Raw genomic sequence first — 57,671 nt, 5'->3', positions numbered from 1 at the left:
TTTCCTTCTTCGTCCGCCATCCCCATAGAGCAGGCATGACCGACAGCTCCCACCCGACCGCCGCTATCGAGATCCGCAACCTCACCAAGGTGTACAAGGGCGGCAAGCGCGCGCTTGACGGCATCGACCTCACCATCCCGCGCGGGCAGATCTACGGCCTGCTCGGTCCTAATGGCGCGGGCAAGTCGACGACGATCAACATCCTGGCCGGCATGGTGAACAAGACGGCAGGCGAGGTGCGCATCTGGGGCTTTGACATCGACGTCAATCCGCGCAACGCCAAGAATTCGATCGGCATCGTGCCGCAGGAAATCGTCTTCGACCCCTTCTTCACGCCGCTGGAGACGCTGGACAATCAGGCCGGCTTCTATGGCGTCCCCAAGGAGAAGCGCCGGTCGATGGAGTTGCTGCGCGCGGTGCATCTGGATGACAAGGCGAACGCCTATGCCCGCACCCTGTCGGGCGGCATGAAGCGCCGCCTGCTGGTCGCCAAGGCGATGGTGCATTCGCCCCCGATCCTGGTGCTGGACGAGCCCACCGCGGGCGTCGACGTGCAACTGCGCCAGCAACTGTGGGAATATGTGCGCGAACTGAACGCGATGGGCGTCACTATCGTGCTCACTACCCATTATCTGGAGGAAGCCGAGGAGTTGTGCGACCGCATCGGCATCATCAACCATGGCAAGGTGATCACCGACAAGCCGACCCGCGAGCTGATCGCCATGGCGCAGGAAAAGGTGGTGCAGGTGACGGTGGACCGCGACCTTGTCACCACGCCGGACGCGCCCTGTTTCGAGAAGGTCGAACTGACCGGCGAGCGCACCCTCACCATCACCTACAGCAAGGACCGGGCCAATGCGGGCCAGGTGCTGAGCGCGGTGCAGGCGAGCGGCCTGTCGATCGTGGACGTGGTGACTCGCGACCCGGACCTGGAGGATGTGTTCCTGCACCTGACGGCGGCGGCATAGTGACGGACGCAGCGCCCTCTTCTGTTCCCCCTCCCGCAAGCGGGAGGGGGCCAGGGGGTAGGCCAGTGCCACATTTCGCGCCGCCTGCCACCGCTCGCGCAAAATCGCTTCGCCATAACCAAATTATCGAACTGGACAGCGCCAGTCACGGCAACAATGCAGGCCATGACGCACGGCTGGACGAATATCGCCGTACATGTGGCTTTGAAATCTTGCGCTTTTCCAATGCAGATGTGATGGGAAATCTTGAAGGCGTAGTGTCACATATCAGCGCAGTCCTTGCGCGACTGCCCACCCCCTGCCCCTCCCGCAAGCGGGAGGGGGGAAAGTAGTATATGCCCACCATCACTCATGACGTCATCATCATCGGTTCCGGCGCGGCGGGGCTGACGGCTGCGATCAACCTGGCGCAGGATCGCAAGGTGCTGGTGCTGGCCAAGGGGGCGCTGGATGGCGGGTCGACCAACTGGGCGCAGGGCGGCATCGCCGCAGTGCTGGATGCCGGCGACAGTTTCGAGGCGCATGTCCATGACACGATGGTCGCGGGCGCAGGGCTCAACAATCTCGATACGGTGCAGTTCGTCGTGTCCGAAGCCCCGGCCGCAATCGAGCGGCTGGCGGAGCTGGGCGTGCCCTTCAATGGCGGGGAAGCGTTCGGCAAGCGCTGGGACCTGACGCGCGAGGGCGGGCATAGCCACAGGCGCATCGTCCATGTCGACGACGCCACCGGCCAAGCGGTGCAGGTCGCCCTGCTCAAGGCCGCGCGCGCCAATCCCAACATCATGCTGATGGAGGATATGGTCGCGATCGACCTCATCACATCCCGCCACGGCGAACGCTATTCGGGCGACGGGCATGTGTGGGGCGTCTATGCCTTCAACAAGCGGACCGGCCATGTCGACGCGCTGCTGGGCAAGGCGACGATTTTGTGCACCGGCGGTGCGGGGCGCACCTATCTTTTCTCCACCGCGCCGCGCGGCGCGACGGGCGACGGCATCGCCATGGCCTGGCGCGCGGGTTGCCGCGTGTCCAACATGGAAATGAACCAGTTCCACCCGACCTGCCTCTATAATCTGGAGGTCAAGAATTTCCTGATCACCGAAGCGGTGCGCGGGGAAGGCGGGCATCTGAAGCTGCCGCCCGGCGTGCCGGGCGGGGGCGAGCGCTTCATGCCGCGCTTCGACGATCGCGCCGAACTCGCCCCGCGCGACATCGTGGCTCGCGCGATCGACCATGAAATCAAGCGGCTAGGCCTGGATTATGTGCATCTGGACATCAGCCACAAGCCGCCGGAGTTCGTGAAGCACCATTTCCCGACCATCTATGCGCGGCTGCTCGACCTCGACATCGACATCACCAGGGAGCCGATCCCGGTCGTCCCGGCGCAGCATTATACCTGCGGCGGCGTCATCATCGACCTGGATGGCCGCACCGACCTGCCCGGCCTCTATGCCGCGGGCGAAGTGACCGAAAGCGGGCTGCACGGCGCCAATCGCCTGGCGTCCAATTCGCTGCTGGAATGCTTCGTCTTTGGCGAGGCGGCGGCGCGGCACATCCGCGCCCATTGGGACGAACTGCCAGCGCCCCCGCCGATCCGCCCCTGGGACGAAAGCCGCGTCAGCAACAGCGACGAGGAAGTCATCGTCCAGCATAACTGGAAGGAAATCCGCCGCTTCATGTGGGACTATGTGGGGATCGTGCGCACCACCAAGCGGCTGGAGCGGGCGCAGCACCGCATCGACCTGCTGTCGCGGGAAGTGGACGATTATTACGGCAATTTCCGCGTGACGCCCGATCTGATCGAATTGCGCAACTTGCTGGAGGTGGCGCGGCTGGTCGTGCGGTCGGCGCTCCACCGCAAGGAAAGCCGGGGGCTGCACTATACGTTGGATTATCCCGAGACATTGCCGCAGGCGATTGACACGGTGCTCGCCCCCTGACCGCCGGTCAGCCGCGCAGGAAATCCTTGAGCAGCGCATGGAATCGGGCGGGCTGGTCGGCCATCACCATATGGCCGCTGGGACCGACCGATTTCAGCACCGCGCCCTTTGCCCCGGCATAGGCGGCGCGAAAGCGGCGGGTGATGGCGGCGGCCTGTTGCGGGTCCGATCCGACGGCATAGACGACTTCGAGTGGGGCGGAGAGGCGCGGCAGTTGCGGCCCGAGGTCTATATTGGCGAGGTCGCGCAGCGCGTTGGCGATCACGTCGGGATCGCTGCCCTTCGCGCCGGGCGCCTGCGCCACCATCTGCGCCAGATAGCGCCGCCCCGCCACCGTCCCGGTCAGATAGCCGCTGAGTTGATCAGCCAGGAAACCCAGGCCGCTTGCGGTGCCGCCCACCATCGCGGCCCCCGCGGGAAGCATGTCCACCACCATCACGCGGCCCGCACGCCCCTTGAGCGCCAGCATCAACGCAAGCGTGCCGCCCATGGAATGACCGACGACCGCCGGGCGCTTCAGGCCCGCCGATGTGACATAGCGCGCGATTTCGTCCGCCAGCGGCTGGATCAGCGGGCCGCCGCCATTGGCGTCGCTGGCCAGACCCGCAAAGCCGCGGACATGAACGAGGTGGAAGCGATAGCCGGGCAGCGCCGCCAGCACGCGGTTCCAGATGCCAGGGCCACTGGCAAGGCCAGGTATCAGCAGCACGTCTCGCCCCGCGCCCCGCACCGTCACCGCGATCCTGCGCGACGCGAAGGGGGCCGCTAGCGCGTCGCCCGTCCACAAGGTCAGCCCGGCGGCCGCTGCGCCGAGCAGCAGCGCTCGCCTGTCCATTCCGATGCTCATCGCGCCGCTATTGCCTGATCGGCCCTGAACCGCAACTGAGCATCCTGCTCTGGATCAAGGGGTTGCGCTGTTCAGCCTCCCTCCATCGCATTTGTGGAATCATTCGTCGCATCGATATTGCCGCACGGGCGCTGGGCGGCCCGTATGGCATCAAGAGTGCGGGGAATGTCATGACATCGAATGAAAGCCGGGGCGCAACCACGCGCCTTGTCCTGTTGATCGCAGCGCTGTCCGCCTGTGTCAGCGCGCCCGAACGCCCGCGCGCGCAGGCGGCCGCGGCAACACCGCAAAAGCCCCAGCCCACCACCAACAGCTGGCCGATCCGGCAGGTCGCCAATCCGCCGCAACCCTATCAGAATGTCGACCAGACCGAAGCGCCGCCCCCCGCGCTGGTCAGCGTCATCCGCAATCTGGGCCAGAGCTTTCGCGGCAAGGTTGGCATCGCGGTGCGCCGGGTGGGCGCGGACTGGACCGTCGCATGGAACGGCAATGCGCTGTTCCCGCAGCAGAGCGTGTCGAAACTGTGGGTCAGCATGACCTTCCTCGATGCGGTCGACCGGGGCAAGCTGCGCCTGACCGACACCACCACCATCACGCGCAACGACCTGACCCTGTTCCATCAGCCCAGCGCCGCGCTGGTGGCGCGGGACGGCGGCTGGACCACCAGCTATTCCGACCTGATGCGCCGCGCGATGACGCAGAGCGACAATACCTGCAACGACGCGCTGCTGCGCGCAGCGGGCGGACCCGATGCGGTGCGCGGCTTCCTGGCGCGGCGGATGATCAAGGATATTCGCTTTGGTCCGGGCGAGCGGCTGCTGCAATCGGCAACGGCGGGGCTCGACTGGCGGCAGGATTATGCGCTGGGCCGCAACTTCTACGCCGCGCGCGCCAAGCTGCCCATGTCGGTGCGGGTGAAGGCGCTCGACAATTATCTTGCCAATCCGCCGGACGGCGCTGCGCCCAGTTCGATCGTCGCGGCGCTCGCCAAGCTGAAGCAGGGCGACATGCTGTCGCCTGCATCGACCCGGCTGCTGCTGAACGTGATGAGCGAGGCGAAGACTGGGCCGCAGCGGGTGAAGGGCGGCGTGCCGGCGGGATGGCATTATCTGCACAAGACCGGCACGGGGCAGGACCTGCCCCCGCGATCGACGGGCTATAATGATGTCGGCATCATGACCGCGCCCGACGGCACCAGCTATGCGGTCGCCGTCATGATCGGATCGACCACCGTGCCGATCCCCGAACGCTGGGCGCTGATGCAGGCGGTAGCGAAGGCGGTCGCGGCCAACCACGAGACGCGGTAGCGGGCTGGAGGGGCGCGCGGATACAGGCTATCCCGCTCCCCATGACCCAGAATCATCTCTATCTCGTCGACGGCTCGGGCTATATTTTCCGCGCCTATCACCAGCTTCCCCCGCTCACCAACCGGCATGGCCAGCCCGTGGGCGCGGTCTATGGCTATACGACGATGCTGTGGAAACTGGCCGAAGAACTGGGTCAGGCCGAGGGGCCGACGCATCTGGCGGTGATCCTGGACAAGGGGTCGCACACCTTCCGCAACGACATGTACGACCAGTATAAGGCGAACCGCCCGCCCGCGCCCGAGGATCTGGTCCCGCAATTCCCGATGATCCGCGATGCGACGCGCGCCTTCTCCCTGCCCTGCATCGAGGAGGATGGCTATGAAGCCGACGACATCATCGCCAGCTACACCAAGGCGGCGGTCGCGGCGGGATGGCATGTCACCATCGTCAGTTCCGATAAGGATCTTATGCAGCTGATCCAGCCTGGCGTCGACATGTATGACACGATGAAGAATGAGCGGCGCGGGTCGGACTATGTAATGGGCAAGTTCGGCGTGCGGCCCGATCAACTGGGCGACGTGCTTGCGCTGATGGGCGACAGCGTCGACAATGTGCCGGGCGTGCCGGGAATCGGCCCCAAGACGGCAGCGAAGCTCATCACCGAATATGGCGGGCTGGAGGCCGCGCTGGAGGCGGCGCCGTCCATGAAGAAGTCGAAGATGCAGGAAAATCTGATCGCCCATGCCGACATGGCGCGACTGTCGCGCAAGCTGGTGGCGCTGCACGACGCGATGGACCTGCCCGAGCCGCTTGACGATCTGACGCTGAAGGGCATTCCCAAGGAGCCGCTGCAGACATTCCTGGAGCATCATGGCTTCAAGACGCTGCTCAACCGCCTGGGCGCGCCGGCCGCCGCGGTTGCGGTGGCGGCAGCGGCGGCCGCCGCGACCGACAGCGCGTCGCCCCCGCCGCCGATGCCGGAGGAGGAGCCGGCGATCGACCGCAGCCTGTATGAGACGGTCGTGACGCAGGAGGCGCTGGACCGCTGGATCGACGCCGCGCGCGCCGAGGGGCTGGTGGCGATCGACACCGAAACCGACATGCTGGATTGCGTGTCCTGCGCCCTGGTGGGGATCAGCCTGGCGGTCGGGCCGAACGCGGCCTGCTACATTCCCGTCGGCCATGGCGGCACGGACATGTTCGCCGAGCGGCCCGAGCAGCTTAACAAGGCCCTGGTGCTGGCGAAGCTGAAGCCGTTGCTGGAGGACGATGCGGTCCTCAAGATCGGCCAGAACCTCAAATATGACCTGACGGTGCTGCGCCGCCACGACATCGAGGTCGCGCCCTATGACGACACGATCGTCATGAGCTTCGACCTGGAGGCGGGCAAATCGCTGTCGGGCCATGGCATGGACGAGGCGGCGCGCCAGCATCTGGGCCATGAATGCATCAGCTTCAAGGAGGTGGTCGGCACCGGCAAGAACCAGATCAGCTTTTCCGAAGTGCCGCTCGACCGCGCCACCGAATATGCCGCCGAGGATGCGGACGTGACGCTGCGCCTGTGGAAACGATTCAAGACCCGCATCGCCAATGAGGGCGCCAACCGCGTCTACGAACTGGTCGACCGGCCGCTGGTCGGGGTGATCGCGGGCATGGAGCATCACGGCATCAAGGTGGATCGCGAGGCGCTATCGCGCCTGTCGGCCGAATTCACCGCCGGCATCGCGGCGCTGGAGGCGGAAATCCACGAGATTGCCGGGCAGCCCTTCGCGATCGGATCGACCCAGCAGCTAGGCGCGATCCTGTTCGACAAGATGGGCTACAAGGGCGGCAAGAAGGGCAAGTCAGGCGCCTATTCGACCGACGTCACGATCCTTGAGCAGCTGAAGGCCCAGGGCGCGCCGATCGCGGCCAAGGTGCTGGAATGGCGGCAGCTCTCGAAGCTCAAATCCACCTATACTGACGCGCTGCAGGCGCAGATCAACAAGGATAGCGGCCGGGTCCATACCAGCTATTCGCTGACCGGGGCGCAGACCGGCCGCCTGTCGTCGACCGACCCCAATTTGCAGAATATCCCGATCCGCACCGAAGTCGGGCGGCAGATCCGCCACGCCTTCGTCGCCGAGCCCGGCAATGTCATCCTGGCGGCCGACTATAGCCAGATCGAGCTGCGGCTGGCGGCGCATATGGCCGATGTGCCGGCGCTGCGCGACGCCTTCGCCAATGACGAGGACATTCACGCTGCCACGGCCGAGCAATTGTTTGGCGAGGTCAATCGCGACACGCGCGGACGCGCCAAGACGATCAACTTCGCCATCCTCTACGGCATTTCACGCTGGGGCCTGGCGGGGCGGCTGGAGATCAGCGCGGACGAGGCGCAGGACATGATCAGCCGCTATTATGAGCGCTTTCCCGGCATCAGCATCTATATCAACGAGACGATCGAGAAGGCCCGGTCCCTCGGCTACACCGAGACGCTGTTCGGCCGAAAGACCTGGTTCCCGCGCATCAAGGCGCCGATCCAGCATGAGCGGCAGGGCGCCGAGCGCGCCGCGATCAACGCGCCGATCCAGGGCACCAGCGCCGACATCATCAAGCGCGCCATGGCGCGCATGGGCCCGGCCTTGGAAGCAGCGGGCCTGCCGCAAGTGAAGATGCTGCTGCAGGTCCATGACGAACTGGTGTTCGAATTGCCGGAGGGCGATGTCGAAGCGGCGAGCGCGGTCATTCGGCGGGTCATGGAAACGGCAGCCGAGCCGATCGTGAAGCTGAGCGTTCCGCTGGGCGTGGAGATCGGCACCGGCCCAAGCTGGGGCGCGGCGCATTGAGGGAAAGCAAGTGAGATGCCAGCCTTCGCTGGCATGACGATCTAGAAGAACCCCGTCATGCCAGCGAACCCTGAGCCACCTTTGTCGTAACAACGGGTTCAGATCGGGCATCTTCCTTTGCAAAATCGAGGATGCCCATCAAGGCACCATGAAGCGTGGCATGGATTTCGCCGCGTTTCTCGCCGGGATGCAGTACGATCCGGTGGATGAGCGAACGAATGGCGTCAGAGGCGTCGAGCCGGGTTTCCGGGTCTTCCAGCGCTTGGGAGAAGCGTTCCATCTCCCGCTTGTAGATTTCAGCGACGCCGGGATGAACGTCAGGAACAGCCTGGGGGGCGAGCGCCATGCGGGCGGCGATTTCACTCTTCTGCCGTTCAAGCTCCGCCATGCGGGCCTTCATCGTGGGCTGATAGAGCCCATCCTCGATAGCGGTCATGATTCCGGCAATGGCGCGCTCGATCTTGTCCAGTGAGCGGCGATCGACTTCAATCTGCATCCGCTGCTCGCGATTATGGCGGTTGATATATTCGGCATAGGCGGCAACGGCCGCCTGGACCTTTTCCGGTGACACCAGCCGTTCACGCAGACCCGCAAGCGCCCGCTCTTCCAGCGCATCGCGGCGAATGGTGCGGCTGTTGGCGCAGGTATGGCGGCGATGATAGTTCATACAGCCAAAGCGGCCATTGACCGCCAGACCGACCTTGCCCCCGCACAGGCCGCATTCTACAAGGCCGGATAGGAGCGTGACCGGGCGCCGCGCCTGATGCATCCGGCTGGCCTGCGCCGCATGAACGCCGTCGATCATCGGCTTATATTGCTCGCCAAGCACGTCCTGCCGATGCTTTACCGCCTGCCAAATATCATCGCTTATGATGCGGAGCTGAGGCGCTTCGGCTCGAACCCATTCGGACTCCGGATTGGGACGACGCACGTTCCGGCCGGTGTGCGGGTCCTTGACGGACTGCTTATGGTTCCAGACCCGGACGCCGACATACATTTCGTTGTTGAGGATGCCGATGCCGAGGCTCCGCTTGCCGCGTATGGTGGTGTCGCTCCAAGGACGGCCCGATGGACCGGGAATGCCGTCGGTATTCAGATCGCGCGCGATAGCGCGGGGACTCTTGCCCGCCGCGAACTCGCGGAAGACTCGCTCGACAATGGGAACCTCTGACGGTTCGATCCGGCATTCGCCGCGTACCAAGTCGCCTTCGGAGGAAAGTCGCCGCACCGTGCGATAACCATAGCCTACCGGTCCTGCCGAAAAGCCCTTCTCGACACGTCCGCGCTGTCCGCGATGGGTCTTCTTCGCGAGGTCCTTGAGGAACAGCGCGTTCATCGTGCCTTTGAGGCCGACATGCAGTTCGGAAATCTCGCCTTCGGCGAGCGTGACGAGCGGCACGCGGGCGAACTGGAGATGCTTGAAGAGCGTCGCCACATCCGCCTGATCGCGCGACACCCGGTCCAGCGCTTCGGCAAGGACAATATCGAACTTGCCCGCCTGCGCATCCTGCACCAGCGCTTGGATACCGGGGCGCAGGATCATGCTGGCGCCGGAGATCGCGGCATCATCATAGAGGCCTACGACATGCCAGCCCTCGCGCGCTGCGCGCTCGCGGCAGATGCGAAGCTGATCCTCGATCGATGCCGCGCTTTGCTGATCCGAGGAATAGCGAGCGTACAGGGCAACGCGATTCATCAGGCTTTCCCTTCGGTCCAAGGGTTGAACAGGCGGATACCAGTCGCCTCGAAGTCGGAAATATTGCGAGTGACGAGTGTAAGTTCGTGCTGCTGCGCATGGGCGGCGATGAAAGCATCCATCGCGCCCATGGGGCGGCCCGCGCCTTGTGCTCGATTGACAATACGGCCCCACATATCCGCCGTTACGCTGTCGATGGAGAGCAGTCTTTCCTCAAATCGCGGCGCCAGTTGTTCGGTCAGCCAGATGTCGAGGCCCGACTGTCGTGCCCCCTTGTCCATGCGCTCGATGCCGTGGCGCAGTTCGGCTAGCGATACCACGCTCAGGAACAGATCCTCCTCATCCACCGACGCCAGCCAATCCATCACGCCGGGATCAGGACGCGGCTTCGCTCCCTCTGAGATGATGTTGGTGTCGAGCAGGAAACTCATAGATCAATCTCGCGAACACCATCCTTGAGGCGATCGACCTCAAGACCCGATCCGCGCAACGGCGAGGTCAGCAGGAAGTCGGCGAAGCTGCCACGATGCTGGCGACGTTGAACCCGTTCCCATAGTTCGGCATCGACCACGACGACGGCGCTTTTGCCGTGACGCGTAATCGCCTGGGGCTCGCGCCGCGCCTTCTCGATGACTTCGCTCAGGCGCGCCTTGGCCTGCGCTACCGTCCAGCTATCAGGATGCGTTTCGACTACCATAACCACATCTCCATTTATCATGGTCATAATAGCCAAAACCTTCGAAAAGTCAAGGTTCCGGCGGCCGTAGTGGTGGTCCAGAATCATTGTCATTGGCCGCTTTGCGTGCCCCGATATGCTGGCGCGCGATATGCCGACCGATGGCTTGCGCGATGTGCGATAGCGCGGCTTCGACACTCATCCCGGACAGGTCGGATTCCGGTTCGTTGTCGTTGGCGGGGCGCAAGCGATTGGGAGCCGCAGTATCGTCACCCTTTTCCATGGCCCGCCTTTCCCTGAGAGGACGGGTTGTCGTTGTCGGCCCTGTAGCCAGCGGGATTAGCGATCCAGCGCTCGACGGCGGACTCATGCCAGCCCGCGCCATGGACGCTGATCTTGAGTTGGGCAGGAAAAGTGCCGTCGGCTATCTTGCGATAGATGGTCGAGCGGGAAAGCCCGGTGCGGGCACGGACGGTATCGAGACGGATAATACGTTCTGCATTCGACATTGGGGAGGCTTTCAAATCATGCGTTGGCGATGCCCCCTAAAGCCCAGAATGGCGCAGTTTCCGCGCAAGACAAGATGCGCGCGCTCGACCTTTATAAAGGCCGGATGCCAATCATAGGGCTATGGAGGGACGGAGAGGGACATCGGCGGTCATAGCGGGACTTGGCGGGAATTTGCCCGCTTCGGTTCCGCATGCGTTTTTCTCAGGCATTGTTGCCTGATTGCCACGCTTTTTACGCTCGCCGATCCGCCTCAGACCATTTGAGCTATGATGTATTCGGCATATCCATCGGTCCTTTCCCCGATGGCCTGCCCGCCAAGACAGAAGATTGTGCGAATCGCGCGCCGTGCGCAAGAGGCTATCACGCCGAATGCGGTGGCACGGCTGTCTCGCCGGTTCGCCGGCGTCAAACTCATGAATGCGAAGCTGAAGGAGGCTGAGAGATACGGCGTATGTCCGGACGATTCCACATCATCACGGGCGGACCAGGTTCCGGCAAAACCACTCTGATCCAATTTCTGTCCACCCAAGGCTTTCACTGCATGCCGGAGACGGGGCGGGCGATCATCATAGATGAGGTCGCCAAGGACGGGAGCGCTTCGCCGTGGGCCGATCGCGCTGCGTTTGCTGCCAAGATGTTTACCCGGGAATTACATGCCTACAAGGAGGCTGGCTCCCTTCAGGGACAGGTGATTTTCGACCGGGGCCTTCCCGATATCGTGGGCTATCTTCAGCTTTGCGGCCTCGACGTTCCGGTCGCTCTGATGCATGCCGCAGAAGTTCTGCGCTACGCCGAGCGCGTCTTCATCGCCCCTCACTGGCCTGCAATTTACGAACAGGATACCGAACGGCAGCAGAGCGAAGATGAAGCGAAGGCAACATTCGAGGCCATGGTGCATGCCTACACGTCGCTAGGCTATCAGCTTGTCCATTTGCCGCTTGTATCCGTCGAGAAGCGCGCAGCCTTCATCCGGTCTCGGATCGACGCATGACCGACTGCCTGAAGCAACCTCTATCGATCCATTGTTCCCATTCGTGGGGATTGGACTCCTTGGCTCGCATGATTTATGGGCGACTCAGCACCGGGGCGCTGGCCGCGCTCTATTCCGCTGCGCTCCACCGAGCCAGCGCTATGCGCCGTCTCGGCACCTTCCGGCGTAACGATCGCTGACGCGGGAAGTGGCTGCGCCACTCCCATGCAGACATCGCGCCTGGGCGCGATGGCGTAAACCGGCTCCGGCAAGCGGTGTGATCGTCACTTCCCTCTAGGCGCGTCGCGGCGGCCCGCAACCCGGCTGCGCCGGGTCTTCCTCTTCGTTCCAGCCCTTACGGGTGCAGTCCGCCTCTGTCGCCGCGCCTGCCGGTGCGCTCTTGCCGCCCACCCCGCATTCCGGGGCCGGGATGATGCGAAGAGGAGTGAAGGAACATGGAACTCAAGCATATCGATATCGCCCGCCTCTCGGTGTCTTCCGCCAACATGCGCGGGGGAAAGAAGGCTCCAGACCTCACTAACATTCTGCCTTCGGTGCGCGCGCGGGGTGTGCTCGTGCCGCTGATCGTGCGGGAAAATGGTTCGCCCGACGCCTACGAGATCGTGGCAGGCAAACGGCGCTATCATGCCGCACTGGCAGTTGCCGAGGAAAGCGGGAGCATCGATCCGCTGCCCTGTGCAGTTATGGAAGCAGGTGACGACGCGGCGGCGCTGGAAGCCTCGCTGATCGAGAATATCGCGAGGTTGGACCCCGATGAAATGACGCGCCACGAAAGTTTCACCCGACTTGTTCGGGAGGGGCGCAGCGTGGATGACATCGCTCTGACCTTCGGGTTGACTGCGCTACAGGTGAAGCGGACCCTCGCGCTGGGCAATCTGATGCCGCGCATCCGCAATCTCTATCGGGCTGATCGTATCGATGCCATCACCGTGCGGCACCTGACCCTTGCCACCAAGGCGCAACAGCGTGAATGGCTGGCATTGCTTGACAGCGAGAGCGACCAAGCCCCCTTGGGCCAGAACCTCAAGGCGTGGCTCATGGGCGGTGCGGCCATTTCCACCAAGGTCGCGCTGTTCGATGTTGAGCGCCATTCCGGCGAAATCGTCTCCGACCTGTTCGGCGAGGACAGCTATTTTGCCTGTGGGGCCGATTTCTGGACGGCGCAGATGGTCGCGATCGAGGAACGTGCGGCTGCCTACCGGGAGGCAGGTTGGCCGGAGGTCGTCGTAATGGAGCGCGGCGAATATTTCCACACATGGGAGCATGAGCGCTGCCAGAAGAAAAAAGGCGGACGGGTCTATATTGCGATCAGCCATCGCGGCGAAGTGACATTCCATGAGGGCTACATCACCGGGAAGGAAGCCGGTAAGCGCGAGGCAGGAGAAAGCCTATCAAAGCCCCTGCGCCCGGAGGTCAGCGCTCCTACTCAGAACTATATCGATCTTCACCGGCATGCCGCCGTGCGCGCGTCCCTGCTTTCGCAGCCCGCGATGGCGCTTCGCCTGATGCTGGCCCATGCCATTGTCGGTTCGCCCCTGTGGCGGGTGGATGTGGAGAAGCAGCGGGCCAATACGGATGCCATCGCGGAGAGCGTGGAAGCCAGCGCATCGGAAGCCATCTTCGACGCCGAGCGCCGCGCGGTTCTGGACCTGCTCGGCTTCGATCCCGAGACGCCCACCGTCACGGGCGGCTATGCAGGCGATCATGGCTTGCCGGGGCTGTTCAACCATCTGATGGGCCTTCCCGACGAAATGGTCATGTCCGTCCTTGCTGTCGTCATGGGCGAGACACTGACGGCGGGAAGCACGACGGTCGAATTGTTGGGCGCGCTGCTCAAGGTGGATATGGCGGCAGTCTGGCAGGCCGACGACGCCTTGCTCGACAGCATCCGCGACAGGGAGGTCATCGGCAGGATCATCGCAGACGTGGCAGGCGACACGGTTGCCAGCGCCAATGCGGCAAAAAGCGCCAAGGTACAGCGTCAGATTGTTCGCGATTGCCTCGCCGGAACGAATGGCCGCGAAAAGCAAGAGGGCTGGGTGCCGCGCTGGATGACCTTCCCGCCGTCCGCCTACACCGAACGCGGCGGCGTCGGTAGCGCTGAACGATGGAGCAAGATTTCGGCGCTGCGCGATACGCCGGAGACTGTTCCTGCGAAGATGCAGCCGCCCATGGCGCAGGCGGCCTGACAGTGCAGCGACCCGGAGGCGAGCGCGCCTCCGGGTGTCCTTTCGGGACAAGGCCAACCCGGAAACAAATCACGGCCAAGCGGCTGAAAAATCGCGCGTCCGGCAAAGCCGGACGCTTTCGCATGACTGTCGCGCCGCTATCAACCGTGACGGAATCTTATTATTCCGAAGCTGAAATAGATTTCGGCTAACAAAAAAGGCCGACGCGGATGCCGGCCTTAGTTAGTTAGGAGAGGTGCCGAGCCAGTCGGCGTGCGCGATATTGCACCTGCGAAAGCAATTCCGCAACTGCGAAATGGGCCGTGGTGCAAATGGGCAGCCACTATCGCATGATTTTCGGGGATTTCGATCAGGAGCAGCGGGGAAGCCGGGATATTCGGCGGCCTTCCAGGTTGCCAGAGGCCTGATAAAAATACATCCTGGAAAAATGATCGGACTATTTTTCCTTGCTTCGGCTTCTGTGGCTGATCCGACGATCGCGATCCCAGTTTGCGTCCCCGTAGCCACGGATCAACTAAAGCCGACAACATCTGATATCGAAGAACATCGCGCGTTGCGGCAGGCGATGGATGAACCAATGCCTAACGTTCCACCGATGGTCATGTTGCACGGCAAAGGCGGCCATTTGGCTACACAAGAGTACAGCATCATCGTCGCCCGGAATGCAGATGGTCTTTGGCGTGGAACGGCAGTTGGTCGCAGCCAGGTATCGGTGAAGGATGCACCTTATACCTCAATGAAACGGGCTGCGTGGGTACTCGACAAAGATACTGCTCAGCGCCTCGAGGATGCGATTTCCCGGATCTGCCCTATTGATAGAACCGATTCCAGTTCGGGAGCGAACGAGCCGCCACCCAGATATTATATCCCGAAAAAATCGATGTCGTGACAGTGGGGCACCACCCATACTCCTTCTATGTACGGGAAGCGGAAGGCATTGCGGCTTTGATCCGGCCGCCCAAGTAATTTTGATGCTGAGACGAGGGCAGAGGCTGCGAGGCTGCAATCAGTCGGAGTTGACATGGCAGGCGGGGGTTATCGCCTATTTTCGAGGAGGGCGATGGTAGCTCAAGCCAGCAATATAAGCTCAAAGGGATCGGGTATGAAGTTGTTGTCTATCGGGTTTCTTGCGCTTGTCGCAGCAGCCCCTGAACCCGCCAAAGCTAGCGAAATCGAAGGGCCTGCAAGGTTCTGTGGCTATTCGCCAATAATTGATCTTCTGCACGGGGAGAAAGTGACAACCCTGGACGGAGGTATACACGGAGGCAGCTTCCGCTGGGAAGGTTCATTTGGTGAAATGCACGTTTACGGTATCGGTTGGGCCCGTCGTCCGGACGGTCGAATAATTAAGGCCGCCGCCGCAGACAATCCCGCACGGTTCGGGCAGCGTAAGACAAACCGCCGCTACCGAATTGCGATCTGGAATGGTTCACACGCCGCAGCTTATTTCGAATCGTCACGGCCGTTCACAGTATCCCAGTTGAAAGCGATTGATCGGGTGCGACTCTACGAGGAAGAACAAGCTCCCGCTGATTGTAGCCTCCGTACCGTTTTCGTCGTCGAGTAGCTTGGTCCTGCCTGACGAAAACCCCGTGGATCGCGCCGGGTTTCACCTGATCGTCAATTGCGATCTCGTCTGCACAGAATAATCCGCAAAGAGAGGGCCAGCGTGGAAGGGCAAGTGAGTGGGCGTTGAGTTCCGGCGAGGCTGGGGATGGCTGGTCCTGGCGGCGCTGACTATTTCGACCGTCGGCGACGAAATCACGCTGCTGACGCTGATGTTCCGTACCGCCGAGAACGCTCCCGCCTACGCGGTGCCAGTGCTGCTGATCGCAGAGTTGCTTCCCGGCCTTATCGCCGCGCCCTATGTAGGCCAGTTGATCGACCGCCGGGACGCGGCTCGTATTTTGGCCATCGCATCGGCGCTGCAAGCGGGCGTGATTGCGCTCATAGCCCACTACCCCATGTTCACGCTCGGAGGTGCCGTGCTGCTGAGCGTCCTGTTCACGGCCAGTAGCGCGGCGACATTCGCGCTGATACCAGTGTTGGCGAGCGGATTGGGAACGACGCTCGCGCGCGCCAATTCCCTTCTCGAATTGGCGCGCAGTCTTGGAATGCTCGCTGGCCCTGTCGCGGGTGGCGTGCTTGTGGGCTGGATCGGATCGCGCAACGCGCTTTTCGCCGATGCCCTCAGTTTTGCCCTTCTTGCGCTCGTCGTGCTGGCGAGCGGCTTGCGGCGCAAACCGCACCGGGGCGACCAGGAGGAGCAAACCCTGTTTGCGGACTATCTGCCGCTGCTCCGCAATCGGCGCTTGATGGTGGTGACAGGCGCACTCAGCTTTGAAGTGTTCGCGACCGCCATTGCTGACGTTGCATTCGTGTTCCTCGTCATGGTTGTCAATCGGCGTGCAAACGGGACCCCCGATCGGCGCGCAAAAGGGACCCCCTTTCAAGGATGCCACGACGGTCGAGGAACGCGCCTTGCGCTGCGCGCGGCGTAGGGAGGGCGGAGCCCGACCGGAGGCGCGCGCAGCGCAAAGCATCTTAATCCCGGCGTGCGGCGGGGGATCAGTTTCGGTTCTTGAAGCGCCAGCTGTCATTGCCGGTCTCGATGATGTCGCAATGGTGGGTGACGCGATCGAGGAGAGCGGTGGTCATCTTGGGGTCGCCGAACACCGTCGGCCATTCCCCGAACGCCAGGTTGGTCGTGATGATGACGCTGGTTTGCTCGTAAAGTTTGCTGACCAGATGGAACAGCAACTGCCCGCCTGAACGGGCGAAGGGAAGATAGCCAAGCTCATCGAGCACGACGAGGTCGAGGCGAGAGAGCTGGGCGGCAAGCGCGCCGCTTTTTCCGATCCGGGCTTCCTCTTCGAGGCGGGTCACCAGATCCACGGTGTTGAAGTAACGCCCCCGCGCTCCAGCGCGGACGACATTGGCGGTGATGGCGATGGCCAGATGGGTTTTGCCGGTGCCGGTGCCACCGACCAGGACGACATTGCGCCGTGCGGGCAGGAACGCCCCGCCGTGCAGCGAACGGACCAGCCCCTCGTTGATCGGCGTCCCCTCGAAGTGGAAGGCATCAATGTCCTTCACCACCGGTAGCTTGGCGGCCGCCATCCGGTATCGGATCGAGGCGGCGTGGCGGTGCGTTGCCTCCGCACGCAGCAGATCGGTCAGTATCTCCATCGTCGTGCGCTGGCGCTGAAGCCCTGTGGTGACGGCCTCATCGAACGCGCCGGCCATCCCCTTGAGTCCGAGCCCGCGCATCGCGTCGATCATGTCATGCCGCTGCATGGAAGTTCCTCAGTTGGTCGTAACGGGAACAGTCGGCGATCGGCGGATGCCGCAGGGCATTGTCCTCCGACGTGACGATCGTCAGCGGTCGCGGCGGTTCGCGGCGCCGTGCCAGGATATTGAGGATCAAGTCGTCGCTCGCCGTGCCGGTTGCCAGTGCCTCCCGCACGGCGGCTTCGACGAGTTCCAGGCCATCGGTCAGCACGGCCGCCAGCACGCGCACGAACCGCCGATCGGCATCATCGCCGTTGCCCAGCTTGCGTCGCAACCGGGCGAGCGCCGGCGGCAGTTCCCAGTCCTGGAAGGGTGCGCCGTTGCGTAAAGCGCCGGGCTTGCGGGCCAGCACCGGCAGATAGTGCCAGGGATCATAGATGGTGCGGTTCCGCCCGAAGAAGCGGGGATGCTCAGCGACGACCTCATCGCCGCATCGCACGACAATGCGGTCGGCATAGGCCCGAACCTGCACCGTGCGCCGCGCCACCGTCGAGAGGACCGAGTAACGGTTGCGATCGTAGCTGATCAGGCAGGTGCCCGACACGCCGTGCTCGCTCTCGTTGAAGCCGTCGAACGGCCCCAGCATCGACTGTAATGCAGGACGTTCCATCTCCAGCATCTGCGCCACGGTCTGGTCGCCCTGCTCAGGATGGGCCTGCCGTTCGGCCCAGCGTCGGCACTCAGCTTCCAGCCAGCCATTGAGCTCCTCGAGGCTGGCGAACCGCAGACGGGGCTGGAAGAAGCGTCCCCGGATCGTCTGCACCTGGTTCTCGACCTGACCCTTCTCCCATCCCGCCGCCGGCGAGCAGGCCGTGGGCTCGACCATATAATGGTCGGCCATGATCAGGAACCGCCGGTTGAACACCCGGTCCTTGCCGGTGAACACGCTCGTCACCGCCGTCTTCATATTATCGTAGATGCCGCGCCGGGGCACGCCGCCGAAGAAGGCAAAGCCGCGCGCATGCGCGTCGAACAGCATCTCCTGGGTCTCGCGTGGATAGGCCCGGACATACACAGCCCGCGATGCGCACAGCCTCATGTGCGCGACCTTTACCCGCATCGGCTTGCCGGCGATCTCGACATCCTCGTGGCTCCAATCGAACTGGTAGGCCTCGCCGGGCTGGAACAGCATCGGAATGAAGGCCGTCGTCCCGTCGCCGACATCCCTGCGCCGCTCGATCTTCCACCGCGCCGCATAGCGGCGCACGGCATCGTAAGAGCCCTCGAAACCCTCACGCACCAGAAGGTCGTGGATACGGGTCATCCGAAGCCGGTCACGTCGGCCCCGTACCTCGTTCTCTTCCAGCAGCACATCCAGCCGATCCTGAAACGGACCGATCCGCGGCAGCGGCTGAACCTTGCGTCGATAATCAAATGCGCCTTCCGGCGCCCGGATCGCCTTGCGGATTACCTTCCGCGACACATGCAGATCACGCGCGATCGCCTTGATCGCCTTCCCGCCGGCATACTCACGCCGGATACGAACCACTGTCTCCAAAACCAACATCCCGATCTCGCCGCATGAACTTCCACGCGGCTGTGTAAGCTATCGAAATGAGGGGTCCCTTTTAGACGCCGATCACCCCGCTAACGGGGTCCTTTTTGCACGCCGATCCACACCCGACTGGGAAACATCAGCGAGGTCGACAGCCCCGAAGCCTATCTCAAGGTCATCGCAAGGAACCTCGTGCGCGACCATGCGGACAGCGCCCCGCAGCGATCCGTCCGGTTACAGGTTCCGCTCGATCAAGGAAGCAATGCGCGCAAGGAAGCCGACCAGCACAGAGTCCTCGAAGATCGCGAGTTACTAGCGTTGTGCATAGCGTCGTTGGACGAACTTCCATCGGACACCCGCCGCATCTTTCTGCTCTCGCGGCTGGATGGCTTCACCTACACTGAAATCGCGGCCCAAATGAATGCGCCGCTATGGATTGTCCAACGGCACATGATAAGAGCCAGGCGCCATATCGAAAGGTTCCGGCAAGAGCATTCAGTCTGAACTTCCCGGACGGGTGCTGCGCTTTACGACAGCCCTACCGGGCGACGCGTCGTCATCAAAAATTGCTGCCCAATCAGCATCGGCGCGATAACGTTCGAGTTGCGCTTCTGACAGCCACACACGGGGATACTCCATCGGGCCATCGCCTTCCCTTGCCGCCCCGTGGTCTTTGCCCCCGCTTTGCGGCGGCACTACCCAGCCGAACCGCCGTCGCCGAAGCGCCCGCAATTTCGGCCTGAAATCATTTAAAACCGATGGTGGGAGCAGCGGGGCGCCGAAGTTATCGTCTATCCATTCCAGCACCAGAAGTGCGCCGTCGCACGTGCGCAGATCGGCGACACCGACAAGGAGCAAGGCTTCGGCGAGATCGTCCAGCAGCAATCCCAGCCGAAGAGCAGGCTGACGTGCAATCAGCTTCTGCAACAGATCATACCGGGCCTTGCCCTGTCCGAGCGTCGAGAACTTCGCCCAGAGATTTTCCTCGCCTTTGGTCAGGCCTGCCAGAGCGTAAAGATCATAGGTGTCCTTGCTGACCGCGAAATCCCGCCGCACAGCGTTGCGATGGACGCGCACGGCATCGTTACGCAGCACCATCGGAAAGGCGGGATCGATCAGCACGGACATTACAAAAACGGGGTCAAAGCGAAGCGAACGGATCGCGTCTGATCGCCGCTCGCGACGGATAGCTCCACGCTTTTACCCGGAGGCCCCGTTATACTCGCGATCGCCGACCGGAAATCGAGACCGGCAATCCGATCCCCGACCTGAATACCGGCCGCCGAGGCAGGACTGCCGGTCCCGACGACCGCAACACGGATTTCATTCCCTTTGTTTTCCAGCCATAGACCCGACATTCCATAACGCTCCAGCAATGGTGCGGCATCGGAATGGCGCTGCAACCAAAGGGAACGTGTCCTGACTTCCGTCGATAGGTTGAAGCCGCGAAGCATCGACAGACCGACGATGCCGTCATGACCCCGCGCGCCGTCCGAGGGGCCTCGCAGCAGGACCAGCGGTCGATCGAAACGCTGACCGGCAAATAGGGCGTTATCGGCCCGCACGATTCTGCCGATCCCGCCACTGCCACCAATCCCGCTTGTCGCCTGCGGGGTGAAGGGCCGCGCATCATCCCATAACCCCAGGCGGCGCGCATTGTCGTAGCTGATCGAGATGGCACCTGGCGCGCCTGTATCGAGCAGACAATCGAGGACCATGCCGTTGACTTGTATATCGCCGTACAAGCGGGGCGAAGCAGCGTTGCGGCCTAGTATACTGTCGCTGCGAATTGCGCGTTCCAGTTTCACAAAGCCAACACGTTCGGGACGACCATCCGGATAGGCTCGCCATTCGCCTGCTTCGATATCGAGATCGCTATCGACGGTCGTGAGAATGCCAGCGGCCAAAGAGCCGCGCACACGAGGACCGAAACCTCCGTCTATGGCCGAAAGAGACACGACGGGCTGGCGCGCTCCGCCGCCGAATATGACGTCCCGTGCGGTGTAGCTGCCAAGCACGGCTTGCCCACCGACGCCGCGCGTCCTGACCGAACCCGTCGATTGGAGCTTCAACTCGCGAGCGAGCTTCGCATCGATCAGGCTACCGGCCCCGCCTGTGTCCAGCAGAAACAGATACGGCCCGTTGCCCGCAATCGTCACCGGCGTCACCACGCGACCATCCAGAAGAGCGATCTTGCTGACGATCACACGCCCTTCCTGAGCGAGAACGGGCCTTGCCAGCCCCGCGATCAGGGTGAACGCAAATCCGCTCAAAACATCACGCCTTTGCATGGCGGTCCGGTTCCCTTCCGTGCGAAATATCGGGCGTACGCCAGTGATCGATTGCGCCATGCGAGAAGATTTCGATCTGAGACCCAAGTCAACCCTGCTGAAGCAAAAGACTGGCCCTATTGGCGGCGGTCTTCGTGAGATCGACTTGCGATATGGTTCTGCTGCTCCGCTTCGGCCTCGAACGCACGTTTGCCGCTACGCTTCCACAAGGCAAGCACCTGATCGCGATCCTCGCACTCCAGCTTCCTCGCTATCGCAATGAACGCCCCGTAAAGCGTCGTGCGATCATCGTCGGTGAGATCGACGAGGCCAGCCTTCACAACAAGGCCGCCCAGTTCGATCAATTGCTTCGTGCGCGCCCTGCGCTCGACCATCCATTCGCGCATGTCAGTTCTCGCCTTTCGGGCCTCAACGCGGTGCCGCGCCGCCGTCGAGCGGTAGAGTGCCTTCCGGCCGTTGGTCAGATCGCGACGCAGCCTGACGTGTCTTGCCCTGAAAGAAGGCCGCGCCCGCCTTGCGCCAGCCCTCCTTTGTGGCAGCATCCTTGCTGGCGACGGCACCGAGTAGCGCCCCGGCCAATAGATCGGCGTCGAGCGCATCGGCCCCGGTTGCCGTGACCAGTTCGCCAAGCTGGCGCACGCGCCGTTCCTTGATCGCCTTCGTCTTGTCGGCAAGGGCTTTCAGTTCCGAATCGAAGTCCTTGGGCTTGCGCATCGCAAAGTCTCCATTGAGTGATGATGCGCCTATGATAGAAGAAGGCAGGCGGTGACGCAGTAGAGTCGCTGAGACGGGATGACACCGCCTAGTCCCTGCTCGGAATTTATTCGAGGAGGGCGCGCTTATACGTCGTGCCGACGTGCGCTTAGTGGCGTAGATGGATTGCCGTTATGGCAATCTATCACTTCTCGGTTCAGGTCATCGGTCGCGCCAGCGGGCGCAGCGCCGTTGCAGCCGCCGCCTATCGGGCAGGCGAGCGGCTGCACGACGAGCGGCTGGACCGAGACCATGATTTCCGCGCCAAGTCCGGCGTCGAGCATAGCGAAATCATGCTGCCCGAAGGTGCGCCGGAACGCTTCTCGGATCGCGCCACACTTTGGAACGAGGTCGAGGCGACCGAGAAGCGCAAGGATGCGCAGCTTGCCCGCGAGGTGGAGTTTTCCATTCCACGCGAGATGAACCGGCAACAGGGCATCGAGCTTGCCCGCGATTTCGTCGGTCAGGAGTTCGTCGCGCGCGGCATGATTGCCGACCTGAATGTGCATTGGGACCCTTCGACTTCGCTCAGGGGAGCCATTGGCGCGGACGACCAGCCCAAGCCTCACGCCCATGTCATGCTCACCATGCGCGAGGTGGGCAAAGATGGTTTCGGCGCGAAGGAACGCGACTGGAACAGGACCGAGCTTGTCGAACAATGGCGCGAGCGGTGGGCGGATCACGTCAACGCGCGCCTCGCCGAACTGGATATTGATGCCCGCATAGATCACCGCTCGCTGGAAGCGCAGGGCATCGAGCTTGAGCCGCAAGACAAGATCGGCCCCGCCGCACAGCGCATGGGCGAGCGCGGGCTTGAATCCGAGCGGATCGAGGATCACCGCGAGACAGCGCAGCGTAACGGCGAACGCATCATTGCCGACCCGCGCGTGGCGCTGGACGCGATCACGCACCAGCAGGCGACATTCACGACGCGCGACCTCGCCATGTTCGTGCATCGGCACAGCGACGGCAAGGAGCAATATGACCGGGCGATGAGCGCCGTTCGCGCGTCGCCGGAACTTGTCGCCTTGGGCAAGGATGGGCGCGGCGATGATCGGTTCACCAGCCGCGAAATGATCGAAACCGAGCAGCGTTTGCAGCGCGCCAGCGAGTTGATGGCCGAGCGCGAGCGGCATCGCGTGGACGAGAAGGACCGCACTGCCGTATTGGCCAGCGCGGAAGGGCGCGGGTTGCTGTTGGCGGGCGAGCAGCGCGCGGCGTTCGATCATGTGACAGGGGAACGCGGGTTGAGCGTGGTCGTCGGCTACGCAGGCACCGGCAAGAGCGCGATGCTTGGCGTTGCGCGGGAGGCGTGGGAGCGCGCGGGGTTCGAGGTGCGGGGCGCGGCGCTTTCCGGCATCGCCGCCGAAGGGCTGGAAAACGGTTCCGGCATTGCCTCGCGCACCATCGCCAGCATGGAACATGGCTGGTCGCAGGGCCGCGACTTACTCACCGCCCGCGACGTGCTGGTGATCGACGAGGCGGGCATGGTCGGCACGCGCCAGATGGAGCGCGTTTTGTCCCATGCCGCCGACGCCGGCGCAAAGATCGTGCTGGTAGGCGACCCGCAGCAATTGCAGGCCATCGAGGCGGGCGCAGCCTTCCGGGCAATCAACGAGCGGCATGGCGGCGTCGAGATTACAGAGGTGCGCCGCCAGCACGAGGAATGGCAGCGCGACGCCACCCGTCAGCTTGCTACCGGCAGGACCGGCGAGGCGATCCGGGCCTATGCCGATCATGGCATGGTCCATGCCGCCGAGACGCGCGAGCAGGCGCGCGGCGAGCTTGTCGAGCGTTGGGACAGCGAACGCATTGCCGCGCCCGATCAAACCCGGATCATCCTCACGCACACCAATGACGAGGTGCGCGAGTTGAACGAAGCCGCCCGCGACCGGATGCGCGTGGCGGGGCAGCTTGGCGACGATGTGCGCATGAAAACCGAGCGCGGCGACCGTGCCTTTGCCATCGGCGACCGCCTGATGTTCCTCAAGAACGAGCGCAGCCTTGAAGTCAAGAACGGCACGCTTGGCACCGTCGAACAGGTGAACCAGCAGAGCATGACCGTCCGCACCGATGACGGGCGCAGCGTCGCGTTCGACATGAAAGATTATGCCCATGTGGATCATGGTTACGCGGCCACGATCCACAAGGCGCAGGGCATGACGGTTGACCGGGCGCATATGCTGGCAACACCGGGCATGGACCGTCACGGCGCTTATGTCGGCATGTCCCGCCATCGGGACGGCTTGGCTGTTCATTACGGCCGCGACGACTTCAAGGACGAGTCCCGCCTTGTCCGCATCCTGTCCCGCGAGCGGACCAAAGACATGGCGGGCGACTATGACCGCCGCGACCCGGCCCAGCGCGATCCGACGCAAGAGTTCGCGGAGCGGCGCGGCATCGGCGTTGGCGAGCGCATCGCGGAAATGGCCCGCGCAGGCGCGGAGAAGGCCCGCGGAATCTTCGACGGGTTGCGCCTGTCCCTGTCCGGCCAGCAACGCGAGCCATCGGCCGCGCCCGAACCCCGGCGCGGCATGTTCGACGGCCTCGACCTTGGCCGTTTCGTGTCCCAGCCCGATCCGGCCCGCCAGCAGCAGCACGACCGCAACCCGCAGCCGCTCCGGACAAGCGGCCTGCGCGGCGCGGTCGAGCGCTACGCCAGAGCGGTTGATGCAATCCGGCAGACCCGCGCGCAGGGCATTGACGCCATGCCCCACCAGCGCGAGGCGCTGGACAAGGCGCGGGACGCCCTGGACGCGATCCGGCCCCAAGGTTCCACCGATTTGGACAGCGCGTTTCGGGGCGGCCCTGAACTGATCCGCGAGGCGGCGGAAGGTCTCAGCCAGGCCGCCATGCGGGCGATGCAACTGGAAGCGGAAATCCGCATCGACCCGTTCCAACGTGCCGACCGCTTCATAGAGGGCTGGCAGCAATTGCAGCGTGCCCATGGGGAGCTGATGCGCGACGGCGATTTTCGGGGCGCGAAGACCACAGCGCAGCACATGGCCGACATGGCGAAGAGCCTTGAGCGCGACGCCCAGCTTGAATCCGTGCTGGGGCTGCGCAGCCGCGAGCTTGGCCTTGAGATCGGTCAGGACATGGGCCGCAGTATCGGCCGCGACCTCGCCGCCTCCATCCCTTTCGATCATGACCGCGACATTAGCCGCGGCATGGAACGCTAGACCAGGAGAAGACGATATGGACGACAATGACGACATGAAGCCGAACCAGCCTGGCCGCGAACCGCAGGCAGGTTCAGCGGCGGAAGCCTTCGCGCGCCTTGTGGCGCGCGTAGCGGAGATGGAGGAGCGGCTTGAAGGGCGCATGGCGATGATGACGCGCGCCCTGGAGCATATCGCGGTCGAGAAGCAGAGCCTCGACGTTCCCGACTACAATCCGACGCTTGGCCGAATCAACGGCAATATCGCGGAGTTTGCCAAGCAGATGAAGGCGATCAAGGAGTCCGAAGCGCTCAAAATGACGCCGGAGAGCATGGCCGAGCGGATAATGGCAGCGGCGGAAGCGGCGCGCGAGGCCGACAGGATAGCCATCAGAGACGCGCGGGAGCTTCATCGCCAGGCCATCGCGGCCATGAACAGGGGCGTCGGCACGGTTCGCACCAGGGAGCAACAGCAATGGCATATTCTCTATGCCATCGGAGGAGCTATCCTCGCCGTGTCGCTCCTATGGCTGATCTATCCGGGCTGGGCGGCCAGCCTCGGCCCGCAAAACTGGCACTGGCCTGAGCGGGTTGCGCGTCGCACGATGGGCGAACCGACGCTGTGGGATGCGGGCATTCGCATGATGCGGGTCGGGAACCCGGAGGGGTGGCAGGCTATTGTTGACGCTGCCGAAATGCGGCAGGCTAACCGCGACGCCATTGCCGCGTGCGAGGAGGTGGCGGCAAAGGCTAAGGAGATGGTGCGTTGCACCGTCAGGGTCGAGACACCACAATCTTGACTGTATTGCTTGGCGTTACCCAATGAAGCCAACCGCGGTTTACGCATATTTGGGAAGGCTGCGATCTGCAACCCTTCACAGCCGCAACCGGCCATCTTGAAACCCTCAATATCTCGCTGAATTTCGTCAACAACCAGAACGAATTCGTAAGCCTCACTCGATAGGTTGACAGTGGCGCTTTCAGTCCGGGAAAATCCATTGAAAAGCCAGTCGCAGACCAGCGGGCGGCGATCCTGCTAATTTAGCAGACCTCCGAAATAAGTGTAGAGGTAGTCAGCGACAGAAACTGTAAGACACATTACAGAAACAATATCATTAACTCATTGCTGTATATTCCAGAGAAAAATCAAATGATTTCAAGCCTTTTTTCTAAGATCCAGAGCAGATCGTCCCAATGAATAGGCTATTGGATCAAAATAAATTTTAAGAATATCATAAACATGAGGCAGGCCGGTATAATTATACGCCGATCTGAATTTGATCGACTGGATTTCGATGCATCCAAATATGAGAGTATGACCCTGACATTCAGCAACCATGCCGAAATGTCATTAATACCGGAGGTGAACAGTGGAACGCAAAGAAACAAGGATTCTCGCGCGTCATCTTGCCCGGGAGTTAACAGCAGAAGAAATTTCGCTCGTATCCGGAGGTGGAGGACATGAGCATGATGGAACCTGCAATCACTACACAACTGTAGGTTGCCGTGAAAGTTTTGATGATAGCTCGGTTAAGATTCCTTAAGTGAAGATAACCATAGTTTCATTCAAAAATGATCCCCACGCCTTAGCCGTGGCGTGGGGATTAAGAACAATCGGATACAATCCTCAGATATTATATTTCACGGCCCTAGCTGATCATCACAAAATCACCCTAAGGCCTGGGTTTGATGGTAAATCTACGATTACAGCTAGTAATCTTTCATTCCCGATCAGCGAATCTGATACAATTTGGTGGCGCCGTCCAGCGGGCGTCCATCTTCCGGGAAGCTTACATCCATCTGATAGAAAAATTGCCGAACAAGAGTGGGGAATACTCCAAAAATCAATTATCTCCATTTCCGGGTATAACGATTGCTTCTGCGTTAACCCACCGGGCGAGTTTCATTCTGGATCGCTGAAGGCATTCCAATTGATCATTGCTAGGGCAGTGGGATTTGATATCCCAGAGACAATCATATCCAATGACCCATTGGAAATAAAGTCTTTTATAAAAAACAATCCGCGCACTATATTTAAAACTTCGACACCAGCAACATGGGTCCATAGCGACGGATCTCATGCTGAGTTTCTTACAGAACTCGTTGAGTGGAATGACGAATTGGCAGATAGCATTGCAGCATGTCCAGGAATATATCAGAGATATGTTGAAAAAAAATTTGAAGTTCGATCAGTTATATTTGGGGAAACAATATTTTCATTTAAAATTGATTCCCAAGAAGATAAAAATTCACTTTTAGATTGGCGAAAACGTCCGGAATACACAAGAGGAATTGTAACCCCTATAAACACTCCGGAATTTGTATCTGACCGCATCAGAGGCCTGATGAAGGAGCTTAGCCTTGTGACGGGCTCCATTGATTTTATAGTGACCCCCAACGAAGAGTGGGTCTTTCTCGAAATCAATCCTTCAGGCCAGTTTCTTTGGCTTGAATATGACTGCCCCAGCGTGCCTCTCCTTGATGCCTTTTGTAAGTTCCTAATATCGAGGTCGGATGATTTCGTATATAACAACAAGCCTCACGTGTATCTGCATGAATTTGACAAGATTGCCAATTTAGTTATGGCTGAGGAGCCGAAAATTCATGAATTCATACATTCGTCAGTTGTTCCTGAGTAAATTTGGTGTCGGTACGTTTGGTATCGGCGCCATGATTGCGGTGTGTGAGTTTGGAGAAGCTTCAGATTTGAATAAATGTAGTTCTAGATTTACCGAAGAACCATTTAACATATTTAAATGGGATTTAGACGATTCACTTTGCTATCTTCGCGATCGGATTGACCTACGGCACTATGCTGCCAAAGAGGATTCAGGTGTAGGCTTTGATATTGCCATGCGCCAGGCTGAAAACAATGCCATGGTTGGAAGATACAAAGACTCCATGGCTATATACAACTCAGATAAGCCAGCCCAAAAATTGAATATAATTAATTTCATTGATGGGGCCGAAGCGCGCGACGCTGAGACTTATATAACAGAAAAAGCAAAAGATGCTGACATTGTCCTATTTAACGAATCCCATTTCGATTCAAGTCATAGATTTTTTGTCGCAAAAATCTTAAAGAAACTTCGATCCATCGGATACACAAAAATAGCTGCTGAAGCATTTAATGCCGATAAAGTAGAATTTGAAAACTCGGTATCGCTACCGGATGTTAATGGAAAAGCCGGAAAGTATGTCCGTGACCCTGTATTTGCAAATTTGGTTCGACTGGCTAAAAAATTAAATTATAAATTAATAGCATATGAACTTACCGATGAAGAACAAGATATTGCTAGCAATTCTGGAAATTTTGTAAGATTTCGTGAGAAAAATCAAGCAAAAAAGCTGCATGATTCCATAAAAGAAATTAGAGGAAAGACCATTGTTATAGCTGGATTCGATCATATTGTTACATCAGTCCGTGATGATGGGGAAAAGATGATGGCTGGATACCTAATAGGGTATCACTACCGCCTACTTTCTATTGATCAAGTTGCAGCTAATGGTCGAATGCGTAACAATGATTGCTCTCAACGAGCAATGTGGACTAAGCCGGTGATATTTACAAAGCACGGCAGGGCTGTTACGTTTCCACCTTATGCGGGCCAAGTTAGCGCCTCTGTAGTACATCCTTGCGTTTCATTTAGCGCTAATGTTCCAAACTGGAAAGATTTTCGGATTTTTTTCGTCGGGCAGTTTCGTGAGTTTAAAGAATTTGACCATTCCAAAACCACTCTTTTGCAATCGTTTAGGAAAGGTCAAGATATAGAATCCGTTCCCATAGACCAAGTAATTTATGAGCCTGGTGAAGAAAAACCGAGAATATGGACAACGTCGGGCGGACGAGTGATTGTAAAATATTTTTCTGATCATAGAGGAATTGAATTAATTGGCTCTACAATGTAATTTATCTACTAAATCTATATTTATAGAGGTTTTCATGAGGCTATGTTTCGGAAAGACGTTTCAGACTCCTCAATAAATAAGCTTCCAGGCAACGTCGAAATATTCGTTCCGGTGTCTTGGCAATTAGTAGGATATTTTATTGTAGGGATTGTATTATCCTGTTTGATATTTCTATCATTGGCCAGCTATACTCGGGTTGAGATAGCGTCTGGTTCGATAGTCCCAGCGGCAGGTATATCGCTAATTGTTCCTGGGAGAAGTGGCGTGATCGCGTCGCTGCCTGTGGAAGAGGGGCAGGAGGTGAAGTCAGGAGCTTACTTGGCCCTGATACGCGCAGAGGAAGATAGCGCGAGCATTGAAACTCCCGCTGTGCGGGTGGAATCTGCCATCGCCGCGCAAGATTCTCAACTCTTCGCCCAGGAAATTGCTACCGAAGAAGCTGTAGGCGCACAATTGCGGCAGTTCGCGGCGCAACATGCCGGTCTCGTAGAAGAGGTAAAACATCTCCAATCGCAGATTGCGATTCAGCAAAATCTCGTCTCATCGGCTCATCGCGAACTCGATCGGATACGTCCGGTTGCTGCAAGGGGGTTCATAAGCGTCCGGGACATGCAACAACGGGAAGAGGCGCTACTTGTTCGTCAACAGGGGCTTTCACAATTGGCACAGGCTCTTGCCGCTAAGCGTGCTTCAATGCTTGAGAATGAGCGCAGTGCAGCGCAAGCCGCTTCGCAAGGCCGTGCGCAGAAAGCGAGTGTTGCGGCGGCCCGTGCCGGGGTTGCGCAACAGGCCGCCAATGCGGCAAGCAGTCGCTTATATGTCCTTCGTGCCCCGCTTGCAGGTCGTGTGACAGCATTGACGGCCAACGTAGGACAATCCGTCACTTCGCAATCGCCGCTGATGACCATCCTCCCGTCCGGATCTGAACTTCGCGCGGAATTGGAAGTGTCAAGTTCGGCCATAGGCTTTGTGAAGCCTGGCCAAGAGGTTCGGATCGCAATAGATGCATTCCCATATCAGCGGTTCGGAAGTATTAGAGGCAAAGTTCTGACGGTAGCGGCAAGCCCTATCTCACGTCAGTCAGAAACCGGCGTTAATCTATCAGCCTATCCGGTAACGGTGTCGTTGCATCAACGTGCTGTTCCTGCCTATGGGAGGAGAGAACCACTCATTTCCGGTATGACACTTACTGCCCGAATCATCACTGAAGAGCGAACATTGTTGGCTTGGCTCTTCGAACCATTATTGGCAGTTCAAAAGCGATGAAGCCTGCGTTCGATCTTTTCTTGAAATCACGCGTCCGCTTAGTCCGACAGACGGAAATTGCCGAATGCGGTCTAGCTTGTTTGACCATGGTAGCTGATTATCACGGATTGCGCACAGACTTGGGGACGATGCGGCGCCGTTTTGTGCCTTCGTTGCGCGGAGCTGCGTTAAAGTCATTGATGGGGCTAGCTGATCAAATTGGTTTGACGCCGCGCGCAGTTAAAGTGCCTTTAGACCAGCTCAAAAATCTACGTCTCCCAGCGATCCTACATTGGGATATGAACCACTACGTCGTACTCGAACGCATTCGTCGTAGTAAGGCTCTGATTCATAATCCAGACGGGCGTTCATCGTGGCTTCCCATTGAAGAAGTTTCGGATCATTTCACTGGCGTAGCGTTAGAACTCCGCCCCAATGACTCCTTTGTAGTAGCGCAAAAGCAAGATAGGTTAAAGCTGTCACACTTATGGCAGCGCATGACCGGCATGAAACGCGCCCTGGCCCAGATAATAGTTCTAAGTTTAGTTCTTCAATCTTTTGTTCTCGTTTCGCCATACTACATGCAGTTGGCCTTAGATCAGGCGCTTCCCGCGTTCGATCACGATTTGCTTACTGTCTTGGCGTTGGGATTTTCTTTATTTTCGATCATAAATGTCATTGCCACTTTTCTTAGATCATATGTCCTGCTCGTAGCGGGCAGTTCGCTCGGCATGACCTTAGCCTCGAACATCGCTCGCCGCCTTCTTCGCCTTCCAATTGAATGGTTCGAGAGGCGACATACGGGCGATATATTATCACGCTTTCAATCCATCATTCCGATACAGTCCATGCTGACGCAAGGAGCTGTTGCAGGCGTAGTAGACGGTATTATGGCTGTATTTACACTAGCACTAATGATATTTTATAGCACTGCGCTTAGCGCAGTGACAATCATATCATTTTCTGCATATGCACTTGTGAGAATTGTTTCGTTTTCACTTGAGAAAAATGCGCGAGAGTCGTCTATTATTGCCCATGGAAGAGAACAAAGCAATTTGATAGAATCTCTTCGTGGAATTACAACATTACGGCTATTTGGACAAGAAATGTCACGCCATCATATTTGGCAGAACCGCCTGATAGACGCAGTGAATTGTGATGTTGTTACTTCTAGAATAAGTATTTTGCAATCATCATCTAATATTTTGATTTTCGGCTTGGAAAACGTTATCAGCATCTGGCTGGCGGTTGGAATGGTCATGAATGGTGATGGATTCAGCATAGGCATGGTATTTGCCTATATGTCTTATAAAACTCAGTTTATTGAAAAGGCATCATCACTAATTGATCAGAGCATTGCCCTTCGCATGACGGGACTTCATCTTGAGCGTATTTCTGACATTGCTCTTTCTAGGGAGGATGTTGGTTTTAACGACATGAAAGATTCAAGCTGCGATTTGAATGGCTCTATTGATTTGCAAAACATATTTTATAGATACTCCCCAAGCGATCCGTTCATCTTGAGTGGCCTCGATCTAAAAATTAACTCAGGCGAGCATGTCGCTATAACGGGTATGTCAGGTGGCGGAAAATCAACGCTAGTCAAGTTATTGATAGGATTTATTGAACCTGAAAGAGGCGTTATGTTGGTGGATGGCTTACCCTTGGGGCAATTTGGGCGACGAAATTTTCAGCGCCAGATTGCAGCAGTTCTACAAGATGACACTCTGTTTGCGGGAACCTTGGCGGATAACATCGCGCTTTTTGATGATCATATTGATATGGACAGTGTAGTTGCGGCTGCGATGACTGCTGCTATCCATGATGACATAACCCGGATGCCAATGAGCTACCAAACGCTGGTTGGTGATATGGGGTCGACCCTCTCGGGTGGTCAGAAACAGCGCATATTCCTCGCGAGAGCCCTCTATCGGAAGCCTCGGATTCTCGTCATGGACGAAGGCACTGCGCACCTAGATGTTCTCCACGAGCGAGCCGTCAACGAAGCTGTTGGAAATATGGGGATCACTCGCATCGTTATTGCTCACCGGCGAGAAACGATAGAAGCAGCAGATCGGATTCTTGTTTTGAGTCGTGGAAAGTTGTCTGAGGTTGCCAGATCGGAGGGTTAGAATTGCTATACAATTGATTTAAGCAAGGCATTTGACCCGCCCCTTGTTCCTTATTCGCCTCTGTGAGACTCCCTGCGGTCTCTGTAGACAGATCACGCCATCGGGACCTTGAGCCTTCATCCCCCGCCCCTCTGATGGATCAGATCGCAATTTCCAGCGAGTTACAACAAAGGTGGTCCTGGGAAAGCTGGCATCTCACTTCCTCTTCTTAAGCAGCGGTCACTCGAAAATGCAGCGTATCGAACAGGTCGATCCATGTCGGGTTGATGCGTTCGATCAGATTCACTTTCCATTCGCGCCTCCAGGCCTTTATCGCCTTTTCGCCCGCGATCGCGTCCAAGATTGTGTCGTGCCGCTCGGCATAAACCAGCCGGTCGAGCCGATAGCGACGGCAGAAATCCGAGCCGGAGCCGTCGCGATGCTGCATGGCGCGATGCGGCAGGCTGGATGTCACGCCGATATAGAGGACGCCATAGGCGCGATTCGACATGATGTAGACCCAGCCTCCGCTCATGCGGCCAGGTTGCTTTGAAAAGCAGGGAGATGCCAGCCTTCGCCGGCATGACGGTTTTTCTCGAAACGTCATGCTAACGGAGGCTGCGATCTCCCTGGTGTCCCGGCTGTCCGGTCAGTCGAACAATTCTTCTAAGAAGCTTTTCTTGCGCTTCTTCTGGAAGCTCAGGCCATGGTCGTGATGGCCGCGATCCGGACGGTAGCTTTGCTGGCCGAAGGGCGCGGACGGGGGTGGCGGGGCGCTGGCCTGCGCCGATCGCTCGATGATCTTGTCCAGTTCGCCCCGATCGAGCCACACGCCCCGGCATTGGGGACAATAGTCGATTTCCACCCCCTGCCGGTCCGTCATGGCGAGGCCGACATGACAGACCGGGCAGAGCATGGCGGACAGTTGCGCCGCGTCCCGCATCATTCGCGCTCGCCGGTCAGGTTGAGCAGCATCTGGAACAGGTTGACGAAGTTGAGGTAGAGCGACAGCGCGCCCATGACCTGCATCTTTTGCGCGACTTCATGGCCGGCATAGTAGAAATATTCCGACTTGATGCGCTGCACGTCCCAGGCGGTGAGGCCGGTGAAGACCACCACGCCGATGATCGAGATGACCATCGCCATCGCCGACGAACCGATGAAGAGGTTGATGAGGCTGGCGACGATGATGCCGATCAGGCCCATGATGAGGAAGCTGCCCATCTTCGTCAGGTCGCGCTGCGTGGTGTAGCCCCAGAGCGCCATGGCAAGGAACATGACCGCAGCCGAGAAGAAGGCCTGGGCGATGCTGCCGCCGGTGAAGACCAGGAAGACGCTGCCCAGCGACACGCCCATCACGGCAGCGAAGGCGTAGAAGGCCATGCGCGCGCCCGACGTCGTCATCTTTTCGATGCGGAAGCTGAAGAAGAAGACGAAGGCCAACGGGGCGAAGATCGCGACCCATTTGAGCGGCGTGCCATAGATGGCGGCGGCCAGCGCGGGTGTATTGCCGACCAGCGCCGCGACCAGGCCGGTAATCACCAAGCCAAGGCCCATGTTGCGGAAGACGCCGAGCATGTGCGCGCGCAGACCGGCATCGGTATCGACCGACCGGCTGGCGCCATAGCCCGGAATGCGAACGGGATTATTCATGCGTAAAGTCACTCCATCCAAATCGTTGGTTCGAGTGGCCCGGCGCGGTCTCCTGCGGCAACGAGAGGGGGCAAATCGCCGCAAAACCTGCACCGGGCGCACCCGATGCGGTCCGACATCGCGACTGGATCAAGGGAGAAATCCTGGTCGCCAGAGGGGCCCGGCCCGCACCGGAGATATCGGGTGTCGCCTGTGTCAGTGCAAGGGACGCGCCGCCGCGCAACATTTTCTTACAATCGGGCGCGGGCGGCGGGAAGGATTGACCCCCGCGCCGCTTCGCGACATGGCTTGCGGCCATGTCCGACGACCAGCCTATCGCCGCCCCGCTGCGCCTGTTCAACAGCCTCACGCGCACGATCGAACCCTTCGCGCCGATCGAGGAGCGCCATGCGCGCGTCTACAGCTGCGGCCCCACCGTCTACAACTACGCCCATATCGGCAATTTGCGCGCCTATGTCTTCACCGACACGCTGCGCCGTGCGCTGCTGTGGAAAGGGCTGGCCGTCACCCACATCATCAACATCACCGATGTCGGCCACCTGACCAGCGACGCCGATGCGGGCGATGACAAGATGGAGGCGGCGGCGCGGGCCAGCGCCCGGAGCATCTGGGACATCGCGGCGCATTACACGCAGGCGTTCAAGCAAAATATCGCCGACCTCAACATATTGGCGCCGAGTGAGTGGACGGTCGCCACCGACTATGTGCCGCAGATGATCGCATTTGCCGAGAAGATCGCGCCGGCCCATTGCTACGAACTGGACAGCGGTCTCTATTTCGACAGCATGAGCGTGCCGGACTATGGGGCGCTGGCGGGCGGTCGCGACGACGCCGCGCATGCGCGGATCGACCCGGTCGCCGGCAAGCGCAACCCCAGCGACTTCGCCATCTGGCGCAAGTCGCCGCCCGGCGAGCAGCGGCAGATGGAATGGGACAGCCCCTGGGGCAAGGGCGCGCCGGGATGGCATCTGGAATGTTCGGTGATGAGCCAGGCGCGCCTGGGCCAGCCGTTCGATATCCATACCGGCGGCATCGACCATCGCGAGATCCATCATCCCAATGAAATCGCGCAGAACCAGGCTTTCCACGCCTGCTGCGGACCCGATGTCGGCGCCGCCGAAGCGGGGTTCACGGGCGCGCGCTGGTGGATGCACAATAATTTCCTGGTCGATCGGCAAGGCAAGATGTCGAAGTCGAAGGGCGGCTTCACGACGCTCTTTTCGCTGATCGATGCGGGCGTGCATCCCCTCGCCTATCGGCTGTTGTGCCTGGGCGCGCATTATCGCAGCGAACTGGAGTTCAGCGCCGACAATCTGGCCGCGGCGCTCACCCGCCTCAAGCGGCTGGTCATGGGCGTCGAGGGCCTGAAGGCGCGGGCCGAGGGCGTCACCTGGCAATCGCCGCGGCTCGACTATCTGCGCGCCAATCTGCACCCCAGGCTGGCCCCGCTGCTCGAACAATTCGACGCCGCCATCGCCGACGACCTGATGACGCCGCGCGCGCTGCCGCTGCTGGAGGAGGCGATCGGGGTGAAGAAGGTTCCGGTGGACGAGAAGCTGTGCCTGATCGCCGCGTTCGACCAGGCGCTGGGCCTCAACCTCCTGACGCTGACGCGCGCGGACCTGCGGGTGCGGCCCAAGGATGCGGCGATCACGGCCGAGCAGGTCGAAGCGGAACTGGAGCGCCGGACCGTGGCGCGCGCGGACAAGGACTTCGCACTGTCCGACGAGATACGGGACGGGCTGATCGCGCGGGGGATTGAGGTGATGGATGGCGACCCGCTGCGCTGGGACTGGCGGCCTGCGCTCGGCTCTTGACGGCGCAGGGCGCGCGACCCAAGAGGCGCGTGGGTCGAGTCATTGAAGCGGGGGCAGTCATGATGCTTTCCACGCGCTGTTCGGCCGTGTTGCTGGCGCTGCTTGCGCCCATGCCCCTGTTGGCGGCGCCCCCCTCCTTTTCCGCCAGCGATCCGCGCCATGCCGCCCTCTACCGGCTGGAGGAGGCGGCATCCGAACTGTATAATAGCGAAGATTATGCGCTGTCCATGTCGCAGCGGACGCGGGACGCCTGGCAACGGCTGCACGACGCCGCGGTGAAGGCGCGCGCGAACGGGCGGCCGCATCCGCTGGCGGGGGTGGCGCTCGTCAACCTGTCGTCCATGGACCAGCTCGATGGCAAGAATGCCGATGCGCTGCGCCGCTCGGCCGAAGGGCTGCGCCTGATCGAGCCGTTCGCGGACGCCTATGCCATCGAGTGGATGCAGGGCCTGTCGATCGAGGGCTATGCGAAAATCGCGCTGGGCGACGTGCCGGGCGGCGCGGACACGCTGGCGCGGGCGAGCCGCTATATGGACGGTTATATCGCCCGGCTGCCGGCCGATGGGATCGACAAGGATGTGCACATGCTGCGCTCCAACATCGCCTTCATCCATGCGCAAGCCCTGATGCGCCTGGGGCGCAATGCCGAGGCGGTGGCGGCGCAGAAGGCCTGCATGGACGCGCGGATCGCGGCGGTGGGGCCGCACAGCGCCGACGCGCTGGGCGCCTATTATACCTATGCCCAGATGCTGCAGCGCGCCGATCGCATCGAGGAGGCCGAACATTATGCGCGGCTGGCGGTGGATGTCGCGACCGACCATGTCGACCGGAAGCATCCCAATTATGCGCGCGCGCTCGAGGCGCTGGGCCTGCTGCTGTCGCGCACAGGCCGCCGCGTCGAAAGCCTGGACTATCTGCAGCGCGCCATCGCGATCAAGCGCGAGACGGTGGGGACCGACAGCCTCTATTTCCATTTCGGGCTGCAGAATCTGGGTTCGGTGCTGCTGCCGCTGGAACGCTATGCGGACGCCGAGCCGCTGTTCCTGGAGGCCGAACGCGGATTTCGGGCGCTGGAAGGAGAGAATAGCCCGCAATCGGCGCGCGCGCTCGCCTGGGCCGGGGCGGCGAGCCTGGCGGAGGGACGGCGTGCCGAGGCCATCGCGCGGCTGACCGATGCCCTGGGCCGGGTGCAGGCGGGCACCGACCAGGACCGCGATATCGGCCAGCGCGCCTATCCCTATCTGATCCCCGCCCTGATCGAGAGCGGGCGCATGGCGCAGGCGCGCAGCGCAGCCGCCACCTTCGCGGCGGAGAGCGCGCAGCTCGACAATGCGCCCGCCTTTCCGCTCGCGTTGGCGGCGATGCTGGCGGCGCGCACCGGGGCGGACCCGGTCAAGCTGGGCGAGGCCGCGCGGCGGCTGGTCGAGGTGGTGCGCGATGGCGCGGCGCTCAACGACCAGGGCGACCTCAACGAGGAGCAGCGCGTCGCACTGGACATGGTGCTGGCGGTTGCGGCGGAAACGCAGGATGGCCCGCTGGCGCTGGACGCGATGGCGATCATGGCGGGATCGCGCATCGCGCAGGCCAATCGGCTGGTGGCGCAAAGGCTGGTCGAGGACCCCGCGCTGGCGGCGCGCGTGCGCACGCTGCAGGATCGCGGCAAGGCGCTGGAAGCGGCGGACAGTCGGTTGCTGAAGGCGCTTGCCACCGACAGCGGCGTTGCCGACGCGCGCGCGGCCCGTGCCGCCGCGGCCGAGGCGGTGGCGGCGGAGCAGGCGAGCATCGCGCGCGACTTTCCCCGCTGGGTCGAAGCGCGCGGCGCCGAGCGGCCCGACCTGTCCGCCCTGCGCCGCGACCTGGGCGCGGACGAGGCGTTGCTGGCCGTCATGCCCGCCTTCAGCGGCGTCTATCTGATGGCGGTCAGCGGTACGCAGACGCGGATCGAGCGAACGGACATGGACCGCGCCGGGATGATCGCGCTGGTCGGGCGGCTGCGGGACTCGCTCTCGCCCGAAGGATTCGATGGCGAGGCGGCGCATAGGCTCTACGGGCAGATTTTCACGCCGGGGATCGAAGCGGTTCTGCGCAAGGCCCGTTCGCTGCGGATCGTGCCCACCGGCGCCTTCGCATCCTTGCCCTTCGCGATGTTGCCGCAGCGGCCGGTGACGCAGGCCCGACGCGATACGCCCTGGCTGATCCGGCGCTTCGCCCTGACCGTGCAGCCGGGCTTCGCGATCGCAGGGGCGGGCGAACGGCAGATGGCGGCGCAGACGCAGACGTTCCTGGGCGTGGGGGCGCCGCGCGCTTTTGAGGATGCGGCGCTGGCGACGCAATCGCGCGGCGGCGGGCCGGCGATGGCGGCCAATGGCGCTTTCCGCCGCGGAGACGCGGAAGCGCGAACGCTGTCCGCGCTGCCGCCGCTGCCGGGGTCCGCGGCCGAATTGCAGGCGGTGGCCGACCGGTTCGGGCCGAAGCGCGCGACATTGCTGACCGGCGCGGATGCGAGCGAGGCGGCGCTGCGGGGCAGCGACCTCTCCTCCTACGGCGTGATCCTGTTCGCCACCCATGGGCTGGTGAGCGGCGAGATGGAGGGCGTGACCGAGCCGGCGCTGGTCCTGTCCGCGCCATCGACCGCGACGCCGGACACGGCCAATGACGGGCTGCTGACGGCGTCCGAAGTAGCGACCATGCGGATCGGGGCGGACTGGGTGATCCTGTCCGCCTGCAACACGGCGGCGGGCGATCATGCGCAGGCTCCGGCCTATTCGGGGCTGGCGCAGGCGTTCCGCTATGCCGGGGCGGGGGCGCTGCTGGTATCGCACTGGCCGGTGCGCGACGATGCCAGCGCCTTTGTCACGCTGGAGACAGTGAAGGGCGCGGGCCGCGGACTGCCGCGCGCGGTCGCGTTGCAGAAGGCGATGCTGAAGCTCATCCGCTCCGACCGGCCCGACGCGGTCCAGCCCTATATCTGGGCGCCCTTCATCCTGGTGGGCCGATAAGCCCGCCCGTCAGTGCGCCAGCAGCAGCGGGACGCGGGCGGTGCGCAGCATGGCGTGGCTGACGCCGCCGAAGATGCGCTCGCGCCAGCGGCCATGGCCGAACGCGCCCATCACCATCCAGTCGGCGCCCAGCGTGTCGATCGCCTCGCGCAGCGCGCATTCGACCGGGTGGTCGCCCTTCGCCCAGCAGTGCAGGCGCGCCTTGACGCTGTGACGCGCGAGATATTCCGGCGCGCCGGTGGCGGGGAAATCGGTCCCCCCGCCCTCCTCCACGGTTACGATGTCGACATGGTCCGCCAGCCGCAGCAGCGGCACGGCAGCGCGCAGCGCGGCGCAGGATTGTTCCGACCCGTCCCAGGCGACCATGGCTTGGCCGGCGACGGGCAGGCTGCGGGCGGTGGCGGGCACGGCGAGGACGGGGGTGCGGCCGCCCAGCGCCAGGTCCGCGACGATCGGCAGCGGGTCCTGCATCGTCGCGCGGCCATGTTCGGGCAGGCTGGCGACGATGAGGTCGGCGAGATGAGCGGCGGCGAGCAGCCCCGCGACGCTGTCGCCATCCATCTGCACCCAGTCCCAGGCGACATCCTCATGCGCCAGATGCGCTTCCACGCGGTGACGGAAGCTATCGGCGATGTCATGCAGTTCGGCGGCGATCGAAGGGGCATAGCCGGCGCCGCCATAGACATCGGCGGCCATCAGGCTGGGCATGGGCGTCACCTGGACGCAGCGGACATGGGCATTGCAGGCGCGGGCGATGTCGCAGGCCGCCTGAAGCCGACCATCCGCGCCCCTATCATCATGGATATGGAGCAGGATCATCTTCATCGCGGGTCTCCCGATGGGGAAACCCATAGCATGATCGCGCGAAAAAAGCGAGTGGCTACAGCGCCTCCAGCGCCGCGCTCGCCTCCATCCAGGCTTCCTCCGCGGCCTCCAGCTTCTTTTCGACCGCGGCGCGCTTCACCATGAGCTGGCTGGTGGTCATCTTCGCTTCCGCGCCGGTCGCGGCCTTGGGATCGAACAGCGCCTGGTCGATGCGGCTGCGTTCGGCGGCGAGCGCGGCCATCTCCTTTTCCGCCTTGCCCAGCGCGTTCTTCGCCGCCTTCTGCCTTTCGCGCCACTGCGCCGCTTCGCGCTTCTCCGCCTTGCGGTCGACCCTGGGCGCGTCGCCGCCCCCTGCCCCATGGCCGCCCGCTCCATTGCCATCCGCCTTGCGCAGGATGATGTCGGTATAATCGTCCAGCGACCCGTCGAACGGCTGCGCCGTGCCATTGTCCACCAGCACCAGCCGATCGGCGACCAGTTCGATCATGTGCCGGTCGTGCGACACGATCACCACGGCGCCGCTATATTCGTTCAGCGCCTGCACCAGCGCCTCGCGGCTGTCGACGTCGAGGTGATTGGTCGGTTCGTCGAGGATCAGCAGGTGCGGCGCATCGCGGGTGATGAGCGCCAGCGCCAGCCGCGCGCGCTCGCCGCCCGACATGCTGCCCACCTTCTGCGTCGCCCGCTCGCCCGAAAAGCCGAAGCGGCCGAGCTGGGCGCGCGCCGCGCCGGGCGTCGCGCCCTTCATCACGCGCGTCATATGTTCAAGCGGGGTGTCGGCGACGTCCAGTTCCTCCACCTGATATTGGGTGAAGTAGCCGACATGCATCTTGGACGAGCTTTGCATCGTCCCTTCCATCGGCGCGAGTTGCGCGGCGATGAGGCGAGCGAGCGTCGTCTTGCCATTGCCGTTGCGCCCCAGCAGCGCCAGACGATCATCGGGGTCGATGCGCAGATTCACCCGGCGCAGGACCGGGGTGTCGGTATAGCCGACCGACGCCATGTCCATGGTGATGAGCGGCGGGCGCAGTTCGGGCGGGCTGGGAAAGCCGAAATGCAGCGTCGGATCCTCGATCGCGGCGGCGATGGGCTGCATCTTCGCCAGCGCCTTGGCGCGGGACTGGGCCTGTTTCGCGGTCGAGGCGCGGGCCGAGTTGCGGGCGACATAATCCTGCAGCTTCTCCCGCTCGGCCGCCTGCTTGGCGCGGGCGGCTTCCTGCTGGGCCAGGCGCTCGGCCCGCTGCCGCTCGAACGCGTCATAGCCGCCGGGATAAAGAGTGACCTTCCCCCCTTCCAGATGGAGGATATAGTCGACGACATTGTTCAAAAGGTCGCGTTCATGGCTGATGACGACCACGGTGCCGCGATAGCTTTTCAGGAAATTCTCGAGCCAGAGCGTGGCTTCCAGGTCGAGATGGTTGGACGGTTCGTCCAGCAGCAGCAGGTCGGGATTGGAAAAGAGCAAGGCGGCGAGCGCCACGCGCATCTTCCAGCCGCCCGAATAGCTGTCGAGCGGGCGGCCCTGCATTTCCTCGTCAAAGCCCAGGCCCACGAGGATGCGGGCGGCGCGGGCCGGCGCTGTATAGGCGTCGATCGCGGTCAGCCGCTCATAGATATGGCCGAGGCGATCGGGATCCTCGGTCGTTTCGCTTTCCGCCATCAGCGCGGCGCGTTCGGCATCGGCGGCGAGCACGGTGTCGAAGGGGGTGGCGGTGCCCGAAGGCGCTTCCTGCGCGATATAGCCAAGCCGCGTGTCGCGCGGCATGTCGCACGAGCCTTCGTCCGGGTCGATCTGGCCGATCATCACCTTCATCAGCGTCGATTTGCCCGCGCCGTTGCGGCCGATGAGGCCCACGCGGCTGCGCGGCGGCAGCGCGGCGGAGGCGCGATCGAGAATGGTGCGGCCGCCCAGGCGCACGGTGATGGCATTGAGGTTCAGCATAGCGCGCGGCCTAGAGCATTTTGCGCGACGCGAAAATGGCGCGGTGCGATTTTGTTGGCGCGCGGCACTGATTCGGCGCGCGTTGCCGGAAGCGACGCGCGCCGGGCGGGCGTTTTGCAAGGTTGGGCGGCTTTGCGAAGTTCACACTATCGTGGGCCGCACGGAAAAGCGGCAGACGGACCGGTGGCGTCGATTTCGCAATAGGAAAATTTCTGCAAAATCCCGCGCACCGATGCGAAGGCGGCGCGGGGTGGTGGAGGTGCGGAAGATGGAAGGAGCCGGGAGGATTATGGCATGACGGGGGGTGTGTAGGACAGGGGGTGATAAGCGGAGCGTGGTTTATCTGAGTGCGGCAGCAGCCGACCAACATACGCTGTTCCGACGCGAAAGGGCCAACGCCGGCTTCCCTTCGAAACCCGCCGTACGCCAACACGGAGTTGCTTGGTGGATTTGCGCCCCTTTACTTACATTGCCGACGGGTCTTGGCGATCGCGGCGGTCTTCGTCGTCTGACCCCATTTTTTCAAGGGAACGAGCAACTGCTTAACAGCGTGTGTCCTTCATCCGAGAACGCCATTTGCGACCGACACCGGCCGGCACGTTATCGCAGATGCGGGAGTTGCCACGCTCCCAGCAACGCGGCAGTTCGCAGGGCGAATATCGCGACCACGGCAATGGCGTCGGCCAGATTTTTTCGGACAGCGAAATGTTGGTTCAACACGACCATCAAGGCGGCTCCTGCCAAGGCTGCGGTGGCATAGAAATCTTCGTGGAGAACGTCCGGAACCTGCGCACTCAGCACGTCGCGCAGGATCCCGCCACCGCATCCGTTGACGGTTGCAATGATGATGACACTGGCGCCGTTGAGTTCATAATCCAGGCTCTTGCGCGCGCCGGCGACGGCCGCGAGCGCAAGACCAAACCCTTCAAAGATGTCGATCGTGAAAGGTGGAGTAAGATTGCCCACGGGGCCCAGCGCAATTGAGGTGGCCACGACAACCATCGTCGCTGCCACCGCAACCGCCGCATAGCGCCAGTCACGAAATGGCGCAGGAGGGTGTTCGCCTAGAATCAGGTCACGCATGACGCTACCGCCAACGGATCCGACAAAGGCGAGGACAAGCAGCCCGAAGAGATCAAAATCGGCCTTTACCCCCGTAAGCGCACATTCCGTTGCCAGAACAAAGGTCGCGGCGAGATCTACGACAGTAAGGATCCTGTCGCGAATACGGCTGCTGTTTGGGCCCTCAGATGCCATTCGCGATGAGATTCCTTTGCTTGCCGGGTCAGCATAATCGATGGACGACGTGCTTGTCTCCGTCGATGGTGATTCCTATTCTGTCACCTGAAGTAAGCATTGAGCTAGTGACCCTTGTTCAGTCGAACGGCCAACGGTTTAATGACAAGCACGCCAATGGTTGCGGTTGAAATATTGCCAGGAGAATGCAGACGCGCATTCCTCCAATCGAATCCGCTTGTGTCCGACACCTCGGACGCCAATGACTTTCACCGCAAGCATCCGCGGGAAGCCACCAGTCCGTGATTGGCTAGGTTTGCCCGAAGCAGTCCTTCGCCGCTGGACCTGCGAACGACTGCCTCGTCCCAGACTAAGTCGGCGATGACACATCCGATCGTCGGAGTGGCCGAACGCTTCTCAAACCGAATTCAGGTCCCGCCCCTCCCCCCAGCCCGAACAGCTTCGTGCCCGCAACGTCCGCGACGATCATCGCCATGAAGCCGGCCTGGACCGAGTTCACCTTGTCGCCGAAGAGGATCATGCCGCCGATGATGACGCCGACGGCGCCCAGGCCGGTCCAGATGGCGTAGGCGGTGCCGGCCGGGATGGCGCGCATGGTGAGCGCGAGGAGGGCCATGTTGAGGAAGCTGAGGGCAATGCGGACGATCGACGCCTGTCAACTGGCGGTGGTCGCGGCCCATTTGAGGCTCAGGGCCCAGCAGATTTCGGTGAAGGCGGCGATGCCCGGGACCGGCGCGACAGGACGGAGGGCCTGCCATCGCCCGGTCGTGCTCCCCGCCCTTGCTAAAATGACCCCAGACATTCCCCCAGCAGAATGACAACCGTCAACGCTACGACTGATCCGACGATGCCCGTCATCGCTATGTCGAAATAACTTTCGCGATGCGTCAGCCCACAAAGCGCCAGAAGGGAGACGATGGCGCCGTTGTGCGGCAGAATGTCCAGCGTGCCAGCGCCGATGACAGCGACCCTGTGCATGATCGCCGGGTCGATGCCGTGGTCCACAGCTATGGCCGCATAAGTCGGACCCAAAGCCTCCAGCGCGATCGTGAGCCCTCCTGATGCGGACCCGGTAAGCGCGGCCAGGAGGTTCGTCGCCGCAGCGAGCGAAACCAGCGGGCCGCCATCTATTCCAAGCACCCAGTCGCGAATCGCGTGAAAGGAGGGAAGCGTCGCGATCACCGCGCCGAAGCCGACGAGGCTGGCGACACTGAGTGCGGGCAGAACCGCCGCATTGGCCCCGGCGTCGATGCTGGTTCGCAAGTCCGGAATCCGATGCCAGTTGGCCATGATCAGGATGAGCGTCGCCAGCGCCAGCGCCGCCACGACCGCCCATAGCCCCGCAACAGCCGACAAGGTCGTTTCACCCCATATCGGCTCCGCCAGGAAAGGCGCCTCCCGATTGGCGAACAGGCCCAGCGACAGGATCAGATTGGCGATGATCATGACCAGGATCGGCAATATGGCGATCATCAGCGGCGGCGGCGCGGCCGTTTGCCGTCCCTGCTCGATCTCCGCCGGATCGAAGGTCGATGCCGTAGCCCCATGTTCGCGCAGCCTCTCCGAATCTATTCCCGCGGCGACCCGCTGGCCAGAGCCATCCGTCACAGGAGCGGCCGACCGTTGCGCATGACGGAGCCACAACAGCCCCGTGCCCACCATGATCATCGCAGCGATCACGCCTAGACCCGGAGCGGCATAGATAGTGGTGCCAAAGAAGGGCATCGGAATGACATTCTGGATCGCCGGTGTTCCCGGCAGCGCCGTCATGGTGAAGGTCGAGGTGCCAAGCACAATGGCGGCTGGAATGAGACGCTGGGGAATGGAGGCGGCCGCAAATAACGCCTGCGCCATCGGGACCAGGACGAAAAATGCGACGAAAAGGCTGACGCCGCCATAGGTGAGAATGGCGCCGGCCAGCACGATGGCGAAGACGGCACGGTCGGGGCCGAGCGCCGCCACCAGGCGGTCGGCGATTATGTCCACCGAACCGCTGTCGTTCATGAGTTTGGCGAATATGGCGCCAAGCAGGAACAGCGGGAAAAATTGCGCAATGAAGCCGGCTGACGCGGGCATGAAGATTTGCGTCAGACTGGCCAGCAAAGGCAATCCGGAAAAGGCCGCTGCGATCAGGGCTGAAAGGGGCGCAAGCACAAGAATGCTCCAGCCACGATACGCCATTGCGACCAGAAGCCCGAGCGCGAGCGCTATGCCGAGGAAACTCAACCCCTCAGACATTGGCGAGCAATTCGTCGAGGTCGAGCGTCGAGCATTTGCCAATCGCCGAACCGCTGCTGGCCAGGAACTGCTCGCCCGCCTGTCGCCCGATATCGCGAAGATGCGTGAAGAACGCCCATTCGGCATTCAGTTTGGACGAATAGCTGAACGCCGTCATGGCTTCGCTGGCAATGCGATGAATGCGCATTTTCGCCCATTTCGCGCCTTCGCCTTTGCCAGGATCAGCAACGCGGCGCAGCAGAGCCATCATGTGCAATTCCTTCAGCAGGACGGCGTTGAAGGAAATCTCATTCAACCGGCTGGCGATTTCTCGCGCTGCATAGAGCGACGGCGCGCGTTCGACCGGATTGACCTGGACAAGGATGGTATCTTCTGAATCGCATTCGCGTATCAGAGGCGTGAGCGTCGGATTGCCCGAATAGCCACCGTCCCAATAAGCCTCGCCATCAATTTCGACCGCGTGGAACATGGTGGGCAGGCAGGCCGATGCCAGCAGGACATCCGCGTTGATTTCACTGTTTCGAAACACGCGCCCCTGACCCGTTCGCACGTTGGTAGCGGTGATGAAGAGCTTGATCGAACTGGCGCTCAACCGCTCGAAATCGATGGAGGCTTCAAGTATGTCGCGCAACGGATTGAAGCCGGCCGGATTGAGATCATAGGGCGAAAAAAGGCGCGCGATCATGTCCATCGCGTTGAACCAGGGCGATTGGTCCAGCGTCCAGTTGCCAAGCAGCATGTCCAGAAATGTGCGGCGGAAGGGGCTGAATTGCGCAGCGTCGGACACGTTGCGCCAGAAGGCCGCCAGCGCGGCGCGTGCGCCCGGCGCGCCACCATCAGTATAGCCGTCGACCAAGACCGCAGCGTTCATGGCTCCGGCCGATGTCCCGGATATGCCATCGATGCGCAGCCAGGGCTCTTCGAGCAGACGATCCAGCACGCCCCATGTGAAGGCGCCATGCGCACCCCCGCCTTGCAGCGCCAGGTCCACCAAGCGGGTATGTTCAAGGGTCATCGGCCAGGATTTCCCGACGAGAAATTAGGGTCAACCCCGTCATGTCTTGTCGCCCTTCCCCCCAGGGGTACGAGGCGACATGACAAGGTTGCTGCTGCGGTGCAGCACATCATCCGAACGATGTGAAGTCAATCCGGCAATGTTTCGCCCATCGCCTAAGAGAAGGATCGCCTGTGCAGCGATTGCCGCTCCAAGACGGGCGTCTGGCAGCGTTCGGTGGATGGCCAGGCCGGCGGAAACCCGGAAGAGGCGGCTGTCGAAGGGGCTGGTGGACGCACTAGGGCTCGAACCTAGGACCCGCTGATTAAGAGTCAGCTGCTCTACCAACTGAGCTATGCGTCCACACTGGCCTGTCTGTTCCCGCCCCTTCCGCGAAGAGGAGCGGCTGCACCGGGCCGATGCAGTGGTGGACAGGGCTGGATTCGAACCAGCGTACGGGAAACCCGGGCAGATTTACAGTCTGCTGCCTTTAACCACTCGGCCACCTGTCCAGTGCCCTACGCGCCGAAGAAAGCGTTCCCCGCCGCGCTGGAGGCGGCCTAATGGCGAATGGAGGCTTGCCTGTCAATGGCCTGATGTGAAAAGAGCGGGGCCATGAAAAAGACGCATCGTTCCGCCAAGCCCAAGGGCGCCTTCCCCCGCTTCTACGGTCGCCATGCCGTGACAGCGGCGCTCGCCAACCCCAACCGCACCGTGCGCAAGATATGGGGCACGCGCGAGGCGCTGGGCGCGCTGGATCTGCCGCCGGTGCTGCCGATCGTCTATTCCGACGTCGCCGACATGGGGCGGATGGTGCCCGCCGACGCGCCCCACCAGGGGATCGTGGCCGAAGTCGAGCCGCTGGACGATGTGTGGCTGGGCGAGGTGCTGGAACAGGGGCAGGAGGACAAGAGGCCGATCCTGGTGCTGGACCAGGTGACCGACCCGCATAATGTCGGCGCGATCCTGCGGTCCGCCGCCGCCTTCGACGCGCTGTGCATCGTGACGCAGGACCGGCATGCGCCGCCCGAGTCGGGCGTGCTGGCGCGGGCGGCGTCGGGCGCGCTGGAAATCGTGCCGTGGGTGCGGGTGGTGAACCTGGCCCGTGCGCTGGATGAGATTGCCGAGGCGAGCTATTGGCGCATCGGCCTGGACGGCGAGGCGGAGACGACGATCGGCGAGGCGATCGGGGAATCGCGCGTGGCGCTGGTGCTGGGCGCGGAAGGCGAAGGGCTGCGCCACAACACAATCGCCCATTGCGACATCATCGCCAAGCTGCCGATCAGCCCGCGGATGGAGAGCCTGAACGTGTCCAACGCGGCGGCGATCGCGCTCTACGCCGCGACCAATCGCTAGGCCGGGCGGGGCGGGTAAGGGATGCGCCGATGGCGACGCTGCGCCTTGCCCCCCGCGCCGCGGTCAGTCTTCCGGCGCGATGGTGACGCGCAGGCCGTCCATCGCATCGGTCAGCACAACCTGGCAGGACAGGCGGCTGGTGTCGTTGCGATGATCGGAGCTGTCGAGCAGGTCATTTTCATCCTCGCTCATCGCCGGCAGGGCGTCGGCGAAGGCGGGGTCGACATAGACATGGCAGGTCGCGCAGGAGCAGCAGCCGCCGCATAGGGCCAGCAGTTCGTCAAAGCCGTTGTCGCGGATGACTTCCATCACCGACAGGCCGGTGTCGCCGTCGACAGCCTGTTCGTCACCCGCACGGTTGACCACGATCAGTTTCGGCATCTACCCTTGTCCCTTCGAAATTTTTTCCGCTCTGACCGACAGGGGCCGGGAAATCAAGGCCGGGCGACGACATCATGGTAAGCAGTGCGGAACAGTTGCGCGACAGCCTGGACGCGATCGCGGCGATGGAACCGGGGTTCGTCGCGGCGATCGCGCGCGTGGGCTATCCCGCCCCCCGGCTGCGCGCGCCGGGCTATGAGACGCTGCTGCGCACGATCGTGGGGCAACAGGTGAGCGTGGCGTCGGCCGCGGCGGTGTGGCGCAAGCTGGAGGCGGAACTGGGTGAAGGCTGCGATCCGCAGGCGCTGCTGGCCCGCGATTTCGACGCGCTGCGGGCGTGCGGCCTGTCGCGGCAGAAGCAGGGCTATGCCCGCAGCCTAGCCGAGCTGGTAGTGTCGGGGGCGCTGGATCTTCACGCCCTGCCCGCCGACGACGAGGAAGCGATTGCCCAGCTGGTGCAGATCAAGGGGATCGGCCGCTGGTCGGCGGAAATCTACCTGCTGTTCGCGGAAGGACGGCCCGACATCTGGCCCGCAGGCGACCTGGCGGTGCAGATCGAGATTGGGCGCATCCTGGGCATGGCCGAGCGCCCCAGTGAAGCGCTGACGCGGCAAGTGGCCGAAGCCTGGCGCCCACATCGCGGAGCCGCCGCCATCATGGCCTGGCACCATTATAATAACGGCATTGATATGTTAAGCAGTTGAATTGAGCTAATTTATATTTTCTTATGCATAAGCAAGCACATCGCTTCGAGCGCCTGCATATTCCGCCGCTGAGTAATTTTGTCATCTCGCCGACCAGCGAAGTGATTTATGGCTGAATTGCAACCTTTGCTAAAACCCGCCACTTGTCCTCTCGAAATTCGTTAAAATCACGCGCAACTATGTAGCGATGGGCGGCATCTAAAGAATCCTGATAGATTGCCATGTTAGACCTGTAGCTCCTCTGGCGATTTTCAGGCCATTGATCCATACCCTCACACTCTTTTGCGAACCTCCATATTGCGGCCTTATTTACCAACCACTCGTCAGGAGAGATATTTCTAAGATTGGTTGGAATAATACCTCGCTCATTTGCCATGAACGGCATTAGAGGATTAATTTTCTCAACAAATTCAGCAAGCAATTTTTCCAAATTATGGTCATTCATTCTGTAAAATTTCCTTCTCTCAGATAGGAATTATAACGCGATCGAAATTTTATTTGACTATGCCGCTTGCCCTATATTGTAGCCTATCCGTGATGTTGGCCGTGTGCGTTGAATCGCAAGCCTATCGAGCCAAATTTGGCACCGCTTGATATGGCTAATTGGATCGCGAACTGGCGCGTAAACGACGCCGCCCATGGCGCTCGTAATCGGCTCCCCTCTAAACATCACATCAATGGCGCCCGCGATGCTTAATGTGTCGAGCGGTATCCGCCATTGCTCCGGCCCGAAGAACACCTCATGCGCCTTTGCATGTGCTGTGACGAAAGCCTGCACATTATGGTACATCAGGAGATAGCTGCCATCGACATCAAGGCCAGATCGGTCACGCTGCCCCGCAATCTTGGCTTTACCGACACACAAATCAGCCATGCCGATCCTGTTTCCGGTAGCGGTGCGGGCTGCGATCATCTCACGCCCGAGGCGATCAGTTTTCCTGTGAAGCTTGGAAGTACAGAAATCGCTGACCGATAACGGCAAGTCATTGCTCCCGACTGTGGCAATGCCAGCAGTGCGGATCGTCCAGCCGTAAGCGTCCAGCGTCTGCCCAATAATCATTCCATTATTGGCGGCGTTGATGAACGGGCTGGCGCTGTCGAAGCTGATCTGGAAATCGGGATAGCCCCAGTGTTCCCGGACGCACCGCTGCACCTTGGTCAGCAGGCAACCGATGTCGAGGGTCGAGACGCCCAGAACGTGGACCCACGCACATTTTTGCAGTTGGCCGTCGATGTGAAGATCATAGAGACGGCGCAGCAATAAGCTGAAATGATTCTGGTGTGCACCCGCAAACGCGATGCCTTCAAACGGATAATGTTTGACTGCCTCATACCACGCCTTGCTCTCGGCTTCGTTTCGTCCTTGTAGCACGTTGAGCAGGCCGGTAGCCCCTGCCGTGCGCTCAGCCACAAACTGGTCGTTGTTGATTTGGGTCTGGAGCAGACAGGCATTGAAATCGAGGGACTGGCCATTGGCCTTGCACATCGCTGAGAGATCATGCCCCTCCGCAATCAGACGTTCGACATGGGGCTTCATGAAACCGGGACCGATGCCGCCGGTTGGAAAGTCCATAACCATGGACCAGTCGGCCACGCCCTCCATCCATTTCAGCATCCGGCGTGCCGTTGTGTCCTTCTCGAATTCAATGGTGCCACGAGACACCTGAAAGCCGCCGCTGTCACCCAGGACGATAGTTTCATTGCGATCTCGCTGAGCCACCATACAGGCCTTGGGCAGCTTATTGGGCGTGCGGATTACCTGCCCCGCGCTGTAGAGTGCGAAAGGGTAGGCAAAATAGCGATTCGATGGATCGAGGAAATCAAGATCGGCAGGGATCAGGCCACCAACCTTGCGCTTGAAGGCCCCGTTCCTCGCGAAATTAGCATAGTTGGCACTGATCGCGGGTAGATAGATTGCGCGGTTCTGGGCCAACAGGTCAGCTTTGGTCAGCATGGGTGACGTCTCCTTCGATGGCCTGCCATGCCCGTGCGCAGATTTAAAAATCGTAAGCGTAACGACTGCAACCCTTTGAAAAGATTTTAGCCGGTAGAGATTCTGAGGACATCATCCGAGGACCACATGCCGCTTGTATTGAAAAGCAACTCACCCGACGCGCAGTTTGACGAACTGCAAGACGCCTTCGCTGCAATCCGGCAAAAGGCGCATGTCAAACGGCGTTCAAAAGGGACCCCCGATCGGCGTCGAAGAGGGACCCCCTTTTCAGATAATATGATGCTGGTTTGTTGAAGATGGCCTTGCGCTGCGTGCGGCGGAGGGCGGGCGTAGCCCGACCGGAGGCGCGCGCAGCGCAAGATAGATTTTTGAAGGCGCCGAAGGTGGCTGTCAGCTGCGGTTTTTGAAGCGCCAGCTGTCGTTGCCCGTCTCGACGATATCGCAGTGGTGGGTGACGCGGTCGAGCAGCGCCGTGGTCATCTTGGGATCGCCGAACACGGTCGGCCATTCGCCGAAGGCGAGGTTCGTGGTGATGATGACGCTGGTCCGCTCATAAAGCTTGCTGATGAGGTGGAACAGCAACTGCCCTCCCGAGCGGGCGAACGGCAGATAACCGAGCTCGTCGAGAACGATCAGGTCGAGCCGCGACAGCTGCGCCGCCAGGGTCCCGCCTTTGCCGATCCGGGTCTCCTCTTCGAGGCGTGTCACCAGATCGACGGTGTTGAAGTAGCGGGCGCGAGCGCCCCTTCGCACGACATTGGCGGTGATCGCGATGGCGAGGTGGGTCTTGCCTGTCCCCGTGCCGCCGACCAGCACGATATTGCGGCGAGGCGGGAGGAAGGAGCCATCGTGAAGGGAGCGGATCATCTCCTCATTGATCGGTGTGCCCTCGAAGCTGAACCGCTCCAGGTCCTTCACCACGGGCAGCCTCGCAGCCGTCATCCGATAGCGGATGGAGGCTGCATCCCGGTGGGTCGCCTCAGCACGGAGCAGGTCGGTCAGTATCTCCATGGTGGTGCGCTTGCGCTGGAGGCCGGTGGTGACCGCCTCGTCGAACGCCGCCGCCATGCCCTTGAGTCCGAGGCCGCGCATCGTGTCGATCATATCATGCCGCTGCATCATAGCCTCGCAGCAGATCATAGCGGGCACAGTCGGCGAGCGGAGGATGCTGCAGCATCCGGTCTTCCGAAGTGACGATGCTGTGGGGTGTCGCCGGCTCGCGGCGCCGGGAGAGGATGTTGAGGATCAGCTCGTCGCTGGCCGTTCCGTTCGCCAACGCTTCGCGCACGGCAGCCTCTACCGGCTCCAGGCCATCGGTGAGCACCGCCGAGAGGACCCGCACGAACCTGCGATCGGCCTCGTCCCCGGTGCCGAGCCTTCGCCGTAATCGGTGCAGGGCGGGCGGCAGATCCCAGTCCTGGAACGGTGCGCCGTTACGCAGCGCGCCGGGCTTGTGCGCGAGGACCGGCAGATAATGCCAGGGATCGTATATCGTGCGGTTCCGACCGAAGTGGCGCTCATGCTCCCCGACGATCGCATCGCCGCAGCGTATGACGATGCGATCGGCATAGGAGCGCACCTGAACGGTCCGGCGTGCGGCCGTCGACATGACCGAGTAGCGGTTGCGATCGAAGCTGATGAGGCAGGTGCCGGTGACGGCATGCTCGCTCTCATGGAAGCCGTCGAACGGTGCCAGGATCGGCTGCAGGGCCGGTCGCTCCATATCCAGCGCCTCGGCGACGGTAATATCCCCGCGTTCGGGATGGGCATGATGCTCGGCCCAGCGCCGGCACTCGGCCTCCAGCCACCCGTTGAGCTCGGCCAGGCTGGCGAACCGGAGCCGCGGCTGGAAGAAGCGGCCTCGGATTGTCTGGACCTGCTGCTCGACCTGGCCCTTCTCCCATCCCGCCGCCGGCGAGCAGGCGGTCGGCTCGACCATGTAATGATCGGTCATGATCAGGAAGCGGCGGTTGAACACACGCTCCTTGCCGGTGAACACGGCCGTCACCGCCGTCTTCATATTATCGTAGATACCGCGTCGCGGCACACCGCCGAAGAACGCGAACGCCCGGGCATGGGCATCGAACAGCATCTCCTGGCCCTCGCGCGGATAGGCCCGGACATAGGGTGCGCGCGAGTCGCAGAGACGCATATGCGCCACCTTCACCCGCATCGGCTTGCCGGCGATCTCCACATCCTCGTGGCTCCAGTCGAACTGGTAGGCCTCACCCGGCTGGAAGGTCATCGGGATGAACGCCGGTGCGCCTTCGCCAGCATCCTTCCGCCGCGCAGCACGCCAGCGCGCCGCATAGCGGCGCACCGCATCATAGGATCCATCGAACCCCTCGCGCACCAGCAGGTCATGGATACGCGTCATCCGTAGCCGATCGCGGCGGCCGCGACCTTCGTTCTCCTCAAGCAGCGCATCGAGACGATCCTGATAAGGACCGATCCGCGGCAGCGGCTGGACTTTGCGCTGATAGTTGAACGCCGCCTCCGGCGACCGGATCGCTTTGCGGACGACCTTCCGCGACAAACGAAGGTCACGAGCGATCGCCTTGATCGCCTTACCCGCTGCATGCTCACGCCGAATCCGAACCACTGTCTCCACGATCAACATCCCGTTCTCGCCAACTGATCAAAACCAGTCGGCCGACTAAATCCCCGGGATGAAGGGGTCCTTTTTGCACGCCGATCACCCCACGAAGGGGGTGCCTATTGCACGCTGATCCTCAATGAAGGCGCGACTATGCGCGAGTTTGGTATGAGCGACCTGCAGTTTCGTCACTTTGCCGTCCAGCACGGCATAATCCTCGCTCCAGTCGAACTGGAAGGCCTCGCCAGGCTGGAAAGCCAAAGGAACGAACGTCCCGCGTCCGCTGGTCTGCTGTTCATACTGAAGCTCGGTCCGCCATCGGCGGGCAAAGGCGGCCACCCGGTTATAGGAGCCATCGTAACCCAGCTCCACCAGATCCACATAGAGTTGCTTGGCGGTCCGCTTCTGCTTGCGGGATTTCTTGGATTCCACCCGCAGCCAAGCCGACAGCTTGTCCGCGAAGGGATCGAGTTTGCTGGGGCGCACCGGAACCCTGAAACTGGGCTCCACCGCATCGGAACGCAGGTATTTGCGAATGGTATTGCGCGATAGGCCGGTCCGTCGCTTGATCTCCCGAATGGAAATCTCCTGCCGGAAATGCCATCGGCGGATCACACTGAGTAAGTCCATGTTGATCACTCCGAGACCCTCCGACTGACAGCCGGAGGGGAGGGAAACATGGGTCAATTCTCAGTGGAAACTTATAGCGCCCCCGGGTCACATCTCAGTGGCAATCAACATCCACGGCCCTTCGTAGGAAGTCAGATCGAGTTCGACATGGCGTGGAGCCTGACTGAACCCGTCCAGCATCGCGTCACGCTACCGTCCAGCGCAGCGTGAACATCTCCTCCAGCCGGGGCTGCTGATCCAGCAAGGCGGAGAATTCATCGAGCTTGTCGTTGATGTCCTTGCTTACCTGCTTCTTGGTGTCGAATTGGCTCATTTTCAGTTCGTCGCGCGCCGTTTCCTTCTTGCGGATGTCGCGCATGACAGAAACCTTCTCCTCCATACTGAGATGGGGCGAAAGCTTCTGGCGCTGCAATTCCTTCAGCTCGGCGTCTAGCGTCGCTATCTGCGCCTCAATCTCGATTTCCATGTCGCGGGCGTAGCGGCCCAAGCGTTCTTCTTCCTCGATCAGCCATTTATAATTCTCCTCCTTCACACGCTCGGAGAAATGGCCGAATTCAAATTCTTGGAGCTGGGCCAGCCGGTCATGGGGGATGGCGCCATCGGCCTGCCCCAGCGATTGAGCGGGAGCCATCATCATCTTATCGCAGACCAGCGGCTTCACCATCTCGCCGCCATCGGTTTCTGCGATGACAATCACCTCTTCGCGTTCGGCTCCCGGCGTCGGCATAATGGCCCTAAACGCGCGTAACCATCCTGACTGCCCGGATAGGTCGGTCACGCCGCCAAGCTGTCCGGCATAGGCATAAGCGGCGGGATCGAACCGAACTGCCTCCGCGCCGTCGCCGACCGTGCGGGCTTTCGCCTGTTCGATCAAATCATGCCCCAAGCCCTCGTTGACGCGAAAGAACTGCCAATCATTTTCGTCCGCCAAGGGCCATTTCGTGGTCCATTGCTTGCCATTCCAGCCGAAGCATTCGCTGTCCGGGGTCAGGAATTGCGCTTCGGGCAGCTCGGCCTTGGCGACCATCAACAGGCGTTGCTTGAACTCCGGCAATATCTGCGCCAGCGCCTCATTGCGGCGGTGGAGCTTGGCGATGACATCGGCGTCCATGTTTTCGAGAACCTTGGCGCGGGCGGCCGCGAGATCGGTGTCGATGCTGTCCTGAATGCGCGCCGTCAATTCGTCGAATTCACGGTCGGCTTCCTCCGCGCTGCGGCAGCTCTGGACGATCCGTAGCACTTCCTTTTCGAAATCGATACCATCGGTCAGGATGCCCAGCACCTCGTCACTGGACCCGAAAACGCCCTCGAACAAATGCAGCTTCTGCTCCAGCAATTGGTGGATGCGCGCTTCGGCTCGGTTCTTCATGTTCAGCATGTTGACGACCATCACGTCAACCAACTGTCCATATCGGTGGCATCGACCGATGCGCTGCTCAACGCGCTGCGGATTCCACGGTAGATCATAATTGATGAGCAGCGAGCAGAATTGGAGGTTGATGCCTTCCGCGCCACTTTCGGTGGCTATGAGGATCGCTTTGTCGTCGCTTTTGAAAGCCTCGACAATCGCGGCCTTCATATCCGCCGTTTTTGATCCTGATATGCGGTCGGTGCCCGCGTGGCGCCCCTTCCAAGCACTATAAATTGCCCTGCTCTCATCGTCATTGTTCGAGCCGTTCATGAGAACGATCTGACCCGCGTAACCGTTTTCAGTGAGCAACTGGCTTAGATACTTCTGGGTGCGGACGCTTTCGGTGAAAATCACTGCTTTACGCCTGCCTCCCTTGGCCTCAATTTGGTCGAGCACTTCGGGCAGATTGCGGATCAGCTTTTCGCCCTTTGCATTGACGCCGATGTCTTGTGCGAGGTTGCGCATCGCCTCGACCAGTCCGATTTCGTTGGCGAGCTGAACCGGGTCCACGAAATCATCGACATGGCCATCGCTGCCATCGTCGCCGTTCAAGGTTTCCTGTTCCTCCTCGAATGCGTCCTCAAAATCGTCCGTCATGTCCGGGGAGGCGGCTTGCTTTCGGCGGAGCCGTTCCAGCAGCGTATCAAGATACCGGGCAACAGCAAAAGTCGAAGAGCCAAGACTTTTGCGTGCCTGCAATACAACGAGCGCGTTGCTCCTGCCGCCGTAAGCGATAGTGCCAGGGTCTTGCAGATATTCCGACAGCATCTCGTAAAGCGTGGTTTCCTGATCGTATGGCTCGAACTGGAACGTCACAGCGTTTCGTTGCCGAAAATTGATATGGCCGGCTTCCTGAACCTGACGACGCAGAGTGCGATGGCAAATTGGGTTCAAGCGTTCGCGCGACATTTCTTGCGATGCTGGCGTCGCTGCGGCACCGGCATATTGTGCACGGAAGGCATTTTCCCCGCCGAAATGCGCGTCATCAATCATCGAGACTATGCCGAACAATTCCATCAGCGAGTTTTGAAGCGGTGTTGCCGTCAACAATATCTTAAAGGAGCCATCCGTTGCTCGTTTCAGCGCCTTTGCCCCCTGAGCCGTGTTGTTACGATGGACGTTGCGCAGGCGATGGGCTTCATCAAATACCACCAAGTCCCAGCGAACAGCCCTAATTTCATCCGCCTTGCGGGCTGCAAATTCATATGAGCTGATGATAATGCCGTCGCCAATCTCGAAGGGCCGCGATTTTCCATTTTTCCGCAAATCATTGTAGGTTTTTGCTTCGAGGATGTGGCTGCGTAGCGAAAATTTTTCAAACAGTTCCTGTTGCCATTGCTTGCGAAGTGACGCTGGAACCACCAGCAGGATGCGTTGCTTCTGTTCGGCCCATTTTTGGGACATGACAAGGCCGGCTTCGATCGTTTTCCCCAGACCCACTTCATCGGCCAGAAGCACACCCTTGGCATAGGGAGCCTTCAGCGCGAATAGGGCAGCATTGACTTGATGCGGATTCATTTCCACACGAGCGGAGGTCAGCGACCGCGTGAAAGCGTCCTCAGCCGTTCCAGCGACAGTCAAACGATGGGCGTGATAATGCGCTTGGACCGGTAGATACTCAGACATAAACCCCCAACGAACTTTTCTCCGCTGAGCCGATAATGCTCAAACGATCAGCCTATAGATAGAGAGGGTTAACCGAATTGATAGGTGGCTTGAAGAGAAGTCGCGAGGTTTGCGTGAATGCAGGCCTGTTAGCTCTAGGCGATCAAGATCGAGCGCTAAGTATTAAGGCCGGCAACATATCGCCCGTTCCCAAAAATCTCCCGGTACGGTCGCGGGTTTCGTTTCGCGCAGGATCGTACCAGCCGACCAGATAGCCGGTTCGGTCCCTGCCGCTGATCCTGTTTCCCGATACCTCGCGCCATCCGCGCAACGCACCTGTCCGATCCCGGTATTCCTGTCGCATGCCCATGCCTCCATCGTTGAGGCTATCGGATCAAACGCCATCGGTGTGCCGCGTCAACCACGTCAACGTCAGCTTCGCAAGTTTAACGGCTAAACTTTTCTCGCCCCTGTAAGGGGCCTCACACTCCCGACGGCGGCAGCGGCATAGCGCGTCACAGGTTCAAGGATCGACCTTCTGTGGCCCTTTGCAGGGAAGATTTGACGCAAATTCTATGCATCCGTCCGAGCTTCCCATTGGTCCAGCATCATTCGATGAGGCACATCAGCTCCGATCGTCGCAGCGACGGTTTGCGTCCTCCCATCTGGATCGAGCAACATGGCTTTCGCGTCCACTTCAGCAACCTTGTCACCATGCTTGTCGAGCTTGATTGCTGCCAGACCTCCAAGAAGGATCACCGTCGCTTCCATGTTGATGGGATTCATCACTATGGAAGTCACCAGCGAGCGGAGCAGTTGGTTCATATGCGATCGGCTGTCGTCATCGACCATCTTGCTCCGCAACGCTGCCGCCCGTTTGAGCAATTCCGTTGGTGCTGGCCTATTTGCCGCCTCCCGCTCTTGCTTCCGCAGGTGAGCAAGATCGTCTTCTCCGACACTGATTTCCCGCTCAAGAGACAATATGCCGCGCTCCATGGCTGCGCTGCCGGTACGTGAGTAGCTATCAACCAGCTTTTCGAGCCGCCCTTTCCTCTCCTGCAAAGATAGTTCGAGATTTGTTATCGCGCCCGCTGCACGACCC

General features: G+C 61.0%; 48 protein-coding genes, 2 tRNA genes and 2 pseudogenes (1 of these 52 only partly in view). 21 read left to right on the top strand and 31 right to left on the bottom strand.

Going from position 1 to position 57,671, the window contains the following annotated elements; all coding sequences use genetic code 11:
- Positions 1–35 precede the first annotated feature (35 nt).
- The 3 genes from ACGGKE_RS13540 to nadB are packed head-to-tail and all read left to right on the top strand — an operon-like array spanning position 36 to position 2,908.
- Positions 36–968 (top strand): ABC transporter ATP-binding protein, encoded by a 933-nt coding sequence (locus tag ACGGKE_RS13540; RefSeq protein WP_394438677.1) that lies wholly within the window; start codon positions 36–38, stop codon positions 966–968.
- Positions 968–1,300, top strand: a complete 333-nt coding sequence (locus ACGGKE_RS13535; RefSeq protein ID WP_394438675.1) for an endonuclease domain-containing protein — start codon at positions 968–970, stop codon at positions 1,298–1,300. The genes ACGGKE_RS13540 and ACGGKE_RS13535 overlap by 1 nt, the downstream gene beginning before the upstream one ends.
- Before the next feature lie 3 nt (positions 1,301–1,303).
- Positions 1,304–2,908, top strand: a complete 1,605-nt coding sequence (nadB, locus tag ACGGKE_RS13530; protein WP_394438673.1) for an L-aspartate oxidase — start codon at positions 1,304–1,306, stop codon at positions 2,906–2,908.
- 7 nt (positions 2,909–2,915) lie between these two features.
- Here the strand turns inward: nadB and ACGGKE_RS13525 are convergent, their stop codons facing one another.
- Positions 2,916–3,755 (bottom strand): alpha/beta fold hydrolase, encoded by an 840-nt coding sequence (locus ACGGKE_RS13525; protein ID WP_394438671.1) that lies wholly within the window; start codon positions 3,753–3,755, stop codon positions 2,916–2,918.
- A gap of 170 nt (positions 3,756–3,925) precedes the next feature.
- Here ACGGKE_RS13525 and ACGGKE_RS13520 point away from each other — a divergent pair, with 170 nt between their 5' ends.
- Positions 3,926–5,062, top strand: a complete 1,137-nt coding sequence (locus ACGGKE_RS13520; RefSeq protein WP_394438669.1) for a serine hydrolase — start codon at positions 3,926–3,928, stop codon at positions 5,060–5,062.
- Between the two features lie 41 nt (positions 5,063–5,103).
- Positions 5,104–7,890, top strand: a complete 2,787-nt coding sequence (gene polA / locus ACGGKE_RS13515) for a DNA polymerase I (RefSeq protein ID WP_394438667.1) — start codon at positions 5,104–5,106, stop codon at positions 7,888–7,890.
- Between the two features lie 55 nt (positions 7,891–7,945).
- On the opposite strand, the gene ACGGKE_RS13510 is transcribed toward polA, so the two are convergent.
- Genes ACGGKE_RS13510 through ACGGKE_RS13490 form a run of 5 tightly spaced genes read right to left on the bottom strand, consistent with a single transcriptional unit; the run spans position 7,946 to position 10,771 of the window.
- On the bottom strand, positions 7,946–9,586 hold the full coding sequence (locus tag ACGGKE_RS13510; RefSeq protein ID WP_010336337.1) for a recombinase family protein: 1,641 nt from the start codon (positions 9,584–9,586) through the stop codon (positions 7,946–7,948).
- Positions 9,586–10,017 carry a type II toxin-antitoxin system VapC family toxin gene (locus tag ACGGKE_RS13505; protein ID WP_010336338.1) on the bottom strand — a complete coding sequence of 144 codons (432 nt, stop codon included), beginning with the start codon at positions 10,015–10,017 and terminating at the stop codon, positions 9,586–9,588. The genes ACGGKE_RS13510 and ACGGKE_RS13505 overlap by 1 nt, the downstream gene beginning before the upstream one ends.
- A complete protein-coding gene (locus tag ACGGKE_RS13500) occupies positions 10,014–10,283 on the bottom strand; it encodes a type II toxin-antitoxin system Phd/YefM family antitoxin (protein WP_010336339.1) in 270 nt (89 codons plus the stop codon). The genes ACGGKE_RS13505 and ACGGKE_RS13500 overlap by 4 nt, the downstream gene beginning before the upstream one ends.
- 49 nt (positions 10,284–10,332) lie before the next feature.
- Positions 10,333–10,545: a hypothetical protein gene (locus ACGGKE_RS13495; protein ID WP_010336340.1), complete on the bottom strand. Its 213-nt coding sequence runs from the start codon at positions 10,543–10,545 to the stop codon at positions 10,333–10,335.
- Positions 10,532–10,771, bottom strand: a complete 240-nt coding sequence (locus tag ACGGKE_RS13490; protein WP_010336341.1) for an AlpA family transcriptional regulator — start codon at positions 10,769–10,771, stop codon at positions 10,532–10,534. Before ACGGKE_RS13490 ends, ACGGKE_RS13495 begins: the two co-directional genes overlap by 14 nt.
- A 452-nt stretch (positions 10,772–11,223) precedes the next feature.
- Here ACGGKE_RS13490 and ACGGKE_RS13485 point away from each other — a divergent pair, with 452 nt between their 5' ends.
- The 5 genes from ACGGKE_RS13485 to ACGGKE_RS13465 all read left to right on the top strand — a co-directional run bounded on the left by ACGGKE_RS13485 (position 11,224) and on the right by ACGGKE_RS13465 (position 16,453).
- A complete protein-coding gene (locus ACGGKE_RS13485; RefSeq protein ID WP_063141364.1) occupies positions 11,224–11,763 on the top strand; it encodes an AAA family ATPase in 540 nt (179 codons plus the stop codon).
- A gap of 434 nt (positions 11,764–12,197) precedes the next feature.
- The gene (locus ACGGKE_RS13480; RefSeq protein WP_010336343.1) at positions 12,198–13,952 is read left to right on the top strand and encodes a ParB/RepB/Spo0J family partition protein; all 1,755 of its coding nucleotides are present in this window, start codon (positions 12,198–12,200) and stop codon (positions 13,950–13,952) included.
- A 427-nt stretch (positions 13,953–14,379) separates the two neighbouring features.
- Positions 14,380–14,841 (top strand): hypothetical protein, encoded by a 462-nt coding sequence (locus tag ACGGKE_RS13475; RefSeq protein ID WP_143560213.1) that lies wholly within the window; start codon positions 14,380–14,382, stop codon positions 14,839–14,841.
- 171 nt (positions 14,842–15,012) lie between these two features.
- The gene (locus tag ACGGKE_RS13470; RefSeq protein WP_201038984.1) at positions 15,013–15,519 is read left to right on the top strand and encodes a hypothetical protein; all 507 of its coding nucleotides are present in this window, start codon (positions 15,013–15,015) and stop codon (positions 15,517–15,519) included.
- A gap of 118 nt (positions 15,520–15,637) precedes the next feature.
- Entirely contained in the window at positions 15,638–16,453 is an 816-nt protein-coding gene (locus ACGGKE_RS13465) for an MFS transporter (protein ID WP_394438660.1), read from the top strand.
- A 67-nt stretch (positions 16,454–16,520) separates the two neighbouring features.
- Here ACGGKE_RS13465 and istB (ACGGKE_RS13460) read toward each other — a convergent pair whose 3' ends face one another.
- A complete protein-coding gene (istB, locus tag ACGGKE_RS13460; protein WP_037482228.1) occupies positions 16,521–17,249 on the bottom strand; it encodes an IS21-like element helper ATPase IstB in 729 nt (242 codons plus the stop codon).
- Positions 17,236–18,750: an IS21 family transposase gene (gene istA / locus ACGGKE_RS13455; protein ID WP_394436753.1), complete on the bottom strand. Its 1,515-nt coding sequence runs from the start codon at positions 18,748–18,750 to the stop codon at positions 17,236–17,238. The genes istB (ACGGKE_RS13460) and istA (ACGGKE_RS13455) overlap by 14 nt, the downstream gene beginning before the upstream one ends.
- A gap of 105 nt (positions 18,751–18,855) precedes the next feature.
- On the opposite strand from istA (ACGGKE_RS13455), the gene ACGGKE_RS13450 reads away from it, so the two are divergent.
- Positions 18,856–19,242, top strand: a complete 387-nt coding sequence (locus ACGGKE_RS13450) for an RNA polymerase sigma factor (protein WP_394442023.1) — start codon at positions 18,856–18,858, stop codon at positions 19,240–19,242.
- Here ACGGKE_RS13450 and ACGGKE_RS13445 read toward each other — a convergent pair.
- Genes ACGGKE_RS13445 through traD form a run of 4 tightly spaced genes read right to left on the bottom strand, consistent with a single transcriptional unit; the run spans position 19,234 to position 21,743 of the window.
- Positions 19,234–19,866: a hypothetical protein gene (locus ACGGKE_RS13445; protein ID WP_010338143.1), complete on the bottom strand. Its 633-nt coding sequence runs from the start codon at positions 19,864–19,866 to the stop codon at positions 19,234–19,236. The two genes, ACGGKE_RS13450 and ACGGKE_RS13445, sit on opposite strands and share 9 nt — an antisense overlap.
- Positions 19,866–21,089, bottom strand: a complete 1,224-nt coding sequence (locus ACGGKE_RS13440) for an aspartyl protease family protein (RefSeq protein WP_234780512.1) — start codon at positions 21,087–21,089, stop codon at positions 19,866–19,868. The genes ACGGKE_RS13445 and ACGGKE_RS13440 overlap by 1 nt, the downstream gene beginning before the upstream one ends.
- 56 nt (positions 21,090–21,145) lie before the next feature.
- Positions 21,146–21,415: a conjugal transfer protein TraD gene (locus ACGGKE_RS13435; RefSeq protein ID WP_010338145.1), complete on the bottom strand. Its 270-nt coding sequence runs from the start codon at positions 21,413–21,415 to the stop codon at positions 21,146–21,148.
- A gap of 22 nt (positions 21,416–21,437) precedes the next feature.
- A complete protein-coding gene (gene traD, locus ACGGKE_RS13430; RefSeq protein WP_010338147.1) occupies positions 21,438–21,743 on the bottom strand; it encodes a conjugal transfer protein TraD in 306 nt (101 codons plus the stop codon).
- Between the two features lie 173 nt (positions 21,744–21,916).
- Here traD and traA point away from each other — a divergent pair, with 173 nt between their 5' ends.
- The 6 genes from traA (at position 21,917) to ACGGKE_RS13400 (ending at position 32,228) form a co-directional block, all read left to right on the top strand.
- Positions 21,917–24,964: a Ti-type conjugative transfer relaxase TraA gene (traA, locus tag ACGGKE_RS13425; RefSeq protein WP_394438656.1), complete on the top strand. Its 3,048-nt coding sequence runs from the start codon at positions 21,917–21,919 to the stop codon at positions 24,962–24,964.
- Between the two features lie 16 nt (positions 24,965–24,980).
- Entirely contained in the window at positions 24,981–25,742 is a 762-nt protein-coding gene (locus ACGGKE_RS13420) for a DUF6118 family protein (RefSeq protein ID WP_010338149.1), read from the top strand.
- A gap of 744 nt (positions 25,743–26,486) precedes the next feature.
- Complete coding sequence (locus ACGGKE_RS13415) at positions 26,487–27,581, top strand: hypothetical protein (protein WP_143560212.1); 1,095 nt, start codon at positions 26,487–26,489, stop codon at positions 27,579–27,581.
- Positions 27,547–28,851: a hypothetical protein gene (locus ACGGKE_RS13410; protein ID WP_125987621.1), complete on the top strand. Its 1,305-nt coding sequence runs from the start codon at positions 27,547–27,549 to the stop codon at positions 28,849–28,851. The genes ACGGKE_RS13415 and ACGGKE_RS13410 overlap by 35 nt, the downstream gene beginning before the upstream one ends.
- Positions 28,852–29,115: 264 nt before the next feature.
- Complete coding sequence (locus tag ACGGKE_RS13405; protein ID WP_394438652.1) at positions 29,116–30,117, top strand: HlyD family efflux transporter periplasmic adaptor subunit; 1,002 nt, start codon at positions 29,116–29,118, stop codon at positions 30,115–30,117.
- Positions 30,114–32,228, top strand: a complete 2,115-nt coding sequence (locus ACGGKE_RS13400; RefSeq protein WP_080572838.1) for a peptidase domain-containing ABC transporter — start codon at positions 30,114–30,116, stop codon at positions 32,226–32,228. Before ACGGKE_RS13405 ends, ACGGKE_RS13400 begins: the two co-directional genes overlap by 4 nt.
- Before the next feature lie 208 nt (positions 32,229–32,436).
- Here ACGGKE_RS13400 and ACGGKE_RS13395 read toward each other — a convergent pair whose 3' ends face one another.
- The 3 genes from ACGGKE_RS13395 to ACGGKE_RS13385 all read right to left on the bottom strand — a co-directional run bounded on the left by ACGGKE_RS13395 (position 32,437) and on the right by ACGGKE_RS13385 (position 33,860).
- Positions 32,437–32,742: a GIY-YIG nuclease family protein gene (locus ACGGKE_RS13395; protein ID WP_394438651.1), complete on the bottom strand. Its 306-nt coding sequence runs from the start codon at positions 32,740–32,742 to the stop codon at positions 32,437–32,439.
- 114 nt (positions 32,743–32,856) lie between these two features.
- Positions 32,857–33,150, bottom strand: coding sequence for a zf-TFIIB domain-containing protein (locus tag ACGGKE_RS13390; RefSeq protein WP_394442020.1), 294 nt, complete (start codon positions 33,148–33,150; stop codon positions 32,857–32,859).
- Positions 33,150–33,860: a Bax inhibitor-1/YccA family protein gene (locus ACGGKE_RS13385; RefSeq protein ID WP_394438650.1), complete on the bottom strand. Its 711-nt coding sequence runs from the start codon at positions 33,858–33,860 to the stop codon at positions 33,150–33,152. The genes ACGGKE_RS13390 and ACGGKE_RS13385 overlap by 1 nt, the downstream gene beginning before the upstream one ends.
- A 296-nt stretch (positions 33,861–34,156) precedes the next feature.
- Between ACGGKE_RS13385 and ACGGKE_RS13380 the strand changes: the two genes are divergently transcribed.
- A complete protein-coding gene (locus tag ACGGKE_RS13380) occupies positions 34,157–35,677 on the top strand; it encodes a cysteine--tRNA ligase (protein ID WP_394438649.1) in 1,521 nt (506 codons plus the stop codon).
- 59 nt (positions 35,678–35,736) lie between these two features.
- Positions 35,737–38,676 (top strand): CHAT domain-containing protein, encoded by a 2,940-nt coding sequence (locus ACGGKE_RS13375; RefSeq protein ID WP_394438648.1) that lies wholly within the window; start codon positions 35,737–35,739, stop codon positions 38,674–38,676.
- Between the two features lie 9 nt (positions 38,677–38,685).
- Here the strand turns inward: ACGGKE_RS13375 and ACGGKE_RS13370 are convergent, their stop codons facing one another.
- The 8 genes and pseudogenes from ACGGKE_RS13370 to ACGGKE_RS13335 form a co-directional block, all read right to left on the bottom strand.
- Positions 38,686–39,501, bottom strand: coding sequence for a universal stress protein (locus ACGGKE_RS13370; RefSeq protein ID WP_394438647.1), 816 nt, complete (start codon positions 39,499–39,501; stop codon positions 38,686–38,688).
- A 55-nt stretch (positions 39,502–39,556) separates the two neighbouring features.
- A complete protein-coding gene (locus tag ACGGKE_RS13365; RefSeq protein ID WP_394438646.1) occupies positions 39,557–41,443 on the bottom strand; it encodes an ABC-F family ATP-binding cassette domain-containing protein in 1,887 nt (628 codons plus the stop codon).
- Between the two features lie 600 nt (positions 41,444–42,043).
- The gene (locus ACGGKE_RS13360; RefSeq protein ID WP_394438645.1) at positions 42,044–42,700 is read right to left on the bottom strand and encodes a trimeric intracellular cation channel family protein; all 657 of its coding nucleotides are present in this window, start codon (positions 42,698–42,700) and stop codon (positions 42,044–42,046) included.
- Positions 42,701–43,133: 433 nt separating this feature from the next.
- Positions 43,134–43,421 (bottom strand): annotated as a pseudogene (locus tag ACGGKE_RS13355) (DMT family transporter); the annotation flags it as partial.
- Between the two features lie 62 nt (positions 43,422–43,483).
- Positions 43,484–44,881, bottom strand: coding sequence for a GntP family permease (locus tag ACGGKE_RS13350; protein ID WP_394442017.1), 1,398 nt, complete (start codon positions 44,879–44,881; stop codon positions 43,484–43,486).
- Positions 44,882–44,930: 49 nt separating this feature from the next.
- Positions 44,931–45,953: a patatin-like phospholipase family protein gene (locus tag ACGGKE_RS13345; RefSeq protein ID WP_394438643.1), complete on the bottom strand. Its 1,023-nt coding sequence runs from the start codon at positions 45,951–45,953 to the stop codon at positions 44,931–44,933.
- Positions 45,954–46,219: 266 nt separating this feature from the next.
- Positions 46,220–46,295 (bottom strand) — tRNA-Lys (locus ACGGKE_RS13340).
- A gap of 62 nt (positions 46,296–46,357) precedes the next feature.
- Positions 46,358–46,444: transfer RNA gene (locus ACGGKE_RS13335), tRNA-Tyr, on the bottom strand.
- Between the two features lie 103 nt (positions 46,445–46,547).
- Between ACGGKE_RS13335 and ACGGKE_RS13330 the strand changes: the two genes are divergently transcribed.
- The gene (locus tag ACGGKE_RS13330; RefSeq protein WP_394438642.1) at positions 46,548–47,288 is read left to right on the top strand and encodes a TrmH family RNA methyltransferase; all 741 of its coding nucleotides are present in this window, start codon (positions 46,548–46,550) and stop codon (positions 47,286–47,288) included.
- Positions 47,289–47,351: 63 nt separating this feature from the next.
- Here the strand turns inward: ACGGKE_RS13330 and ACGGKE_RS13325 are convergent, their stop codons facing one another.
- Positions 47,352–47,669, bottom strand: a complete 318-nt coding sequence (locus tag ACGGKE_RS13325) for a 2Fe-2S iron-sulfur cluster-binding protein (RefSeq protein WP_394438641.1) — start codon at positions 47,667–47,669, stop codon at positions 47,352–47,354.
- Positions 47,670–47,743: 74 nt separating this feature from the next.
- Between ACGGKE_RS13325 and ACGGKE_RS13320 the strand changes: the two genes are divergently transcribed.
- Positions 47,744–48,373 (top strand): DNA-3-methyladenine glycosylase family protein, encoded by a 630-nt coding sequence (locus ACGGKE_RS13320; protein ID WP_394438640.1) that lies wholly within the window; start codon positions 47,744–47,746, stop codon positions 48,371–48,373.
- 106 nt (positions 48,374–48,479) lie between these two features.
- Here the strand turns inward: ACGGKE_RS13320 and ACGGKE_RS13315 are convergent, their stop codons facing one another.
- From ACGGKE_RS13315 to ACGGKE_RS13285, 7 genes and pseudogenes are all read right to left on the bottom strand, one after another.
- Positions 48,480–48,818 carry a hypothetical protein gene (locus tag ACGGKE_RS13315; protein WP_152528123.1) on the bottom strand — a complete coding sequence of 113 codons (339 nt, stop codon included), beginning with the start codon at positions 48,816–48,818 and terminating at the stop codon, positions 48,480–48,482.
- Between the two features lie 57 nt (positions 48,819–48,875).
- Positions 48,876–50,327, bottom strand: coding sequence for a hypothetical protein (locus ACGGKE_RS13310; protein WP_021228004.1), 1,452 nt, complete (start codon positions 50,325–50,327; stop codon positions 48,876–48,878).
- Between the two features lie 390 nt (positions 50,328–50,717).
- A complete protein-coding gene (gene istB / locus ACGGKE_RS13305; RefSeq protein ID WP_031304487.1) occupies positions 50,718–51,446 on the bottom strand; it encodes an IS21-like element helper ATPase IstB in 729 nt (242 codons plus the stop codon).
- Positions 51,433–52,947 (bottom strand): IS21 family transposase, encoded by a 1,515-nt coding sequence (gene istA, locus ACGGKE_RS13300; RefSeq protein WP_021238707.1) that lies wholly within the window; start codon positions 52,945–52,947, stop codon positions 51,433–51,435. Before istA (ACGGKE_RS13300) ends, istB (ACGGKE_RS13305) begins: the two co-directional genes overlap by 14 nt.
- A 114-nt stretch (positions 52,948–53,061) precedes the next feature.
- Positions 53,062–53,553, bottom strand: a pseudogene (locus tag ACGGKE_RS13295) (IS21 family transposase); the annotation flags it as partial.
- A 184-nt stretch (positions 53,554–53,737) separates the two neighbouring features.
- Positions 53,738–56,482 carry an SNF2-related protein gene (locus tag ACGGKE_RS13290; protein ID WP_394438639.1) on the bottom strand — a complete coding sequence of 915 codons (2,745 nt, stop codon included), beginning with the start codon at positions 56,480–56,482 and terminating at the stop codon, positions 53,738–53,740.
- Positions 56,483–57,142: 660 nt separating this feature from the next.
- Positions 57,143–57,671 carry the 3' portion of a recombinase family protein gene (locus ACGGKE_RS13285; protein WP_021227990.1) on the bottom strand. The gene runs 1,097 nt beyond the window's last position, so the window shows 529 of its 1,626 coding nt (coding positions 1,098–1,626); its start codon lies off the right edge, out of view; the stop codon is at positions 57,143–57,145.

The organism is Sphingobium naphthae (assembly GCF_043589935.1).
GTDB classification, from domain to species: Bacteria; Pseudomonadota; Alphaproteobacteria; order Sphingomonadales; family Sphingomonadaceae; genus Sphingobium; species Sphingobium naphthae_A.
Note: the sequence above shows the minus strand (reverse complement) of the source record. Positions and strands in the feature narration are given on the sequence as shown.

Excerpts from the sequence above, each read along its gene's own strand:
- ACGGKE_RS13540 (WP_394438677.1), top strand. The coding sequence starts at position 36 with ATGACCGACAGCTCCCACCCGACCGCCGCTATCGAGATCCGCAACCTC.
- nadB (WP_394438673.1), top strand. The coding sequence starts at position 1,304 with ATGCCCACCATCACTCATGACGTCATCATCATCGGTTCCGGCGCGGCG.
- ACGGKE_RS13525 (WP_394438671.1), bottom strand. The coding sequence starts at position 3,755 with ATGAGCATCGGAATGGACAGGCGAGCGCTGCTGCTCGGCGCAGCGGCC.
- ACGGKE_RS13520 (WP_394438669.1), top strand. The coding sequence starts at position 3,926 with ATGACATCGAATGAAAGCCGGGGCGCAACCACGCGCCTTGTCCTGTTG.
- polA (WP_394438667.1), top strand. The coding sequence starts at position 5,104 with ATGACCCAGAATCATCTCTATCTCGTCGACGGCTCGGGCTATATTTTC.
- ACGGKE_RS13510 (WP_010336337.1), bottom strand. The coding sequence starts at position 9,586 with ATGAATCGCGTTGCCCTGTACGCTCGCTATTCCTCGGATCAGCAAAGC.
- ACGGKE_RS13505 (WP_010336338.1), bottom strand. The coding sequence starts at position 10,017 with ATGAGTTTCCTGCTCGACACCAACATCATCTCAGAGGGAGCGAAGCCG.
- ACGGKE_RS13500 (WP_010336339.1), bottom strand. The coding sequence starts at position 10,283 with ATGGTAGTCGAAACGCATCCTGATAGCTGGACGGTAGCGCAGGCCAAG.
- ACGGKE_RS13495 (WP_010336340.1), bottom strand. The coding sequence starts at position 10,545 with ATGGAAAAGGGTGACGATACTGCGGCTCCCAATCGCTTGCGCCCCGCC.
- ACGGKE_RS13490 (WP_010336341.1), bottom strand. The coding sequence starts at position 10,771 with ATGTCGAATGCAGAACGTATTATCCGTCTCGATACCGTCCGTGCCCGC.
- ACGGKE_RS13485 (WP_063141364.1), top strand. The coding sequence starts at position 11,224 with ATGTCCGGACGATTCCACATCATCACGGGCGGACCAGGTTCCGGCAAA.
- ACGGKE_RS13480 (WP_010336343.1), top strand. The coding sequence starts at position 12,198 with ATGGAACTCAAGCATATCGATATCGCCCGCCTCTCGGTGTCTTCCGCC.
- ACGGKE_RS13475 (WP_143560213.1), top strand. The coding sequence starts at position 14,380 with ATGATCGGACTATTTTTCCTTGCTTCGGCTTCTGTGGCTGATCCGACG.
- ACGGKE_RS13470 (WP_201038984.1), top strand. The coding sequence starts at position 15,013 with ATGGTAGCTCAAGCCAGCAATATAAGCTCAAAGGGATCGGGTATGAAG.
- istB (WP_037482228.1), bottom strand. The coding sequence starts at position 17,249 with ATGCAGCGGCATGACATGATCGACGCGATGCGCGGGCTCGGACTCAAG.
- istA (WP_394436753.1), bottom strand. The coding sequence starts at position 18,750 with ATGTTGGTTTTGGAGACAGTGGTTCGTATCCGGCGTGAGTATGCCGGC.
- ACGGKE_RS13445 (WP_010338143.1), bottom strand. The coding sequence starts at position 19,866 with ATGTCCGTGCTGATCGATCCCGCCTTTCCGATGGTGCTGCGTAACGAT.
- ACGGKE_RS13440 (WP_234780512.1), bottom strand. The coding sequence starts at position 21,089 with ATGGCGCAATCGATCACTGGCGTACGCCCGATATTTCGCACGGAAGGG.
- ACGGKE_RS13435 (WP_010338145.1), bottom strand. The coding sequence starts at position 21,415 with ATGCGCGAATGGATGGTCGAGCGCAGGGCGCGCACGAAGCAATTGATC.
- traD (WP_010338147.1), bottom strand. The coding sequence starts at position 21,743 with ATGCGCAAGCCCAAGGACTTCGATTCGGAACTGAAAGCCCTTGCCGAC.
- traA (WP_394438656.1), top strand. The coding sequence starts at position 21,917 with ATGGCAATCTATCACTTCTCGGTTCAGGTCATCGGTCGCGCCAGCGGG.
- ACGGKE_RS13420 (WP_010338149.1), top strand. The coding sequence starts at position 24,981 with ATGGACGACAATGACGACATGAAGCCGAACCAGCCTGGCCGCGAACCG.
- ACGGKE_RS13410 (WP_125987621.1), top strand. The coding sequence starts at position 27,547 with ATGAATTCATACATTCGTCAGTTGTTCCTGAGTAAATTTGGTGTCGGT.
- ACGGKE_RS13400 (WP_080572838.1), top strand. The coding sequence starts at position 30,114 with ATGAAGCCTGCGTTCGATCTTTTCTTGAAATCACGCGTCCGCTTAGTC.
- ACGGKE_RS13395 (WP_394438651.1), bottom strand. The coding sequence starts at position 32,742 with ATGAGCGGAGGCTGGGTCTACATCATGTCGAATCGCGCCTATGGCGTC.
- ACGGKE_RS13390 (WP_394442020.1), bottom strand. The coding sequence starts at position 33,150 with ATGCGGGACGCGGCGCAACTGTCCGCCATGCTCTGCCCGGTCTGTCAT.
- ACGGKE_RS13385 (WP_394438650.1), bottom strand. The coding sequence starts at position 33,860 with ATGAATAATCCCGTTCGCATTCCGGGCTATGGCGCCAGCCGGTCGGTC.
- ACGGKE_RS13380 (WP_394438649.1), top strand. The coding sequence starts at position 34,157 with ATGTCCGACGACCAGCCTATCGCCGCCCCGCTGCGCCTGTTCAACAGC.
- ACGGKE_RS13375 (WP_394438648.1), top strand. The coding sequence starts at position 35,737 with ATGATGCTTTCCACGCGCTGTTCGGCCGTGTTGCTGGCGCTGCTTGCG.
- ACGGKE_RS13370 (WP_394438647.1), bottom strand. The coding sequence starts at position 39,501 with ATGAAGATGATCCTGCTCCATATCCATGATGATAGGGGCGCGGATGGT.
- ACGGKE_RS13365 (WP_394438646.1), bottom strand. The coding sequence starts at position 41,443 with ATGCTGAACCTCAATGCCATCACCGTGCGCCTGGGCGGCCGCACCATT.
- ACGGKE_RS13360 (WP_394438645.1), bottom strand. The coding sequence starts at position 42,700 with ATGGCATCTGAGGGCCCAAACAGCAGCCGTATTCGCGACAGGATCCTT.
- ACGGKE_RS13350 (WP_394442017.1), bottom strand. The coding sequence starts at position 44,881 with ATGGCGTATCGTGGCTGGAGCATTCTTGTGCTTGCGCCCCTTTCAGCC.
- ACGGKE_RS13345 (WP_394438643.1), bottom strand. The coding sequence starts at position 45,953 with ATGACCCTTGAACATACCCGCTTGGTGGACCTGGCGCTGCAAGGCGGG.
- ACGGKE_RS13330 (WP_394438642.1), top strand. The coding sequence starts at position 46,548 with ATGAAAAAGACGCATCGTTCCGCCAAGCCCAAGGGCGCCTTCCCCCGC.
- ACGGKE_RS13325 (WP_394438641.1), bottom strand. The coding sequence starts at position 47,669 with ATGCCGAAACTGATCGTGGTCAACCGTGCGGGTGACGAACAGGCTGTC.
- ACGGKE_RS13320 (WP_394438640.1), top strand. The coding sequence starts at position 47,744 with ATGGTAAGCAGTGCGGAACAGTTGCGCGACAGCCTGGACGCGATCGCG.
- ACGGKE_RS13315 (WP_152528123.1), bottom strand. The coding sequence starts at position 48,818 with ATGAATGACCATAATTTGGAAAAATTGCTTGCTGAATTTGTTGAGAAA.
- ACGGKE_RS13310 (WP_021228004.1), bottom strand. The coding sequence starts at position 50,327 with ATGCTGACCAAAGCTGACCTGTTGGCCCAGAACCGCGCAATCTATCTA.
- istB (WP_031304487.1), bottom strand. The coding sequence starts at position 51,446 with ATGCAGCGGCATGATATGATCGACACGATGCGCGGCCTCGGACTCAAG.
- istA (WP_021238707.1), bottom strand. The coding sequence starts at position 52,947 with ATGTTGATCGTGGAGACAGTGGTTCGGATTCGGCGTGAGCATGCAGCG.
- ACGGKE_RS13290 (WP_394438639.1), bottom strand. The coding sequence starts at position 56,482 with ATGAATCCGCATCAAGTCAATGCTGCCCTATTCGCGCTGAAGGCTCCC.